Raw genomic sequence first — 57,671 nt, forward strand, 5'->3', positions numbered from 1 at the left:
CCGAGAGTTCAGCCTTTGGTGACAGTAATCTGCTGTCGGGCTGGATTAGTTATTTACGGGCTGTGTACCGTGATTCACTAATCAACGAATCGCACAACTACAATTACTCAACTGCCTAGAGCTAAACCACTTCCTAAGTTAGCTATTTTAAATATCGCCAATCGGTCAATATGTGAGTAATATTATCGACATAATGCTTTTTAAGAGTATAAGAATTTATTCTTATTTATAAGGAGTTATGTTAAATATGATTCCCCCTCGTGTGTTTCCTAAGTACCGTAAAGTAGATGTTCAGCTTGCAAAGCTGAAGTTTCTGGAATCAACAAGGCTTTTATTTTTTCGTTTTTCAGTATTTACCATAGGCATGGGAGCGGCAAGTATAGCGTTCCTGGGTACTAGTTTAGGTAGCGCGTTAGCGAAGCTCGCCGTTGGCGAAGCCTCTCGTAGAGAAGGCATCGCTCAGATTCCATCGACACCAAATTTAGCACCTCTGGGTAACAAAACAAATTCTCAGGTTAAGGTACTGTTTGTCAACCCAAGTGTCGGAGATGACAAAGCAGGCAATGGCAGCGAATCCGCTCCTGTGAAAACAATTACCCAAGCGTTGCGATTAGCTAACGCTAATACTGTAATTATGCTCTCCACAGGCACTTATAGCGCCGAGACAGGAGAGATATTCCCTTTAATGCTAAAACCGGGTATTTCAATTCAAGGCAACCCTAGTAATCAAGGTAAGGAGATTATCATTCAGGGAGGTGGTGATTACCTGAGCCGGAGCTTTGCTGGTCAAAACGTCACAATTGTGGGAGCAAACCAAGCCTTGCTGACTGGGGTGACGGTGACAAACCGTAATGGACGTGGTTACGGTTTATGGATTGAATCTAGCAATCCGGTAGTCACAGAAAATACATTTACTGGTAGTACCCAAGATGGGATTTCCGTCAGTGGTAACGCTGCACCCTCCATTAGCAAGAATTACTTCGATCGCAATGGAGCCAATGGCATGACAATTGCTGGTAACTCCCATCCTCAAGTCAAAGAAAATGTCTTTCAGCAAACGGGTTTTGGGATTAATATTGCCCAAAATGCTGCTCCTGTAATTATCGGCAATCAAATTCAGAACAATAGAACGGGAATTGTGGTGCAAGCAAATGCCCGCCCGATTTTGCGGAATAATTCTATTCAAAATAATAAAGAAGATGGTTTAGTTGCGATCGCTCAAGCAATGCCAGATTTGGGTAGTGCATCCGAACCTGGGGGTAATCAATTTCAAAATAATGCTCGCTACGACATTAACGCCAGCGCTGCTAAACAGGTGATTTCTGCTGGTGGTAACAACCTTGTGAGCGATCGCATCACTGGCAAAGTAGATATCAAGGGTACAATAGCACTAGCAACCCCAACTTCTCAACCCGCCCCTGTCCCCAAGAATGTGTTACAAGAAATACCACCAACTGGGGAAATCACCTTCTCGGCTCCCAAAATCTCTGAAACTACCAACGGGCAAACTAGCAATAGCATTTCAGCAAATAATCCTGTTTCTAGACAATTAAACAGTCAGCTGCTGCCATTGTTGCCAGCCAGCATACCAGTTTCCTTGCCCATATCCAATCAACAGCAAGCCACCTCTAAAGTTGCCGGTTTTCCTACTCCTAGCAGCTTGTCGGCTAGACAAATACCAACTGACACTCAACAAGTTGCAACTTCCAGTCCAGCAGAGTCACCTGATCCGCCACAGTTGAATTATGTGCGGATCGATCCCAATACAATTGAGTTTACGGCTCCTGAGTATCCATCCAATTCAGTTGCACAGCCACCAGCCCCAAGTACGAGGGAACAAACACAACAGCCATTACCAATACTAGAAGCTGCTTCCCCAAATGCTTCAGCACTTTTACCACTCCCCGTAGGCGTAGCCCGTCGTAGACATCGCAATATCCCCATTGATAATACTCGCAATATGCGAGCAAGTTCTGCAACTATGCCCGATGACGGGAACTCTGCAACACAGTTCGGTGTACGTTATCGTGTGGTAGTTCCACTCTTCACTGATCGGGATAAAGATTTAGTGCGATCGCTTGCTCCTGGTGCGTTTCCCACAGTTTGGCAAGGTCAAAGAGTTATGCAAGCAGGAGTATTTAGCAGTGCATATAACGCTAAAGAAATGCTCAAAACACTCTCTAAAAACGGTTTAAGAGCTATTATGGAGCCGTTAAATTAATCGGACTATCATCAACAGTGCTGAGTCAGGAGTTAGAAGTTATTGGATGCTACCAAAACCTCTAAACTAACTCCTTAGCAGGAATCGTCAGAGGTTGGACTTTTTGTCGCCGCTTTCCTTTAGTAGGTACAAAGCGAATTTCAACAGCGTAACCAGCCCCTGAAGCTAGTTTTGCTAGAGTTTCAAATTTAGGAACCTGTTTGCCAGATTCAATCCTAGCCAGCTGTGGCTGTTGAATGCCAACCAACTCCGCAAAATCACGTTGATTTAAGCCAGTAGCCTTCCTCAGAGCAATTACTCGCCTTGCGAACTGGAATTCCGGCTCCAGTGCTTCATATTCAGCTTTTACCTCTGGATCTGCTAGTACTTCATTACGGATAGAATCCCAGGAAATGGTGTTAGAAGTCATTGTTTTTTACTCTTCTTAGATTTATTGTCTTTTAAAAGAGAAGCCTTTTCTTGTTGAATTTTCTCTCGTTCCACAAAGTCTTTCATTCGTTCTTTAGCCAATTTCAACTCTTTCCTGGGTGTCTTTTGACTTTTTTTTTGAAACCCGTGAAGCAAGATGAACTGCTTGCCAGTGTAGGCGAAATAAATTACACGATAGATGTTTGTGTCTTGTTCTGACCGAATTTCATAAAGCTTGTCCTCAAGATGCTTAACGTGTGGCTCTCCTACAGCTACCCCTTGTTCCTTTAAAAGATCAAAAATATGACCTAGCCTAGCCTTAACTTTTGCATCCTGTTCTTTAAACCAATCTAGTACTGGAGATTCCTGATTGGCAAACTGATAAAACTCAACTTTCCACTCACTCACTTAATTAGCTCTTGTGATAACGCTAATGTTATCAGAGTTTTTCAATAGATTCAACAACCTTAAGGCTTCAAGTTAAAGTAGGGGTCATCGTGCCATTATTTCCCCCTATTTCCTCTTAACCGAGCAGTATTGAATGCTATCCCGGCTTATGATCCAAACGGGTGGCTTGCTCTAGGGCGGCTTTTTCTCTGGCTCGGCGGGCATAGGGTTGTAATTGGGTGCGATCGCAACCTGTTAAAATACTCAGGTTTTCCAAGCTAATTCCTCGCATCAACATTTCTACGCGCCAGGTTTGTTGTGCCTGTGCTATAGCTGGTCTTTGTCCTTGGGGAGTTAACAGTCCCTCACTCCAGGTTTGCCAACGTATCTCAAGCTCTGACTCTGAGAGCGGTTTACCTGTTTCATTCAAAAACATGGCTGTTTGAGCATCTTTACGGCTTTTCAGCCATTTAATTAGAGGATTATTATTGTAAGAGCCGTAGCGTTTGCTCAAAATCCACTGATTCACAGGTACTTGACGGACAAATCCTGGGATTGTGATTTGCAAAAAGTACCCTTGAGTATCGTAGATTTGGTGCGATCGCTCCAAGCTAATTATTTCTGTGGCCGATAATCCAGCCCCAAATAACACATAAGCCAAGGCATAATCGCGGATTCCCAATTTCCTGGCTTGTTGCAGAATTTCGTGAACTAAACTAGCTGGTAAATCAGCTACTTCTGTGGTAATAAACCCTCCTTGTAAGCAGTTGGTTGCTGATTCCTCCGAGGGTGACATGGCTCCATGTAAAAACAACTCCACCAAATTTTCCAGAAAATCATCCCGATCCTCCCAAAGTTCGTGAAATTCGCTGGTGAACTCAATTACGGCATATCCCAAGATCATCCCATTCAGCAAACTGGCTAATTTTTCTGCGGGTAAATAGGTATTTAAGTGTCCCTGCTGGATTACAGTAGCTAAATACTGAGCTACATAACGGTTTGCCTCTGTTACTCCCCTGCCTAGTGCGCGGCGATTTTCTGCCGGGAATTGGTCGGCTTCACCTACCACAGACCGGACAAACTCTGGCACTCGTTCTAATGCGTGTAAGCTATCACTTGCATAATCTTTAAGAGCTTGGTAGACATTGCCGGGAGGCGTTGCCCGCCTCACCAGCGACTCACCTAAATCCTTGAAGGCTGCGGACTCTTCCAGCACAGCCAAAAGCAGTCCATGCTTATTGCCAAAATTCCGAAATAGAGTCACTTCGTTGACTTCGGCTTTTTCAGCAATTTGGCGGGTTGTGGTGGCGCTGACTCCCTGAGCAGAAAACAACTCAAGTGCAGCTTGAATCAGGCGTTGACGAGTTGAAATGAGTTGAGACGACATAGAAAAATGCAAGTGCCACTTGCAAAAATATTAGAGTTCTGCTAGCATTAAAAATGTAAGTGATACTTGCTTTATTCTACTGTAACGAACTGGTGTACAAAGTGGGTAAATCCCTGTGGGAATATGCCCGATAAAAAGTAAATCGCTTTATCATCCATCAACAGGAATTTTTATGACCGCAAATTTTGGGGCGATCGCCCCTGAGAGAGGCAACTCACCTCGACTCAGTTGGACAAATGTAGTATTTTTTGCTGCATTTCATGCCTTAGCACTTCTGGCTCCTTGGTTTTTTTCCTGGTCAGCATTAGGTTTGCTAGTGTTTCTCCACTGGTTATTCGGGAGCATTGGTATTTGCCTGGGATATCATCGACTACTGAGCCATCGGAGTTTCCAAGTTCCCAAGTGGTTAGAATATGCGATCGCCCTGATTGGAGCGCTAGCTTTGCAAGGCGGGCCAATTTTTTGGGTAGGTGGACACCGCCAGCATCACGCCCACACAGAAGATATTGACCTAGATCCCTACTCTGCCCAAAGAGGATTTTGGTGGAGTCATATACTGTGGATTTTCTACCCCCGTCCAGAATTTTTTGACTATGACACCTATAAAAAATATGCCCCTGACCTAGCAAGACAACCCTTTTATTGCTGGCTGGATCGCTACTTTTTGGTGTTGCAAATACCCTTTGGGCTGCTGCTTTATGCCTTAGGAGGATGGCCTTTTGTGTTCTACGGAGTGTTTCTCAGGTGTGTCTTGCTTTGGCACTCAACCTGGTTTGTGAACTCAGCATCACACCTGTGGGGTTATCGCACCTTTGATGCCAATGATGGCGCTCGTAATCTTTGGTGGGTATCCATCGTCACCTATGGAGAAGGATGGCACAATAACCATCATACTTATCCTCACATGGCGAAATCTGGGTTGTCTTGGTGGGAAATTGATGTTACTTGGTGGAGCATCCTAGTTTTGCAGACTTTGGGTTTAGCCAAAAAGGTTGTCTCGCGTCCCCCTCAAGGTGCAACTCACGGCTAAATTGCAACTGAACCATTATGAATTTGCTAGGCCGACTGCTGATTTGCCGTCGGCTTACTAATTTTTATCAGTATTATTTCACGGTAAAATCTAACAGTTTAAATCACTGCAATACATCAAGCGTGAAAACTGACAGCATTTTTTATCGCCTTTTTCAAGAATTTCCGGGGATATTTTTTGAATTAATTGGCAATCCACCCCAAACAGCAGAGGCTTATAAATTCTCCTCAATTGAAATCAAGCAAACTGCATTCCGCATAGATGGTGTTTTTCTGCCAACACAAGGGGAAGAAAATCCGATTTACTTTGTCGAAGTCCAGTTTCAAACTGATACAGAAATTTATTCGCGCCTAATTTCAGAAATTTGTTTATACTTACGCCAAAATAAACCTAAAAATTCTTGGCGAGGAGTAGTTATCTATCCCAATCGCAGTTTAGATACAGCAGATATCAAGAATTACAGTGAATTTTTCACAAGTCAGCGCGTCAGTCGCATTTATCTTGATGAATTAGGTGAAACGGCATCACTTACAGTTGGAATTGCTACTATGAAATTAGTGGTCGATGAAGAGGATACAGCAATTACATCTGCTAGGCAGTTAATAGATAGAAAGAACCCAGCAAGAAATCAACCTTGAACCACAACGGCGGCAGTTACTAGAATTGATAGAGACAATATTAGTTTACAAGTTTCCGACGATGAGTCGAGAGGAGATTGAAGGTATGTTTGGGTTAAGTGATTTGAAACAAACACGAGTTTATCAAGAAGGCAAGCAAGAAGGAGGGCGTGAAGAAAAGTTTAGAATAATTCCTTTATTGTTGAGATTGGGATTGAGTTTTGAAGAAACAGCGAAAGAGTTAGGTTTGAGTCTAGAAGAGGTTCAGCAAGAAATGCAAAAACAGCCTCCAAATCAGGATACATAACCGACAATTAGCACTGATCACAGATACCCCTAAATATTCCTGCTATTTTCCATTTACACAATTTTTAATTTTTTTTATGATTTCGCTCTCTCCCATTCTTCAAGCTAGACTCTCCCAACCCTTAAAAATTGGCTCATTCGAGGTCAAAAGTCGGGTTCTCCAGTCACCTCTTTCTGGGGTGACGGATTTGGTGTTTCGCCGTCTCGTGCGTCGCTATGCACCAGATTCGATGATGTATACCGAAATGGTGAATGCTACGGGGTTGCATTATGTACAGCAGTTACCCAAAATCATGGAAGTAGACCCCAACGAACGCCCAATTAGCGTTCAACTATTTGATTGCCGTCCAGATTTCCTGGCAGAAGCGGCAATAAAGGCAGTTGCAGAAGGGGCTGATACTGTTGATATTAATATGGGTTGTCCGGTTAATAAAATCACTAAAAATGGTGGCGGTTCTTCGTTGTTGCGGCAACCAGAAGTAGCAGAGGTAATTGTGCGGGAAGTAGTAAAAGCTGTTGATGTCCCTGTGACAGTAAAAACCCGTATTGGCTGGAATGATCACGAAATTACCATTCTCGATTTTGCCAAGCGGATGGAAGATGCAGGGGCAAAAATGATCACAGTACACGGACGCACCCGCGCCCAAGGATACAACGGCAATGCTCGTTGGGAATGGATTACCCGTGTAAAAGAAGTGCTTTCTATCCCAGTGATTGGGAATGGAGATATTTTTTCTGTTGAAGCGGCGGTGAAATGTTTAGAACAAACTGGCGCTGATGGTGTCATGTGTTCTCGTGGGACTTTGGGTTATCCATTTTTGGTGGGAGAAATTGATCACTTCCTGAAAACTGGGGAAATATTACCACCACCAACCCCAATTGGGCGTTTGGAATGTGCAAGAGATCATTTACAAGCCTTGTGGGAATATAAAGGCGATCGCGGTGTACGTCAAGCCCGCAAGCACATGACTTGGTATGCTAAAGGTTTCGTTGGTGCTGCCGAACTCCGAGGACAGTTAAGTGTAGTTGAAAAGGTAGATCAGGGTTTGGCAATGATTGACCAAGCAATTGAAAAACTAGCTAATGGTTATGAACTAGAGGAAGAAGCACAAGGTAGTTTAGTAATGCTTTAAAAAATTGATTTTACCACTCTCTTCAATTTTTAATTTTGAATTATTAATATGTTCAACTAGCCAAAGTGGAGGCTCACAATGTTAGTTTCAAAACACAACGATGTTGTATCCGTCCCCGAAATCCTCTCATTAGAAGACTTCATGGCAAATCCTCCAGAGGGTATGGAGTGGGTAGACGAGCAACTAATAGAAAAAACAGGGATAACATTAAAACATAGCGAAATTCAAGCTAATGCAAGCTTTTACTGGAGAAATTACATCAACTCCAATCAACAAGGTGGGAAAGTTTACACTGAAGTACCTTGTCGCACATATAAACAGGGTCGTCGTCCTGATGTAGCTTATCTGACACCTGAATTGGTAGCTCAATTTGGTGATGTTCCCACTTTGCCACAGAGTTTTCCATTGATTGCTGAGATAGTTTCACCTACTGATTTAGCTGAGGAGGTATTTTTAAAAGCGCAGGAGTATTTGCGGTCTGGTTGCGAGGAAATTTGGCTAGTATTTCCTGAAAGTCGGTTAGTTTTTGTAATGACTGATAATCAGGTTGGCGGGTTTAAAGCTGGTGATGTGGTTAGCACTCAAAAAGTATTATTGGGTTTTAGTGTAGCTGTAGACGAATTGTTGGGTTGACTCATGCGATCGCTCGAGTTAATCATAATATAAAACTCGATCACCTCAGCTACAAATTCTATAGCAATCCTATCTGAGTTGTGATAAATCTGAGTGATGACGAACCGCCCTTCTCCTATGGGAGACGCTACGCGAACGGGTTCACCAGTCGCCTACGGGGGGAAACCCGCCTACAGCGCTAGTTCACCAAGTACGCCAATAAAAAAATAGTATTATTTAGTTGCTAACTTACTACAAATTTTTTTAATTCCATGAATCAACCCCTTCTTCGCTTTCTTATTACTAAAAATTATAAGAATCTATCTCTAGACCAGGTAGTTAGACTAAAAAATCTCAATATTTTTATAGGTTCAAACGGTTCAGGTAAAAGCAATTTTATCAGCTGCTTGAAATTTTTAAAAGATAGCCTAACTAAAATTCCTGATGAAAGTCGAAGTGTCAGTAGTTTTGAAGATGCAGTTGCTCAAATCGGTAGCAATAGAATTTTAGATGTCAGTGTGGAAAGCCCTGCTAGAGTAAGACTTGCATACTGTTTTTCTTTTTCTCCAAATTCACAAACTAATATACCTCCAAGAGATAGCAGCATACTTGATTTAAACATTTTTGTTAATAGAGATAATGCAAGAGGTGTTAGTATCGCAGAAGAATATTTATATAGTGGGGAAAATTTATATGACTCAACTCCATTTACCCCATTTTATTATTATAAATTTCATGACAGAGAAGTTGGCAAGGGGGCTGTCTCAGTTTATGATGAACCTGGTCAGGTTTCAAAAACTCATTTTGAAGGTTTAGATAATATACCAACCAATTTTTTGGGTCTTACTGCTATTCCCCGGTTGCTTGAAGATAGCCAATCTCCTCCAGAAAATACACCTATTTATAAAATTAGAAGAGATTTAATTGAATTAGTCTCAAAATGGCAATTTTATAATGCCAATAACATGGATTTAAATCTTATTAGAATGGCAGAACCTAAAATAGGAGGGAGTGATATTTATTTATCTTCGTCAGGAGATAATTTACCTCTGGTTTTGGATAATTTAATTCTGGATAATATACACTTTGATGAAAGTATTAACCAAGCGATGAAGGCTATCTTACCAAATAGTCATCGTCTTAGACCTTTCCGTTCTGGTCGTTTGTCTCTGACAGTAGAGTGGTATTTTCGTGACATAAAAGAAGCTTTTTATCTCAATGAAATGTCAGATGGAACTGTGCGGATGCTTTGTTGGGCTACTATATTACATTCACCAGTTCTTCCTTCATTACTAGTAATTGATGAACCAGAACTAGGATTGCACGTATCATGGATGCCAATTTTAGCAGAGTGGATTAAAAAAGCTGCTATAAAAACTCAAGTGATTATTACTACACACAGCCCTGATCTTCTAGACTATTTCACAGATTGTTTAGAAAATGTTTTTTGTTTTTATTCAGAAGATAAAACGCATTTCTCCATAAAAACACTCTCCAAAGAAATGCTTAATGACAAGCTAGAAGAAGGATGGCAATTAGGTGATTTATACCGTGTTGGCGACCCCAGTATTGGAGGATGGCCGTGGTAGTATGGGTTTTTTCTGGGGGTGGGGAAGCTGAAGTTAGAGGATTAATCCCTTTATTAGAAAAAATTTTTTCTAATTGTAAATTTGAACGAAAAACACCAGCCCGTAAAAAACCTGGGCCTAAGCCTGGTAAGGGAAGTAGTTATGGCAGAACAGGTCAAAGTTTAATTGAGCAAATCAGCAAGGAACTACCTATTGCCTTAAGATATGAACCAAATAAATGTAATCTAATTTTAGTGTTTGACGATTTAGATTGCCGCACACCAGAGGTTCAAGAAAAGAAAATCTTAGATGCGATATTAATTATACCAGAATGTGTTGATATTCAAATATTTGTTGGGTTTGCTGCTCCTGAACTGGAAGCTTGGATTATTGCAGATTGGAGTAACTCAATAGCTAGACATCCAGATTTTAAAGGTAGACACGAGCGGATGCGTTACTGGCTTAGTCAGGAAAAAAATATTCCTTTTAATGAACCAGAATCATTTAGTGAATATGATGAAGACAGAGATTGTTGTCGAGAAAAGCTATCAAAGACACTAGTTGATTCGAGTGTTTTAGCTGAATTTGATAGCCGTTCGACACGCTATTCTAAAGGATTGCATACCCCGGCACTATTACAAGATATTCGACCAGAGGAAGTCCAACGAAAATGCCCTTTATTTCGCCAACTGTATAACTATCTTAATAATTTTTATCGTTCTCCATCAAACTATGGTTAAAACCTATTGATGCGTTATGCGCTTCGCGCTACTACTTATTAGTTCCCCTTTTTACTTGTAGCCTAATAGGGATTTTGGTGAATTGCAATCATCTACAACAGCAATATATCCCTTTACATAATCGTTTCAATCCCTAATAGGGATTTTGGTGAATTGCAATCTACTTCCGCTTCAATCCAAATCCATTTAGCTGCGATGTTTCAATCCCTAATAGGGATTTTGGTGAATTGCAATAATAGAAGCCATCGCATCGGCAACCTTAGAAAAGTTTCAATCCCTAATAGGGATTTTGGTGAATTGCAATTGGTACTCTTTACGCCCTTTTTACCGATGAATCTGTTTCAATCCCTAATAGGGATTTTGGTGAATTGCAATTTAGCTATAGCCTGGGCGCTGTAATCAGTCAATAAAAGTTTCAATCCCTAATAGGGATTTTGGTGAATTGCAATTCGCGGTATCGTTTTGGTTGGTAAAGCCTAAGATGTTTCAATCCCTAATAGGGATTTTGGTGAATTGCAATGATTGTTCTATCCTGGATTAGTTCGGGTTCCTGGGTTTCAATCCCTAATAGGGATTTTGGTGAATTGCAATTCCAAAAAGTGTAGCAAGTCTTACCAATCAAGCAGTTTCAATCCCTAATAGGGATTTTGGTGAATTGCAATATCCAAAAAGTGTAGCAAGTCTTACCAATCAAGCAGTTTCAATCCCTAATAGGGATTTTGGTGAATTGCAATTTCTGCCTCAGATGCTCGAAACTTGATATTCCTGATTTCAGAGTTTCAATCCCTAATAGGGATTTTGGTGAATTGCAATTGATGAGCATTTGGATTATGCTGTTGAAATATTGTTTCAATCCCTAATAGGGATTTTGGTGAATTGCAATCGCCGACGTCTGAAACCCTTGTTGTATTTGGTTTTCAAGGTGCAGTTGCGCGAACCACTGAATCATAACACAGGGAATGGTAAAAGCACAAGACGTAAATCGCTGAAAACCAGTCCCCATAAGGTGCGCGGATGGTTTTAAAGCACCATTGCCCTCAAAGTCTTGTATAGATGGAGATGCAACCATTTTTTGCCCATTCTCATTTTGTACACCTACCCATCCGCGCCTTTGGCAAGAAAATTAGTCTGATTGCCGATCGCTATCTCGATTAAAATAAGCGATCGCCTAATACTTGTACACCTTAATTTACCAAATCAGGAAATACCTCTTGCACAGCAGGATGCACTAAGCGATGATTTTGCACATTCACACCCTTAGCTAATGCTGGGTTAACTTCCAGTGCCATAATTCCCAAATTCGCCAACTGGACAACATAAGGTAATGTACTATTATTGAGTGCCTGAGTTGCTGTCCAAGGTACTGCTCCTGGCATATTGGGAACGCCATAATGCACCACACCCTCTTCAACATATACTGGATTTGTGTGGGATGTAGCGTGTAAGGTTTCTATGCAACCACCTTGGTCAACTGCAACATCAACTATTACAGAACCAGGACGCATTTGTTTGACCAATTCGCGCGATACTAATATTGGTGCCCTACGTCCCAGTACTAAAACTGCACCAATGAGCAAATCTGCTTCAATGACTGCAGTTTCAATATGAGCAGAGTTGCTGTAAAGCAATTCGACTCTAGAACCAAAGAGCGTTTCTAAGTAAGATAAGCGCTCGACACTCACATCTAAAATCTGGACGATCGCACCCACGCCTACGGCAATTTTAGCTGCTTCTGTGCCGACAACGCCACCACCTAAAATTACTACTTTGCCTGGTTTGACTCCAGGTACACCACCCAAAAGCACACCTCTACCACCTTGCTGACGTTCTAGGAATCTCGCCCCAAATTGTACTGCTAGCCGACCGGCAATCACGCTCATCGGGGTGAGCAAGGGTAGTTTGTTAGCACCAGGTTGTTCTACGGTTTCGTAGGCGATCGCACAAGTGCCACAATCAATTAAATGCTCTGTTAATTTGCGATCGGCTGCTAAATGTAAATAAGTAAATAATATCTGCCCTTTCTGCAAAAATTTATACTCAGATGTCAGAGGCTCTTTGACTTTAACAACCAATTCCCGATTCCAAGCCGTTTCTGATGTGGGGACAATCTCGGCTCCAGCGCTTCTGTAATCGTCGTCTGAGAATCCAGCACCATTACCTGCTTGCGTCTCGACGAAGATGCTATGACCATTTTCTCGCAGCACCCGTACACTAGAAGGACTTAACCCTACCCGAAATTCTTGATCCTTATTTTCCTTGGGAACGCCGATTTCCATATACCGCCTCTGATAATTTTTTTGTTTAACTCTAGCCTGCCAATCCCAAGCTTGCTATTTCTATATAGGGGATAACTGTATTAGAGACAGCTAATCTCTGTCCTAAGTTTCTCAATTTAATCTGAGTAGCCCCAAACTCTTACCCTTGACTATTGCCCCAGTATTTATACAATATATAAAGAATAGTAACAATTTATTAAAAGAGCGATTGTATAGCTCCCGACTAGGAAGCTCTTGCTGAATTTCTCAAGTCATCTTGGCATTCAAGCACTGCAATCAGTTCATAAGTTACCAAGTGTAGAGTAAAAGTTAAGGGGAAAACCACACTTCCCCAACAACTGCTGCGAAATTTCATATCAAGTCCCGTTTGCCGAAAAAAGGTTTCTTAAAAATGACACAAACACAACCAACGATTACACCTAAACTACAGGAGCCTAAGTTTGGCTTTAACGAATATTCTGAACGCTTGAATGGTCGAGCTGCAATGATTGGCTTCGCTTTGATGCTGGTGATTGAATATACAAGCAATCAAGGGGTGCTATCATGGCTGGGTCTGAAGTAGTGCCACCAACAAGCACAAGGTGAAAGTTGTAAGCTAGTATTTATAGGAGTTTTAACCAGCTGGAACAACCAGTTGGTTTTGACTTTAACAATTGATAGCGAAATACTTCGCCCTAGATCCTTTAATTATACTTAATTATTCGGAAATTATTGTCCTAGAATGTAAGCAAGAGAGGAATCGAAATACCTATTAGTGATTGAAATATCATAGACTTGCAACTAGTACGCGCAAGACGATTAATGAGTAAACTTCCTCCCTTACTAAAGAAAATCATAATTAGTGTCTGCCTTGGATGAGAAAGGCAAATTACGGGTAAGGTATTCTTGGTAAATATACACTAAAGGTGAACTGGAACCAATCAAGCTGTGATGAATGCTGTATTACCTCGTTTTTTGAAGTCAACCTACCGAAAAGAGCCACTAATCAGTATATTGATTACGATGGGCGTTATGGATGCCCTGATTGGCGGATTAAATGATCGCTGGTCGTTGTTGGCTTTTGGTTTGGGAACGACAGGGATAGCGCTAGCCTTTAAGTTGTGGCGTTTCCAGCAGCGTCGTCCTCTACCAGAGGAGCCTGTAGTGCAACATTATTTGCCCTCTCGTTCTTCTAGTCCGGCTTTACCAATGTTAAGCGTTTCTAAGAAAAAACCACCTCTTTAGGAAGTCCAGAGTTATTACTTAATAACTCTGCACAATTGATTGGGTTAACTGTATCTATAAAAGTGAGGAAAAAGAGTGAGTAGTGAGGGAAGAGGTGGGGGTAATTTTTTGCGTCCGTATATTATCCTGACATTTATGACAGCTGTTGCCCTTCCAGTGACTATCTGGGAAGGGTTTTACATTCATGAAGCTCATGCGGCGATTGAAGTAACGCCAAACTCCCAAACTCCCAACAGCTTTGCTAATGCCCAACTACTTTACACACTCAAAGGACATAACGGAACCGTTAAATCCCTGGCTTTCAGTCCAGATAGCAAAATTCTTGTGAGTGGAGGTGCAGAAAACGAGGGTGTAATTCGCCTGTGGAATCCAGCAAACGGCAAAAAGTTGGCGAATATTACCAAAGCACACAAAGCAGCCGTAGAATCTTTAGTGATTTCCCCAGATGGGCAAACCCTCGTTAGTTGTAGTGATGACAATACGATTAACCTCTGGAACCTGAAAAATTTAAAATTTAGCCGCTCTTTTGTCGGACATACCAGTAACGTATTATCTTTAGCGGTGTCTGGTGATAGTAAAGTTCTCATCAGTGGAGGTTTGGATGGGATTCGTCTGTGGGATTTGCTACAGCAGCGCCCTCTAGGGACTCTAGTAAGTTTTGATAATTTGATTTATACCCTGGCGATTAGTCCAGATGGACAGACCTTGGCTAGTGGTGACGATAAGGGTGTAATCAAGCTGTGGAATTTGAGTACTGGTAAATTAATCAGTGAATTTGTCGCTCATTCTGATGCTATTAGCGGTGTCATCTTTACCCCAGATGGACAAACATTAGTAAGTGCTAGCCGCGATCGCACAATAAAACTGTGGAATATTAATACTGGAGAATTAGTCCGCACCCTCATAGGACATAATAACTGGGTGAATGCGATCGCCATTAACCCCGATGGACAAACACTAGCTAGTGCCGGTAGAGATGGAATTAAATTGTGGAATTTAACTACAGGGGAGTTAATAAATACACTGAATGGACATACAGACTGGGTAAGTGCGATCGCTTTTAGTCCAAATGGTAAAATTCTTGCCAGTGGTGGATTTGATCAACAAATCAAGATTTGGGGAATTCCACTAAAACGTAAATGAGAAGTCCTGCTGAAGACAAAATTGGTGAATTCAGAATACCCCAGCAGTCAAGTCAGGGGTTTCGATAAGGTAAGGAAATTTTTTATTCTCCACGATTAAAATCGCTTGCTTTAAACTTACCCAAGCTCGTCAGCAAATGTGGGGGAATTTTCTCAGGGATATTGTCTGATGACCTAGAGAGACTATCGAAAACTGACATAACAGCTTTGGAGCAAGCCGTCAACGGTGGTGATGCTATTTATTTTTACATTGCGTAACATAGTTTTATTTATTCTTGCTCACTTACTTGTCAACATTTACCGTGGTTGCTAAAATTTGTTCTTGCCTTTTTAGAGTTTTTATAGTAAAAAATCAACCAAAGCTTAGATAAAATTTTGCCAGAACTAGCCAAAATCAATGATGGTAGCAACCAAGAGCGATCCCCAAATGTTGAATAACTGTGAATACTTGATGAAAATACAGCAGAGCTAATATCTTATCCAGCAAATTACTGTAAGTATAGACATAGGTAATTTCAAATCATCTATGCAGTTACTTGCCCTCTAGAATTGGAACAATTTCTAAACTCAGACAATCTTAGAAATGGTCATCAGTAAGTCCACTCAGGTAAAAATCACTATTTCGGCTGAATCAAAGGTTTGCAGCGATTAAGCGCTACTTGCAAGGTAGGATAACTTGCTACTTAAATAATGTTTAACTTTCCCGAACTGCTTTTGATCCCCATTTCGATAGAATGACTAGGCAGAACCCTAAAACTCAAAACCGCTTTTGACTGCGACGCCCATGAATCAATTGAACAATGGTTTTACGCTATTTCTAAGTCTGCTAGTCGAGGCGATGCCTTTTTTGCTTCTTGGGGTTTTATTCTCCAGTTTGCTGCTGTTTTTTGTTGATGAGCGCAAATTAGTAGAAAAAATGCCCAAAAATCCACTGTTGGGTGCTTTAGTTGGCAGTATGATCGGCTTTTTATTTCCGGTGTGTGAGTGCGGGAATGTACCGGTAGCGCGGCGGTTCCTGATTCAGGGAGTACCCACACCAGTCGCAATTGGTTTTTTGCTAGCAGCACCAACAATTAACCCAATTGTAATTTGGTCAACTTGGACAGCATTTCGAGATCAGCCGGAAATAGTGGTCTTACGAGTCGTATTTTCCCTAATAATTGCCACAATTATCGGGTATGTTTTCAGTTTTCAAAAGGACTTAAATCCTATACTCCAACCTGCGATCGCTCGTTATATGAAGTTTAATCCACCCGCGCAGCCTGAAACCAAGCGCCGTGGTAAACGTTACGAAGTACAACAGGAAGCAACGGTACCAAATCTGTTGCAATCCGGGACTTATATCTTAGGGGGAAAAGCGGGTATACCTCTGCGGATAGATGCTAATTTTGTACCGCCTACCTCAAACTCTACTTCCAATAAACCGCTTGCAGATAAACTCCGCCTAGTTGTGGATAATAGCATCCAAGAATTCCGAGAACTGGGCGGAATCATGGTTATAGGAAGTGCGATCGCTGCTGCTATTCAAATCCTAGCTCCCCGTGAATTAATTCTCAGTTTGGGTGCTGGGCCAATTACCTCAATTGTAGTCATGCTGATATTAGCAGTAGTGGTGTCAATTTGTTCTACAGTTGATTCTTTCTTTGCCCTATCTTTTGCCTCAACCTTTAGCAGTGGTTCATTGTTGGCCTTTCTAGTGTTTGGGCCAATGATTGACATCAAAGGTATTGGTTTGCTGTTATCCATTTTTAAACCCAAAACCGTTTTTTACTTATTTGCTTTAGCAGCACAATTAACATTTGTATTTACCCTTTTCCTGAACTTGCACGTCCTTTAAAAAATTAGTCATTTGTTAATGACCAATGCCCAATGCCCAATGCCCAATGCCCCATGCCCAATGAATAACAAAAATCCCAAATCTAAAATCCCAAATCTGTTACTCCCTTGGCTGGATGCTATAGCAATTACAGCTTGGGGCGTTTTGATGTTGAGATATTGGCTAACTAACAAGCTGAATTTGTTGATTCACCCAAATTACATTTGGTTTGTGGTCGTGACTGGTATCAGCTTGATCATTATTGGTTTCTTCAAGATGCAGGAACTTTGGCAACGGCGTAGCCGTGATGTGACGCCAAACTCCCCGCATATTAGTTTATTTCCCCCTGGTTGGGGGAGTGCCTTGTTGTTGACAACAGCGATTCTAGGTTTTATCATTACACCGCAAGTTTTTGCTAGTGACAAAGCACTCCAAAGGGGTGTGACGACTGATTTATTGGGAAGCACACGCGTCAAACCGCAAGCTTTTCGGGCTACTGTTCGTCCAGAGGAGCGATCGCTTGTAGACTGGGTACGTACTGTGAATGTCTATCCAGAACCAGATACATATACAGGTCAAAAAGTCAAGGTGCAGGGATTTGTCATCCACCCGTCCGATATAGGAAAAGAATATTTGTTCTTAGCGCGATTTGTCTTAACTTGCTGTGCAGCAGATGCTTACCCTGTGGGATTACCCGTCAAACTACAAGATAATCAAGAGCGTTACTCTGCTGATACCTGGCTGGAAGTTGAAGGACAAATGGTTACAGAAAATTTGTCAGGTAAACGCCAACTTACCATTGCCGCTACTTCTCTTAAAAAGATTCCTCAACCGCAGAATCCTTATAGTTATTAGTCATTAGTCATTAGTCATTAGTCATTTGTTGATGCCCAATGCCCAATGCCCCATGCCCAATGCCCAATGCCCAATGCCCAATGCCCAATGCCCAATGCCCAATGCCCCATGCCCAATGCCCAATGCCCCATAACAAATGATTAAATCTAAAGCATTTATCCAACCACTGGATCGCATAGCGATCGCACTAATGCTACTGCTGAGTGTGCTGATTGGGTTGATGATATTGCAAGGTGATGTGGTAACAGCTCGTGTCCGGGAATTTACTTGGCAAAATCAACAAATTGGGGCAGAAGATAACTCCTTCACCCTCACCTTCAGCCGCCCAATGGAAATAAAAAGCGTCGAGGATAACTTAAAAATCGAGCCACCCCTAGCAGGTAAATACAGTTGGGCAGGGCGGCGGATGGTTTATACACTGGTGACACCAGCACCTTATGGCACGAATTATAAAGTGCAGTTACAGGGAGCCAAAGATAAGTTTGCCCAGGAAGAAGGCAAAAATCGGGTGATACAGCCCTTTGTAGGTAGCTTCCGCACACGCGATCGCGTCATCCTTTACATTGGAACCGATCAAGAAGAACAGGGACGGTTAGTTCTTTACAACTTGACCCAAGAGCAAAAAAGGTTACTTACCCCTAAAGACCTGATAGTAATCGACTTTGAATCGTTTCCTGATGGGGAGAAAATTTTATTTTCTGCCCGCGCCGCAAACAACCAAGACTTACTTTCAGCCCAACTGTACACAGTCACAACAGGCGTTTCTGGTAAATCTGGACAAGAAGCAGAACCAGCAGGCAAAGTTGACCTAACTTTAGATAGTAAAGATTATCAAAACCTGAAATTTGACTTATCACCCGATGGACAAACTATTGTCATCCAGCGCGGAAACAAAACTAATCCTGGTGACTTTGGACTATGGTTTATGCCAGCAACCAGTGACGGTTCAGGAGAAAAACCCGCCCCGAAACGCTTAAAAAGCCAACCGGGGGGAGACTTTATGGTTACACCAGATAGTAAAGCCGTAGCAGTTGCCCAAGGACAGGGAGCAGCGATTTTACCACTGCAAGGTGATGCCAGTAAACCCTTGGATTTTCTGCCGCAGTTTGGTTTGGTACAGGCTTTCTCCAAAGATGGCTCTCAAGCAGCAATGGTAAAGTTTAATACAGATTACACGCGAGATTTATTTTTGGTGACAAACCAAGGTGTGCAGAAACAGCTATTAAAAACTACAGGCTCAATTCTCAGCTGCCAATTTGACATCGCCTCACCCACACTCTATTGTTTGCTGACACAGTTAGTATCCAAGGAACAATACATAGAACAGCCTTATGTAGTAGCAATTGATCTGAAAACCGGGCAACAGAAACCACTGCTAGTATTGCCTCCTGCTCAACGGAATGTGCAAATGAGTTTATCTGCCGACGGTTTGGGCTTGTTATTTGACCAAGTAGTACCGCAGACAAACACAACAGCATCATTACCCGCCAACACTTTGAAAACTGATGATGGAGATACGATCGCTACTAGTAGTTTATGGTTAATGCCTCTGTTACCCATCGCTGATGCTGCGACTGTTGAAATTAGACCAGAAAAACTCCCGTTAGCCGGATTTCATCCCCGGTGGCTACCTTGAAATAGCGGCAAGGGAGCGGGGAGCAAGGGGGATAAAACAGAATGGTTAATAATTTTTAGTAGGGTAACGCTACTCCCTGATCTCCCTTATCTTAATGCGACGATAATTTTCCAATTTTGGAAATAGCACCAAGCGCAAAATCGAGATCAGCCCGCGAAACATCTAAATGAGTGACTGCCCGAATAGAATGACCAACGGCTCCCATTTTCACACCATACTGCTTTAACAGAGTGAGAAACATGGCGTTGTCGAGTCCTAATCTTGAAACATCGAAGAAAACAATGTTTGTCTCTGGTTTTGGATCTCGAACTGCAATTCCTTCGATTTCACTCAGTCGTTGAGCCAGATAAGTTGCGTTGTCGTGGTCTTCTTGTAGACGTTCAACATGATGGTCAAGTGCATAAAGACAACCTGCTGCGACAATACCAGCTTGACGCATTGCGCCACCAAAAATGTGTTTATATCGACGTGCTTCAGAGATGAACTCCCGTGTACCCGCAAGAACAGCACCGATTGGTGCGCCCAGTCCTTTAGTAAAGTCAATCCAGACAGAATCAACACAGGCAGCAAAATCCTTGGCTGTAGTTTGAGATGCCACAACTGCATTTAAAAGTCTTGCCCCGTCCATGTGGGTAGCTAAACCTTTTTGACGGGAGAACTCGCAAACCTCACGTAGTTCATTGAGCCGCCAAACTGAACCCCCTCCAAAATTGTGGGTTTGCTCTACACACAATAAGCGGGGAATTGCAGAGTAAAGGTAAGGAGCAGTCGCTACTCTTTCAAGTGATTGAGCTAGAGCATCGACTATAAAAATTCCTCGCTCGCTGGCAATCGGTTCCATCAGTACACCAGAAGTCATCGCTGCCCCCCCCGATTCAGCTCGAATAATGTGTGCCATCTGTTCTACTAGCACCACATCAGCAGGGCGGGTATGGGTCTTTATTGCTACAAAGTTGCAAATGGTTCCACAGGCAAAGAAAAGGGCGGCTTCTTTGCCTAGCAAATCTGCAACCTGTTCTAGTAGTTGGTTAACGGTCGGATCTTCTCCTTTTTGCTCATCTCCAACTTCAGCAGTTGCGATCGCCTGACGCATCGCCTGTGTCGGCTTTGTTTCAGTATCGCTTGTTAGCAAAATCATCAGCACTCCTAAAGCAGGTATATAGTGGTTTACAGTTGCACAAGTCAGAAATCCTCATTTAGTCAAGTTGGCTTCATATAAAAGTTCTGTTCCGGTGATCTGAAAAGCGCTATCAATAACATAAGATTGCCTTTACAACAATACTCTAATGAAAAGGCAAGCTTAACTCATCCCCCGGCTTGAAGCCGGGAGGAAATCGAAGTCATTAGTTATTAGTCATTAGTACCAATGACGAATGACTAATAACTAATGACTAAATCGGCGGGCGGCTATCCCGGACACCCCTCTTGTTGGGATGGGATTCCCGCCGATTTCCGTTGATGAGCATGGTTATTTTCTTCTAATCGCATCCAGAACTTTGGCTGACTTTTCTCCAACAAAAGTATTATTCAGCATCGTATGGGAATCATCAGTTGGTCCGACATCAGAATCTGGATGATAGATAATGATTCTTAAGGAATTATCAATTGCACTGAAGCTATGTAACTTGTTTTCTGGAAGACAGAAGACCGTTCCCGACTCCATTTTGAACGTTCCTTCGTCCACCTGACAAGTTCCACTACCCTCAGCGACAAGCCCAATCCGCAATGAGGGATGGGTATGGGGAGTTTGAGATACTCCTGGAGGAACGTAGAGGAAATTTAAGGTAGCTAAGTATACTTTAAATAATTTTATCGTAGTCATTAAACAAACTTGATGTATTGAAGACAAGTTAATAGAAAAGCTTACAACTAACTAAAACTGAAATTGCTTACTATTAGTGTATTTACCGATAAAAAAGCCCGTACTAAACTGAGATTACTCTTTAAAAAAGTTTTATTAATTTACTTAGAAACTTTGTTACTTCTTTAACTATATTTTATAAGTACTTATTCGTATAAGTCAGGTTTTCGTAACATTAGAGATATAGTAGAAGCTCTGAGTTATTCGGTAGCATTAGGGGCTGACAAAAATAAATTATCCCAAATTATTTGTACATTTCTCAGGTAGCACAGATGTTATACCCGATCATGGGGTGTTTTTTTCACTGGAAGTCACTTAAATAGTGATCGCCCAGAATTACAGAATTATCATCAAATAATAGATACTTATACTGACATCGATCCTAAGTATGAAATAAGCCAGTAGCAAAATGTATTGCAAGAGACATTCATGATTTATATCTTTAGAAAGATGCGATTATAGATAATAAAGTATATATTCGTGCAGTTTTTTCATGTAAAAAAATTTCATCAGCCAATACAATTTAGTTTTTAAGTATTGGGTTTCTCCTCTCTCCCCCTCATCCCCCTCATCCTCTTCTTGACGGGGAAGAGGATCATAGTGTTATAACGGCATCAGTCTAAATCCAAAATGGGGAACACCAATTGATGATTAATTGCTGGTGCTTGGAGAGAGTTAAACTTAGCTTTTAGAGCAAACCCTGATTAGACACAGTTTATAAGCAATGCTAATGCCAGCACTGCTGAATATTTTTAAGCAGGTGGGTCAAGAGTGATGAATGAAGCTGACACCTCAAACAAGGGGGCTGTGATCGAATCCCTAAATTCTGCTAATTCGCCACAATCAGAACAGGCGAGTTGCCCGTTTTACTCAGTTGTGCCTAATGACAATATGACAGTTAGAAAACTGCCACTCCTCATGCCAGCTGAAGATACACAATTTTCACAAGATACCACCCAGCAGGACTGGGTTGCAGAGCCGGAAAGCGGCAAACAAGCACTTATTGACTCGGAATTTCAGAACCTGCTGGCATTGAACGAAGAATTGCGTGCAGCTAACAATAACTTGTATGAACAAGTGGAGCAGCTAAAAGACAATCTAGCTGAGTCTGAAAAGGTTTTGCAGTGGCAGAAAACGCGTTCCAGCGTTAGTGAGTCGATGCTCAACCAACATACTCAGGAACTGGCTGCGGCTCAAGAACAGACAAAATCCCTATTTCAACAATTAGAAACTGCTGTACAAACTGTTCAACGCCAGGAACTTTTTATTGATAGTTATAAAGCACAGCTAGAAATTAGCCAACAACGCCTTGCCCAGTTAGAGCGAGAATGTACGTTGCTACACACTCACAACAACGAACAGTCTCAGCAGCTATTGCAATCAGAAAATGCTTGTCGGGAGTTACGTACTAGACTTATGCGACAACAACGCCAGACGCTGCAATTCAAAGCGGCTCTGGAAAAATGTCTAGATACATCGGTTCCTAGCTATGACTCCCTAGAAGATACTGCAAAACATCCCAAAGACATAACTAATGGACAAGGAAGATTCTCTAAAAAAGCTCGGTCTTTGTTTCCTAACGCACAGCCAATTCAACCTTGGTCAACAGAACCAGAATCCTTGACTGATGATCTAGATAATTCTTGGGGCGAACCATCAGCACCACTCCCATTCCAAAGAAATGAAGCCACTCCGACGCCCTCATCTCCTTGGAACTGGACAGTTAAGAAAGACACGCCAACGCCAGCACAACCCAGCCCCTCTGCAAAAATTGATGATTCCCCAGAGACACCGGAAGCTGTTTCACCTTTGGGTTCATCAAACTTAGATCAGCAATTAGATAGTCTAATCCAAATGTTTTTCACCTCCCAGCCTGCATCTGCATCACCACCATCTGCTGCGAAAACGGATGTGGATAGTAATCCGCCTATGTGGGAGAGTTTAGCAACAATCCTAGAAGACGATGAGGAACTAGAAAATCCACAAGAGGAGCTGTTGGAAGCAGAAATTAATCCCCCTGCAACTACCTCAACTTCTTGGACGACAGATTCTGTGCTTTCATCAGCCGATAACTTACCAGTCTCCTCCACTTCACCTCACACCGAGACACCTGTTGAAGAAACTGAAGATTACTGGTCAGATGTTTCACAGTTTACACAGGTGGAATTGTCTGGGACTGATTTACCGCCAGAGTTATCAGGGAATGATGACAATTCACCCTCACCGGTGGTTTATCCCCAGCGTCCACCTAAGGGGCGTAAGTCATTGGCATCTGTGGAATTGCCGAATTTTCGCCCCAAGAGTTAGGAGTTTGGAGAGACGCGATTAATCGCGTCTGTACAGGAGTTTGGAGTCAAGTGATTAATGACTAATGACTAATTCAAAATCCTTGCTTCTGACTTTGGAATTATGGCTTCTGGGCTGGCTTTTGCTACCTGACTGCGCGATCGCGGTTTGCCTGTGGCGATCGCATAATTAATCGCTAACAGCCACAGCCATAATCGCGGATTTCGGGGTTCCAGCCAAAAACCTACCCGGCTCAAGAAGCGCCCAAACCACGGACTCAGCAAAGCACTAACCAAGGCATGACGACCGAAGTTGAAATAACTACCAAGCCATCTGAGTAAATCCCTTGGCCCAGCAAGTTCCCAAATCCATAAAAGCAAGGCAGGATTTTTACTAGCTGCTTTAAGTGCTAGGCGGTTAAAGGTTAACCAATCACACCGATCTTTGATGAAGTTATCTGCCACCTCTACAGGTTCGTCTGCTAACAATCCAAAAAAGGTGTTGAGCATCGAGTTAATCCGTTGCGGTGGTAAAAATTTCCTTGTGGGCACCATCATCCCTTTGGAAAATAGCCAAGTTACTGAAACGTTGCTTTGATAGGCGCGAATTTGGTTCAAATATCGGAAACTCAACAAGTCATGTTTGAGAGCAGTATCCAATAGTGTTGTTAAGCGCTCTAAGTTGCGAACTAGGGAACCAAAACCGGTGAAAACCAGGGGAGACTGGAGTGATGCCGCATCACCGATCGCAATCAATCGATCAAAGGCAACCGTGCGATCGCTACTTCCCACACTAAAATGCCCCGGTATATACCCAAATGTCGGCTTTTTCCACACCAATTTGTCCATATCGCACCTGCGATATTCTGGCAAAATCGTGAAAAAGTCCTCGTACATCTCTAGCAAAGAACCGGGATTTTCAGCATTGACTTCGTGGTAATGAAATAAATAAATCGTCAGTTCATCACCTGCTCCAGGAAACAATTCCCAAATCAACTGCCTTCCCCGCGAAATATCCCCATGACTGTAAAGAACGTCCCCATATTGGGAATCCCACACCCCCGGCTCAAATCCGCTCTCAATTGCCGCTCCCACCGTCGGACATACACTATCAAAAGCCCGACCACCATTTAATTGCCAAGCGATGGGAGACGCAGTTCCCATTGCATCTATTAGCAGTCGTCCACTTACTTGCTTCTCACTTTGACTGGGTAAATGCTTGACTTTCAAAATGACTTGTGATATATCAATATCTGCGCGGATAAACTCTGTTTCATCCCAAATATCACCGCCTGCCGCTTGCAGTTTTTGCCCACACATTTGGAGCCATTTTTCAGAATCTAAGCCTAAATTTAGGACTGTGGGTGTGTGGAGGACGGGCGATCGCAGTTTGGCTGGATTATTAGCATCAAAAAACTTATTGAATCCGTCTTTGTATTCTCTGGCAATGATAGTTTCTAACTCAGTGGGGGTGACTAAACCCAGGTTAACTAAGCTTTGAATCTCATCGCGGGAAATATTCCATTCTCGGTTCATCCTCCCAAAGGGCATTCGTTCCACCAGCAGGACTTTATATCCGAGTTTTGCCATCAGTGCTGCATGAATCGCACCTAGTGCGCCGCCGATGTAGATGATGTCGTAACTAGGGGATGAGGGGGATGAGGGAGATATTATTTTTTCATCTCCCCCTGCTTCCTCATCTCCCCCTGCTCTTATTCCTGAGTGGGAAAACACCACCTGACGCGGCTGCTGCGGATTCCGTACCCCTTGGCGCCATCGTTGTTCCCACCAGTAGGCACGCGTTAGGTCATATTCACCGTTGGGCATTTTCTGAAAATACTTGACGGTGAGGGGGTAAACAGAGCCTAATGCTGCAAAAATTGATTGCTGGGATAAATCAATCGCTGGCGGTTCTGGGTAATGATGCCGAAAACGGCTTCTGATTTCCTTGGTCAGGCGTTGCAGGATTTGTCCCTCATTAGGAAAGGGTTGTTCTGCCCAACGAAACACTTTCAGATAGGTAGTTCGTTGCACCGACCAGACAAATACCGAAAGTTCCGCAGGCAAGTTTTCGGAAATAGCCCCGGTAGCAGTTGTAATTTCACTGGGGATTTTGAGGCGAAAGCCTTCCGAGGTAAGCACTTTTTCTCCATTTCCGGGTTCAAAATCTGTTTGTAACCAGTTACGCACAGTTGCTGTATCCGAAGTTGGAACTTCTAAATAAAGGATTTCTCTCATCGTTTGCTGACATCTCCGTTCAATCTACTCACTAAGACAGATTTTATGAAGGCACAAAGTAAGGTAAACTCCGCCCTATTAGTTTCGTAAAGATTCAGTGAAGAAATTTTAAGAGTTTGTCAAAGTTATTGTTCATTTTGTATTTCTGTAAACCCACGCCATGAATTATCCCATTCCAGACAGTCCCCAGGAAATTGTTGCTCTACGACAACAGCCGATTGATGAAGAACTAGTTGCCAGTGCGATCGCTGGAGTAATTAAAATTGTCCGCGCTCAGGGTCAATCTTTGGAAGAATTAACCGCTCAGTTGCTAGCAGATGATCCACTGCTGGATCAGCAACAACGTCGCTGGTTGAGCCAATTAGTTGCCCAATCCTGGGAAAAGTTCTCCTAAAACCTTGCATAGGATGAAGTTTTTGTCGCAGCGTTAGATTTCTAGGTAGCACCTAAATAAGCTAATGAGTATTTAAGTTGCATAAAAGCAGGGCTGAAGCCCTTACTACAAACGAATTATTCGGCAAAAATGAATGACGATTAGCTTATTGGCGATGCCTGCGGCGGGCTACGCCTACGCATTTTAGGTATAGGAGTAACATGTCTGGAATTAACAATTGGGTTGCTATTTTTGTATTTACGGCACAGAAGCCACTAAATTAACCATATCAGCGTTTTACGTTGCTAATGAATATTTACAACGTTCTTAAACGGAAAGACCTCTGGTGCAAACCAGGGGTCTTTTTTTTTTGGATCAATCTTGATGCTCGTTGAGCAGTGCCTCGACACCTTAGCGGAATAAATGTTTTTGGCATACAACTCAGTTGTGCGATCGCCTCCCATCTCAACGAAAAATTTAAAACTATATTACCTACATAGCGGTTTTGTCAACTAGAAGCTTTCAGGACTGTTTCTGCTTGGGATTGCAACAACAAACCGTATTCCAACCCCTCCACCACCGCTTGATAGGAAGCCGCCAAAATATTGGTAGAAACTCCTACCGTCGTCCAGCGTTGACGACCATTACCTGATTCCACCAACACACGGGTTTTCGCCGCAGTGCCCGTATGTCCGTTGAGAATCCGCACTTTGTAATCTGTCAAATCAAAGGTTGCTATTTGGGGATAAAAGTTCACCAAAGCCTTGCGTAAAGCTGCATCCAAAGCTGCCACTGGACCGTTACCTTCCGCCGCCTCCAAAATATTTTTCCCCTCAACAGCGACTTTAACTGTAGCTAGGGCATTGCTAGTTTCTTTCCCCTCAATCAAGTCACAGTGGACTTGAAAACCTTTGACTTCAAAAAACTTCTGGCGGTCTCCCAAAGCTTCGTGCATCAACAATACAAAACTTGCCTCTGCTGCTTCAAATTGAAATCCTTCACTCTCCAAATCTTTGAGACGCTGGAGAATTTCCCTGGCCTCAGCCTTTTGCTGATCAAGTTCAATGCCAAAACTGCGGGCTTTGGCTAAAACATTGCTGAGTCCAGACTGTTCCGAAATCACGATGCGGCGAGAATTCCCGACTTGTTCCGGCTGAATGTGTTCGTAAGTTAGGGGATTACGTTCTACGGCTGATACATGAATACCACCCTTGTGGGCAAAAGCCGAACGTCCCACAAAAGGGGCGTGTTCATCTGGCGCAAGATTGACCACCTCACTGACAAAACGACTAGCTTCTGTAAGTTGTGTGAGCTGGTCTTCTGTGATACAACTGTAACCCGCCTTCAGTTGTAAATTGGGAATTAACGAACAGAGATTAGCATTACCGCAACGTTCACCGTAACCATTAATTGTGCCCTGTACCATCTTTGCCCCTGCCATCACGGCGGCCATTGCGTTAGCAACCGCCATTTCGGAATCGTTATGAGTATGAATTCCAATTTGGGGCATTGGGGATTGGGCACTTGTACTGAGCGTTCGCGTAGCGTCTCCAAGAGTTGCCGTTGGCGCAGCCTCTCGTAGAGAAGTATTGGGCATTGGTGATTGGGTAGATTCTTTCCCCATGCCCCATTCTCCATGCCCCATGCCCCATTCCGCAGTCACCCTTATGACATCTTGAACAATTTGGCTAATTTCGTGGGGTAAAGTGCCGCCATTGGTATCACAGAGGACTAGCCATTCAGCACCAGATGCGATCGCAGCCTCTAATGTCTGTAAAGCATAATCCCGATTGTGCTTGTAACCATCAAACCAATGTTCGGCATCGTAGATAATCCGACGACCTTGAGAACGGAGATACTCAATTGTGTCGCTAATCATCGCCAAATTTTCTTCTAATGTCGTCTTGAGTCCGGTTGTAACGTGTAAATCCCAAGACTTGCCAAAAATCGTTACCCAGCGAGTTCCCGCAGCCAAAATATCCTGTAACATCGGTTCGGTTGCGGCAGTGGAATTGGGGCGTCGAGTCGAACAAAAAGCCACAATTTCAGCTTGTTTGAGAGGATTTTCTTGGAGTTGCCAGAAAAATTGTACATCCTTGGGATTGGCACCAGGCCAACCGCCTTCAATGAAGGGAATTCCCAGTTGATCGAGTCTCTTGGCAATGCGTAACTTATCTTCTATCGATACTGATAGCCCCTCGCGCTGAGTGCCATCTCGTAATGTAGTGTCATAGAGCCAAAGTTGAGGTGAGGAATTTGTGGTCATAAAACTGGGACCGACGATACAACTTTCGAGGCAATGTGTCAATATACAACAAAAAGCCAGTTTGGCAATTTAAAAATGCCTAAGATACTAGCTCAAGGTAAAACAATTGAATGCGAACAGGGAAGAGATCACCGAAGAATTTTGCTGCAAAATGGTATTGACCTCTACAATGACGGTGCTAAGGTAATAAACTATCGGGGCATTGGCAGTTGTGGTATCTGTACGGTTAAAGTAGAGGGCAAAGTATCAGCAGCGAATTGGCGTGATCGAACACGGCATTCGCTTCCTCGCCATTCTCCTATAACAGACCTGTGTAAGAAACTGCCAAACTCTGGTTTTAGGCGATGTGAAAGTGACAAAGTTTGATGGATTTTGGGGACAAGGTTCTCGAATAGTGTGGACACCAAAAGGTTAAAAAGGAGTTAAGACAAGATGGGTAGATGGACACCCTTAATTTTAATGGCTGGAGGTTTGGCCATTCTGCTTGGTACATTACTAGGCATCAACTTTCCGATGGGCGTACAAAGCGCTAACGCTCCCGGTGACAAAAAATCACAAGTCCTGCCAGCTAATATCAATGTTAATAGCAGTGCTGGCAGCAAGAATGATGAAACTGCAACTGAAGGAAACGAAACAACTCAAACAAACCAAAGCAGACGCGGTATTGTCGCCCCAAGACTTGATAAAAGGAGTAGCGTTGCCCAGAATTCTTCTGATGACTCAACATCACCTGCTGACAGTACAACAGACGGCAGTACAGATACTTCAGGAACAGACACGCCATCCAGCAATACAAATCAAGGCAACGAACCAATTCGCGCCCTGTGGTAACGATCGCTCCGTCCTTAGTTACGAGTTATAAGTTATAAGTTATGAGTTATGAGTTATTAGTTATGTACTAATGACTAATGACCAATGACCAATGACTAATGACCAATGACTAGTGAGATTGTAATTATTGGTGGCGGCGTTATTGGTTTAGCGATCGCCATTGAACTAAAACTACGCGGGACACACGTCACCGTGTTTTGTCGTAACTTCCAGGCTGCCGCTACCCACGCCGCCGCCGGGATGTTAGCACCAGATGCGGAAAACATCCCGAATGGGGCAATGCGTTCATTGTGTTGGCGATCGCGTGCTTTATATCCCGACTGGACGCGCAAACTAGAAGAACTGACCGGCTTAAATACTGGCTACCGTCCCTGCGGTATCCTCGCACCCGTCTTTGAAGAGGCAAGGGGGGAGGGAGCAGGGGGAGATGAGGGAGCAGGGGGAGAGAAATTAATTCTTTCATCCCCCTCATCCCCCTCATCCCCCTCATCCCCCGCTTACTGGTTAAACAAAGAGGCAATTCATCAATATCAGCCAGGATTAGGAGCAGAGGTAGCTGGTGGCTGGTGGTATCCTGAAGACGCACAAGTTGATAATAAGGCTCTAGCTCACGTATTGTGGACGGCGGCTGAGTCTGTTGGTGTTGAACTCAAAGACGGCATTACAGTAGAAGCATTTTTACAGCAGCAAGGACAAGTGATTGGCGTGCAAACCAATGCTGGAATAATTCGCGCCGCGCACTATGTTTTAGCTTCAGGTGCTTGGTCAAATGAATTATTACCACTACCCGTCCGCCCCAGAAAAGGACAAATGCTGAGTGTGCGGATACCGGGATTTGTGCCAGAATTACCCTTAAAGCGGATTTTATTTGGACAAGATATTTACATCGTACCGAGACGCGATCGCCTCGTTATTGGGGCAACAAGCGAAGACGTTGGCTTCATCCCCGGCAACACCCCAGAAGGCATTCAAAAATTACTACAAGCTGCCATCCGGCTGTACCCCCAACTAAAGCATTATCCCATCCAGGAATTCTGGTGGGGATTTCGCCCAGCCGCCCCCGATGAATTGCCCATTCTTGGCACCAGCCACTGTCAAAATTTAACCCTTGCTACTGGTCATTACCGTAACGGAATTCTACTTGCGCCCGTAACAGCCGCATTGATTGCCGATTTAATCTTGTCACAAAAGTCTGACCCCCTACTTGCTGATTTTCACTATTCACGCTTCCAGTCCAAGCCATCTACCTCCACCCCAATGCTGACTCACTCTGCCAATTTCTCCAACGGGCATCACCCTCCTACATCCTCCCACCACTCCCCACTCCCCACTCCCCACTCCCCACTAATTATCGCTGGCAAAACCTTCCAATCGCGCTTGATGACCGGAACTGGTAAGTATCGCAGCATTGAGGAAATGCAGCAAAGCATCGCCGCCAGTGATTGCCAGATTGTCACCGTAGCAGTACGACGGGTACAAACCAAAGCTCCTGGACATGAAGGTTTAGCTGAAGCCTTAGATTGGACAAAAATTTGGATGTTACCCAATACCGCAGGTTGTCAAACTGCTGAAGAGGCGATTCGGGTGGCGCGTTTGGGGCGAGAAATGGCGAAATTGTTGGGGCAGGAAGATAATAACTTCGTCAAGTTAGAAGTAATACCTGACCTTAAGTATTTACTCCCAGATCCGATTGGGACACTGCAAGCAGCAGAACAACTAGTCAAAGAAGGCTTTGCAGTATTGCCCTATATCAATGCTGACCCCATATTAGCCAAGCGGTTAGAAGATGTCGGCTGTGCTACAGTAATGCCTTTGGCATCGCCAATTGGATCTGGACAAGGACTGAAAACAACTGCTAACATCCAAATCATCATCGAAAATGCAGGTGTGCCAGTGGTGGTAGATGCTGGTATTGGTTCACCCTCAGAAGCCGCCCAAGCAATGGAATTGGGAGCAGATGCTTTGTTGATTAATAGTGCGATCGCTCTTTCTGCAAACCCAGCAGCAATGGCTCGTGCCATGAATTTAGCAACAGTCGCCGGCCGTCTAGCATACCTTGCTGGCAGAATGCCGATCAAAGATTACGCCAGTCCTAGTTCACCTCTAACTGGGACGATTACTAGTTAGGGAACAGGGCATGGGGAATAGACGGACAAGGAAGACAAGGGAATAACCAATGCCCAATGCCCAATGCCCAATGCCCAATCTTTAATGTAACGATTTATCTAGCGGTTTGAGAGCCGATCTAGTACTTATGTAACATTAAATCAAGGATAATTAAGATAAAGGAATTAATTCATGCCCTATACAAACGAAGAAGGCGGCCTTCTGAATAATTTTGCCCGTGAACCAAAAGTTTATCAAGCAGAACCTCCCACGGAAGGGCAAAAGCGAACTTATATCTTAGTAGGAATCGCCGGTACAGCTTTGGTTGGCGGGTTGATTCTAGTCGCCTTCTTTGTTTCCCAGATCAGTTGAGCATCAAACGTTGTAATAAAATTTCATCTTTATAGTTTTTCAGGTTCCGATTTTAAAAGGGGCCTGCTTTTTTATTTTTTGTTAAAATTGAGTTAGCGATTAAAGTATAATTATATACTCTTTTATTCTTCTAGACCTGAAGGCTCAATTTCTCCTGAGCCGCATAACATCCCATTAAAAATCATTTTCATTATCAGATTTTCAGCCCACTTTGATGCGCCCAGAAAGGTGATACATACTGTGTTTTGGCTTTTTAGCCGCCATGAGCGTGAATGATACTCCACACAATGATAATTTTGCTTGGAATCGGCAAGTATACCAGCGCCTGAAACTTGCCCTAAGTCTTGGCTTACGACGACAACTTTTTTTAGCTATATGTGATGATTTACACTTAAGAAATCAAGTAGCAGCCCGTTTGCATTCTACATTGGCTTATCCTGTTGGACAAGTGCTATATCAGTCATCAAATGCCCAGGAAAATAGCACTCCAGCTTATCCGCGATTAGTGACGTTGCGTTTGAATTTAAACGATCCCAATCCCATCGTTCAGATAAATCAATGGTTGGCAAATTATCCACCGCCAATTGTTGGGGCATCAAAAGATACCGCAGGAAGACCTTTTCCCATACCAGCATTTCAGATTGTGGGTGTGGAGCAGCTAACTAAGCAACCAGTAGCGATACAACGGTTATTTTTGCACTATCTCCGCTTAAGCGAACAATATTTCTCTACACAAGAATCTAGCCGATTCCTAGAATCTAATTTGCTGCTGTGGATACCGCGTCCTTGGTTATCTGCTATCAAGCAATCAGCACCACAGTTTTGGCGTTGCCGTACTGGGGTATTTGTATTTGCCGGAGAACCCACACCAGCGCCTCAGAATTCGGGCTATCCAGAACGTTTTTCACGTTCTGGAAGCTTGGATTTAGGGAATGTTGAGCAGTCGATTCTAGATGAATCAATTACCCAAGCAGAACTCAGAACCGCAGCCAGCGAGTTAAAGTTTCAGAATAATTCCGATTTTCCGGCAGAAACACAAGTACACAAAACTCAGGAAGCTTCGCCGTCAACAGGGGATTTATTGAAGACTGTGCCACAACAGCAGGAATCTACTAATAGGTCTGCTAGTGGGAATACTAATCAATCGCTATCGTCTTTATCTCATATTAGTAGCGAGTTAACGGAGCTAGTAATAGCAACAATCAATACAAATATTACTCAAGATACAGAGGATTACTTACAACCGCAGCAGATTTTGTTGGAGATTGAAGAATTATACCAAAAGCAAGTTCCAGGGGAGGTACTGGCAGAAGCTTATCATCGCTTGGGCACTTTATACCGCCTTCGCATTGAGCAAGGAGAGTCAACCCTAGAAAACCTGATGGTGGCAATTATTGCCTATCAGGAGGTAATTAGCTATGACGAAACCTCACCGCAACTCCCAGATATTTTAAATGATTTGGGTACACTCTACTGGATGCTATACCGCACACCACCCAATTCTGAGGAGGGACAAAGTTATATAGAGCAGGCAATAGAATTTTATCAGTTGGCGTTAAAGATGATTTCGCCTCAGACACATTCGGAAACTTACGCTCGTGTGCAAAATAATTTGGGGACGGCTTATGGTGATTTAGCTCATTTTTCTCACCCATCTGAAAATTGGCAGCAAGCAATTTTAGCTTACAGTGAAGCACTTAGCTATCGTACAGCCGATATGGACTCTTTAAAGTATGCGGCTTGCCAGAACAATTTGGGTACTGCTTACTGGCATTTAGGGCAATACAATCAACCGATTGTGCATTTAAAGAAAGCGATCGCAGCTTACAACGAAGCACTTATACACTACAACCCTGAAGAGGAACCGCTCAAGTATGGCATGATTCAAAATAATATCGGTACTGCCTGTTGGAATCTGGCACAATACGAACAACCTGCCCAAAATCTCCAGCTAGCTATAGATGTTTATACCGAAGCTCTCAAATATCGCACCCCAGCTAATGTTCCCAGCGCCTGCGCCGCTACACAAAATAATCTGGGTACTGCTTACTGGCATCTAGCAAACTTATCTCAGACAACTAAAGAGGCACGGCAAAAGTATCTGCAACTATGTATCAGCGCTTATGAAGAAGCCATAGCCTTGGCTCACTCACTTAGCGGTATTCCTTTAAGTTTTGATTTATTTGCCTCTTATAATAATCTGGGGCTAGCCCATTATCAGCTAGTAATAGATAAGTCTTTTAATGGCGACAAAGCAACACGTTCTCAACACTTAGAAATAGCATTAGATAACCATTTGCAAGCCTTAAATGGATTAAGTAAACAACCAGAAGCTTATCAAACAACCTTTACTTATGTGGTGAAAACTATTCGTGCTTTTCATAATGAATTAGGGATACAAGGACAAAATCTGGCTTTATCTAAAGTTCCTGGTCAGTTGTTGCCAGAGATTTTGTCAAAGTTATAAAGCATAATTTAACAAAACAGAATTCAGAATTCAGGAGTCAGAATTCAGGAGTCAGGAGTCAGGAGTCAGGAGTCAGGAGTCAGAATACAATAAACTCTGTATTCTTCTTCAAAAATAATTCCTCTGTACCCTATGGGAAAAAGTTCTTTATTCTTTCCCTTTCCCTCGCAATGTAACTTGATATCAACTTGACAATTAATTAGTAAACCAAGTAAGGTAACAATGTCTACGACGGGCTACGCCTACGCAATTATTGGTTTACTAATTATAAAGTAGTGAAATTTTTGAAAAACCCGTAAAGTCAGATTTATAAATATAAATTTTCCATTAAGATATTGTTGTATATATAAATATATTATAAAAAGTACAATAAAATATTGGCGTATTTTCCGTAAATTTACTAACGTAGACTGGAGACGTAGTTGAGAGAAGCCCCAGGATGAGAATTGAAACCTAAGTTATGAAACTAAGTTTGGTTTTTGCTACTGCTATATCTAGTTTTTTTGTAAGTGCGACCACAGGATTTGGTTTCTCTGGTCAAGCAGATGCTCTCAGTTTTTCTGGTATCTCTAGTGCTACATGGGGAGAACCTACTCCAGGAAGTATAAATACCGATCCCATATATACAGGTGTCGGAAGCAACACATTTAATTGGGGTGATTCTAATGTGTGTCCACCAAGTCCAAATACTCCTAGTGGATGTACAATAACAGGCGCAAATAAACTAACCTTTAATGGAAGTTCATTTTCAACTGACATCAACTCTGTATTCAAAATAGCTGATTTAACTTACTTTAATGGAACGGTATTTGAAGGTACAAGCGTTGAATTTGTACCTTTAAATATCAATGTATCCTTCAGCCCTCCTACTGGAATCAGCGAAGTTTTTGACTTCAAGTTGCATCTAGTAAATACAGTTAACGAAGCAACAGATCCTCAAAAGAATACAGACTTTGTATTTATAGACACAAATTTGAGTAATCGCAGTTTCACTTTTGAAGGCAATAAATACACGATTGAGCTAACTGGCTTTAATCCAGACGCTAGCCAGATAAGTATTAAGGCTCTTGAAGGAGCCACAACTACAACAGCTATTTATGCCAAAATCAAAACCATACCCGAACCTGCAACAGTAGCGGGTCTATTCCTGCTAGGGATATACCTGATATCTCGGAAAAAATTCGGCGACGTTGATGAAACAGAAGGGCAGCGTTGATTACTCTTTTGAATCTAAAAGCGTTCGACTGAGCGAACGCGAACAGTGTCTCGTAGAGAAGTCGAAGTCTAAAATCTAAAATTGTGTGACTCAAGTTTGTTAACCCACTCAGACAACTGGCTCCAGTATTCCACGCAATTGAATAAATTTTAACTCAGCACAACAATTGCTGCGATCGCATCAAAATTTATTCTCACGTTTAAATTCGCTTGCTCTGGGACTTTTTTAAATTTGGTGACGCACATTAGTGACTTGATTGCTCTTTTCAATCTAAAATCTGTCTTGAAAAGTTTGCTCAACGGGGGGAACCCCCGCACGCAACTTTTCGCAAAATCTAAAATCTAAAATTGTGTGACCTTCGGATACGCCTATAGATAGGTTCAAAAACAATGAGAAACAATCTCAGTGAACCCTCGTCATTACATACATCAGATACATAAAGGTTTACCCACCTATGACTCGCATACATCAATGGAAATTTGGAACTGCTGCACTTATGGCAATGGCCGTTACTACAAGCGTCATTAGCCCCCTATTCAGCTTGGCTCCTGCTAATGCTCAATATAGAATTGGGCAAGACAGAATTGGGCAATACGGAAACGTGACCATTCCTTCCGGGGTTGCTTTTCCTGTCAGCTACGAAAAAGAGACAATTACTATTGCTCCTGGAGAAACTAAATCTCTAACCTTGAGAATAGCGAACGACATTATCGACAAAAATAGAAATGTCTTAATTCCTGCTGGTACTAAAGTAATTGGACAGCTAGAATCTGTTGACTTAAATAGTGATTCAAGAGATACAGATGAGAACAAAGGAAAAGGTGTGCGGTTTGTAGCTCAAGAATTAGAATTTTCCAATGGTCAACGTCAGTCGATTAATGCAACTTCTCGGACATACACCAGAACTGAAAAAGTTACACAGGGTCCTAGCACAAATCAGGTTTTAACTGATGCAGCTATTGGTGGGGGTGCAGGTCTTTTAGGTTCACTAATTACTGGCAACCACAGAATTGACGATTTAAAACCTGTTATTGGTGCGGGTGCGGGTGCGGGTGCGAGTATCCTGTTGCGGAAAAAAGAAGTAAATGCCTTTGTCCTCAGACCTGGACAGGATTTGAAGCTGACACTGAATTCTAACTTGAATTTAGTACCACCATCCCGCTACTAGATTTAACTCCATTCAAGTCGTGACTTTAATCATCCATGATAGGCGATCGCCACTTTCAATTATAGTGTGCGATCGCCTTCATTTTTAGCCCAAAAAAATCTATTTTCTAACAACTATTCTATCTCTGTATCATCTGACCGAATTTTGGAAAATGGAATTGAAGATTCAAAATCCAAAATTTAAAAGGGTCTAAAGCGAACGTATTTATTCCCCGAATAAATCTAAAATCCAAAATCTAAAATTAAATGACAGAGCCAATGACTTGATTCCTGGGGTAAATCTAAAATCTAAAATCTAAAATCTAAAATCCAAAATTGTGTGACTCGATATCCATATTTATGGGAATACTCCTTTAATTGCGCTATGAGGAAGCTAGGAAAGTTAACTCTATTCTACCCTGTATTCAAAAGAGTATTCAAAATTCCTGAATATCCTGATATTTTTATTGAATAGTGCCGATAAAGGAGTATTTTCTTGTGGTAATCCAAGGTTTCAGTTTCAGCGCATATCTGGCAATTCCCGTGGCGTTAAGTCTTTTTGCTAAGGGAGAAAGGATAAAAGTATATTTAGCTGAAAACGTCCGTCAGGTATCCACTAACAAGAAAATAATTTTATCCAACCGCGAACTAATCAGCACTAATGCGACTCCGAAAACAGTTTCTTATTAGGTTATCCTGGAAATCGCTTTGAGCCTAACCAAGCTATTCCCCGCGAGCAGGTTTTGGTTTCCCTCGCTAACGGTCTAAAATATACTGCTGGCGGCAATGCCGAAAGGATTCTGCAATACTTCAATGATGCCTCTAACATCGCTAGCTATGCTCGTAGCCCTATAGCCGCAGCAACTGAAAAGCAAATTGTGGTCAACTATCCGAATCTGAAGTTACTAAATCCAACTGCAACTGCGACACGGGCGCAGGTAGCAGCTTTTATTTACCAGGCGTTGGTTAGTTCTAATCAAGCCTCAGCAATTAACTCGCCCTATATTGTGGTTGTCAAGTCTACTACCCCAACACCTGTATCAGCAAGTCGTGACTTTAATCATACCCCATAGGCGATCGCCATTTTAACTATAGTGTGCGATCGCTTTCATTTTTAACCCAAAAAACTCTATTTTCTAGCAACTATTCTATCTCTGTATCGTCTGACTCGATATCGATATTTATGGGAATACTTAGGTGATTGTGCTATGGGGGGAGCTAGGAAAGTCGGCTCTATTGTTCTCTGTATCCAAAAGAGTATTCAAAATTCCTGAATATCCTGATATTTTGATTGAAGAGTACCGATAAAGGAGTATTTTCTTGTGGTAATTCAAGGTTTCAGTTTCAGCGCATATCTTGCTATTCCCGTGGCGTTAAGTCTTTTGGCTGGGGGAGAAAGGATAAAAACATCTTTAGTTGAAAACGTCCGTCAGGTATCCACTACCAGCCGCGAACTAATCAGCACTAACGCGACTCCGAAAACATACTATGTTAGTGGTACTGGAAACGACAAAAATAGTGGCGTTTCTTCTTCATCCGCCTTTAGAACAATTCAAAAGGCAGCAGATATGACTAACCCTGGCGACACAGTATTGATTATGAACGGAGTATACAAAAATGTACCTAAAGCTGGGAGTGTAGTAAATATTAAACGTTCTGGAACTGCAAATGCATGGATTACCTATAAAGCATATCCTGGGCATTTCCCAAAAATTCAGCACAATACATGGCACGGTATCATGATTGCAAATGGAGCTTCATATATCGAGATAAATGGGCTGGAGGTCATCGGGAACAATGCCAATGTAACTCTTGATTATGCGATGAGTCAGAAGACTAACAAAACAAACCCACTGACGAACGGAAATTGCATAAGCATTGATGGACGAACTAATGGTTATGTTCATCACATCCGTATTCTGAACAACAAAGTGCATGACTGTGGAGGAGGAGGTATCTCAGCGATTCAATCGGACTATGTGACAGTAGATCATAACGTGGTGTTCAATAATGCCTGGTACTCAGTCTATGGTAATAGTGGTATTTCGATGTTGAACAATTGGAATTTTGACAACAATCAGGGATACAAGATGTTTGTTACCAACAACAAGACCTACAACAATCGCATGTACATCCCTTGGATTGCAGTCGGAAGGATCACAGACGGTAATGGCATTATTATCGATAGTTCCAGAAATAATAATAACCCCAAATTGGGTGCATATAAAGGACGTACTTTAGTTAAAAACAATCTGACATTTTATAATGGTGGTTCAGGGATTCATGCATTTTTTAGCGATCATGTTGATATTGTAAATAACACTGCGGTTTTAAATAATCAGAGTCCAGAAATTAAAGGCGCGCAAATATATGCCAATACATCATCTGATGTCCGAATTCTAAATAACATTCTCTATGCCTTTCCTGGCAAGGATATTAATAGTAATATTAGAAATCAAAACGTGGTTTATGATTATAATATCTACATGAATAGTTCTAAGATAAGTGTTAAGGGTCCTCACGATGTTGTTGCAGACTCAGAGTTTTTAAGTAAGCATCCCACTCTCGAAAAAATATCTGACGAGTGGAAGCGGGTAGATAAAGAAAATCCGTCAACACGGACTTATCCAAAGCCTCAGTTGACAGCTTTTGTTTGTGAGCCAGTGAGTTATAGTTTGCAAGATAAACCGATCAAAGTGGGATGCTCTGGGCAATCTTTAGCTGAAACGGCTCAAACGGCTCAAACTACTTTTTCTGATGTTTCATCTAACTATTGGGCGGCACAATTTATTCAACAATTGTCACAGCGAGGTGTAATTGTCGGATTTCCTGATGGTAGCTTCCGCCCTGAAGAACCGGTGACACGCGCTCAATTTGCCGCTATGATCAACAAAGCTTTCCCAAAAACACAGCAACGGCAGGCAATCAATTTTACTGATGTGCCCAGCAACTATTGGGGATTCAGTGCAATTAAACAAGCTTATACCATTGATTTCTTGTCAGGTTATCCTGGAAATCGCTTTAAGCCTAACCAGGCTATTCCCCGTGAGCAGGTTTTGGTTTCCCTCGCTAACGGTCTGAAATATGCTGCTGGCGGCAATGCCGAAAGGATTCTGCAATATTTCAAGGATGCCTCTAATATCCCTAGCTATGCCCGTAGCCCGATAGCCGCAGCAACCCAGAAGCAAATTGTGGTCAACTATCCGAATGTGAAGTTACTAAATCCAACCGCAAGTGCTACACGGGCGCAGGTAGCAGCTTTTATTTACCAGGCGTTAGTTAGTTCTAATCAAGCTTCAGCAATTAACTCGCCCTATGTCGTGTCAAACCCCAGCAATTAACTGCCCTACATGAGCAAATAGTGACTTTAATCACCCCTGATCGGCGATCGCCACTTTAACTATAGTGTGCGATCGCTTTCATTTTTAACCCGAAAAATTCTATTTAACAGCAACTATTCTATACTCTGTATCGTCTCACTCAGTATTCATATTTATTGGAATGCTTATTTAATTGTACTAAGAGATAATACGGTGATTAGACTACTTCTATTGTCTAAGGAAAGCGGCGTAAATAATTAAAGGTTTATGTGAGAAATTTAGTCCTCGATTGAAAGCTGAAACCCTTACTAGAAAAGAATATCAAAATTAGTTACATTACTTAATATGCTTTATTTTATTCTTACCTACTTGCCTACTTACTTTCACAGGCATTTTTTGTCCGTGATTGTATGTCGAAAGTAATGGTTTTTACAAAAAGCAGAAATAATTGGGAACTTAACACTTCAGTAAATGTCTAGTTAATTAACAAGTAAGGCAGTAATTATACTGGATTAAAAATAATGTTTACTTTAAATCGTTGGCAATCTCGGACAGCTGCATTCATGGCTTTGAGCGTCACAGTGGGTACTGTAGCGCCTTTGATTACAGCTTCGCCATCTTTGGCTCAAACTACTTTTTCTGATGTTTCATCTAACTATTGGGCAGCACAATTTATTCAACCGTTGTCACAGCGAGGAGTAATTGCTGGATTTCCTGATGGTAGCTTCCGCCCTGAAGAACCGGTGACACGCGCTCAATTTGCCGCTATGGTCAACAAAGCTTTCCAAAAAACACAGCAACGGCAGGCAATCAATTTTACTGATGTACCCAGTAACTATTGGGCATCCAGTGCCATTCAGCAAGCCTACACTATAGGTTTCTTATCTGGTTATCCTGGAAATCGATTTGAGCCTAACCAAGCTATTCCCCGCGAGCAGGTTTTGGTTTCCCTCGCTAACGGTTTGGCATATACTCCTAGTGGTAACACCGAAAGCACTCTGCAATATTTCAATGATGCCTCTAACATCGCTAGCTATGCCCGTAGCCCGATCGCCGCAGCAACTGAAAAGCAAATTGTGGTCAACTATCCGAATGTGAAGTTCCTAAATCCAACCGCAACTGCGACACGGGCGCAGGTAGCAGCTTTTATTTACCAGGCGTTGGTTAGTTCTAATCAAGTCTCAGCAATTAACTCGCCCTATGTCGTGGCGGCTGTCGGGTCTACTACCCCAACAGCTGGATCAGTCACAATTCCCCAAGGGACTGCTATTGCTGTGAAATATGACAAAGCAGAAAAAATTCTGGTTACAAAGGATGAAACAGCGCCTTTGACATTGACAGTATCCCAAAACGTGGTTACGCAAGACGGAACTATAGTGATTCCTGCTGGTAGTCAGGTTATTGGTCAACTCAAACCTGCTACAGGCGGTTCTCAATTCGTTGCCCAGAAATTAGTTTTGGCCAGTGGTCAAGAGTATCAGCTTAACGCTACTTCTGAAGTGATTACCAAAACTGAAACCGTCAAGAAGGGTATTAGTACTAGTGCAATTATCAAGGATACTGTATTGGGTGCAGGTGCAGCCACTGCGATATCTGCTGTCACCGGCGATCGCGCCATTGCCACAGAAGAAATCTTGGGTGGCGCTGGTATCGGTGCTTTGGTTGGTCTGTTGTTGGGTAAGAATAGTGTTGACTTAATCGCTATTGACCCAAATACCGATTTACAAATGACAATCAATCAGAATTTGTTGGTTTCACTAAGATAGTTATTGGGCATTGGGCATTGGGCATTGGGCATTGGGCATTGGGCATTGGGCATTGGGAATTAGTATTTACAAATGACAAATGACTAATTTTGAACTTCCGGCAACCAAATAATAAACGTAGTCCCTGGCGCATCGGGTGAAGTTAGCTGAGAGTTGATTGCAGGGCTGAAAACCTCGATTTCGCCCTGCATTTGCTCTATTAATTGTTTAGCGATCGCTAACCCCAAACCTGTACCAGGGATTTCTGTTTGCGCTTGTACCCCCCGATAATGCCGTTCTCCAAGATGCTCTAAATCTTGAGGTGGAATGCCTGGCCCGTTGTCACTGATGACAATTCCCTGAAAATTCGCTTTTTCTCGCCCCGCCTGAATCAAAATTTTGCCCCCAGTGGGAGTGTATTTCAAAGCATTATCGATGATGTTAGTTAATACCTCTCGTAATGCTTTGATATTGGCACGTACTAGAGGTGAATTATGTTGAATTTCAGTTATTAGTTTTAGCTTTCGTTCTTGGGCGATCGCTTTGGCTGATATTAATAATGGTTCTAATATATCTGCTAGTGAGCAGTCAACTGCTTTATCTCCTGTTCCCGGCAATAATAACAGTGGTTTAGCGGATTTTTGAATAGTTGCTTCTACAAATACTTCATCTTCCGCTAGATGTAGTGGTGCTAAATCTGCCTCTGTCAAGTCAATTACTTGCTCAAATTGTTGCAGCAATTCTTGGAGGCGATCGCTTTCCCGCACAATACTATTTGCCACATCCCGATTAGGGTCTGCTGGTCGTAGTCGTTTCAATAGCAGTTTACCAAAAGTCCGCAATGCCGTTAATGGGTTACGAAACTGATGCAACAGATTATCCAGCAAATCACGCTGTTTTTCTTGGAGAATTTGTTGCTCACGTAACTGCTGCTCAAACCATGCTCGCCGTTGATCTAAAATACAAGCGATCGCTAATGTTTGGGCTATCCGTTGAATCTGACTTTCCTCGTGTTCATTCCATGCGCGGTCTTCCCTACCTGTCACCAGTAACCCCATCATCACACCCTCATAAATCAGAGGTAAAACAATTTGGTTGCCACTAAATAAGTATTCCTCTTTTAGATGGGGCCCAGACGCATTTGGGATCTCCGACTCCCGTGACGAGGTTGGAGATTCTGACCCTGGTGTTAATAACCTTCTCTGACGATTGGGTAATACAAACACATTTCCAACTTGAAGTTGCTTGTGTACCGTTGCTTCAGCAGTCTCCTCCCCTGGCGGTAATAATGCTGTTTCCGGGTAAATCACCACAGGAATCAGTTTAGCCTCACCTGAAGGAGTCTCTACCAATTCTTGTGTTAGGTACACAATACTTAAAGTTGCTCCCAGCCCTTGGGTTAGCAGCGCTATTTGCTCTCGACACAGAGCAAGAAAATCGGAACTGGCAGACATTAACATTTTTTAGCTCTTGCTCAAGATTACAGATTTTGAGGCATGATTAAGAGAGGGTACTTAATTTTTACCTCACTCATTTAATAAAGCTTAACTAAAATTTTCTTAGAGATGGTTTGTACTAAGGGATTATATTTGAATGGTAATTTTGTTTTCTCTATCTTCAAAGATATTAACTTTCTTATATTAAAAGGTTAAAAACTATTGATATTTTGAACTAGAACCTATATAATGGCGACGGATTTTGTAGCTAGCACTACAATCTATAGCTTGAAAGAGGAGGACAATAGATTGGCAAGGAGACGCAAAAGGAAGAGCCGTCGTCGTCAGGAAGGACGGCGAATTTTGGAACATGTGCCTCAATATAGCATCGAAAGTGGCGAAGAAAAACCTGTGACAGCAGCGAGAAGATTCATTCAAGCTGAAGGTATTTTGCCACCGGCGTTGCTACTTGTAAAGCGAAATGAACACACAACAGATCGTTATTTCTGGGCAGAAAAGGGACTGTTTGGTGCTCAATACGTAGAGGAAAACCATTTCTTGTTTCCTAGCTTGAGGGTGTTAGAACCTTCGCCAGGTCAAGAACCTCTTGCTTTAGCTAGTCGGTGAACCAAAGATGGTCATCTTACGCATTGAATGTGGCTCCTGACTATCATTAACTGGCAAAATTGCTAAGTTTATGCAAAATTTAATTTTTTTTTAGTTTGGAGCTGATTTGCCAGTAAATCTATTCCAGGTAGTTGGAAGGTAAACTTGTCTCAAACCACGCTATATTGCATGGCTTGATGCTATTTTAATGATGCAGAAGGGAGTGGGTATAGAGCCAAGCGCCTCCAAAAGCGCTAGTGAAATTTCGCTCTCATGCCCTAGATTGTTTAGCAAGCTCTGTCAACAAATTTAAGTTAATGAATTTAAATTTTTCCCCACGACATAAGTTGTGGGGAAAATTGACAAAGCAGCAATCTTGATTTCCTCGTTCCTACTTTCCATCGCCTAAAGAGTAGGTCAGGTCAGAAGTCTGCATATCATAGTTAATAGATGATCGCAAAAATCAACAATTATTCACCAGACTTTAACTGTAGAGTCCTCTGTAACTCACTGAGTTCATCTCGATGGGCGACTACAGTAATTTTACTTGAGAAGGTTTGTTCGCTCTGAGTAGTTTCTACTTTGAGCGACACCTTCTCAAGTCTTCCAGATTTTTGCCAATAAAATAGACCGCTTAAAGGCGACAGCAGTACCATAGCCAGAACAAGGGTACTGAGGCGAGGAAAAAGCAGGGATACGACCAGAGATAGACAAACAATACCAGTAGCCGCTAGTAGAGTTAGAAATATAGCTAAGAACCAGCTGGGGCGAACATTACCTTCAAAAGTCACCTGATTTTGTTTTCGGTCTACCTCTGCCACTCGGTAAGACCGCGATCGAAAATACTCTTTTAATTGAGACATTAAAGCAGCTTCGTCTTGCTCAGATACCAGTTGTACTGTTTCTGTGCGGTCTTTAGTCGAGGCACGAATAAAGAAAAACAGCCCAACCGATAACAACAAGGTTAGCAGGAACGTAGATGGCAAAATAGCACTATCCATAACTAATTGTTAGTGTTTGACTGGAGGAGACTTATTCATTATCAATTATTCGTTATACCAATTTGAACAATGATGGCAACAAATGGAGCGCTAAAAAGCGATTACCAGGGACTCTTCCACAATCTAAAATCCAAAATCCAAAATCTAAAATGGTATTACTTTGTCCTCCTGTTGATGTAGTCTTGCCAAAGCAAAGCTAAATCCTGCGCTTGAACTTGCCATTCTGGAGAAACTTGGTACATTCGCCTGGGGCGTCCCCGTCCTTCGAGTTTCTTCCAATATCCACTGATTGCCCTTTGGTCTTCCAGAAATTTGATTGCACTATAAAGTACGGTATCCGAAAGCCTATAGGTGGGATGTTCAGTTTCTAATTGCTCAATCAACTCGGTTCCGTAGGATTCATTTTGTAACAAAACAGACAGTATGTAACAAACTGCTACTTCCTGACAAAGGTAAGTTGGCGGAGGATTTTCAAAGAATTGATATATATCCTCAAGTTTCATAGTTAGTGAATGGCTAAAAAAATGCCTTAGGGTAAGTATATAATCCTTGTAGTCAGTATACAGTGCTACTGCTAAATGAGTAATATATATAAAGCTACTTAGACTAAATTGCCAAAGCGTAAACACCAAATAATTACCCACGCCTGTGAAGTTGTGGGACGAGTTTGCGAGTTTTAGGGGCACAAAATAGTGTACCCCTATCCAAGCTCGATACGGTGTGGTGAGGAGCGAACAGATAGTGGCAAAGTCACTATCTTGGTGTTAAGTGATGCCGAGCTGGATAGAACTGCTTAAGCAATAAAATGCCATCGAAGAAATTTTACAGGTAAAATGCTATTTTGTCTGTAAAACTTAATAAACACTTTGTTTGACAGTGATTTTCCCAATGCAAATTCTCAAAGCTTAGGCTAAGGGATATGTCTGGGTTAAAGCTGCTACGCCTGTAGACACACCTAAGCAGTAAGCATTTCTGATTTCCTGGACAAGAGAATCTCTTGTCTTATTTGGCAAGTGTGATAGTAAATTTATCAAAGAAGACGTAAAGACTAGGAAAGGGAGAGACACAAAGTGCGATACTTCTCAACTAGGCTTTCCGTGTACCTGTGTTTTTGTGTCCTTTGAAAGCGCCCAGCAAATTGATTCACAGTATGTCACAAACTCCCGATGCCCCATCATCTTCCTCGACTCTTAGGGCAATTGCCCAAACTTTTCGCCTTACAGGTTGGATTAGCTTCTGGATTCAGCTAGTACTAGGCGTTGTGTCTAGCATAATTGTGCTGCTGTTCGCCGTCTTTAATCAAAGAAGTGGCAGTCCTAGTAATAATCCTGGGACTGGCTTTGGCGTATTTTTAGCAATTTGTGGACTGGTTGTTTTGGGTGCAGGAATTTATTTAGCTTACCGTTACACTAGAATCGGCAAGCAATTGGAATCCTCCAATCCCAGCAATCGCCCTCGCAAAAGCGAGACTGTGCAAGTATTACGCTTAGGGCTGTGGGTGAATTTAGGGGGAACGCTGGTGACTCTTTTGGGGGCACAAGCGATCGTTGGAACACTGGTAGCAAGATCCATATCTCCTCAAGCTATAACTACCCAACTTTTTGACCCTACCCGGATTATTAGCGGTCTAGATATGCTTGTGGTACAGGCAAACATTAACACTGTTTCAGCCCACTTTGCAGGGCTTGTGGCATCGCTTTGGCTACTTAATCGCATTAACCGAGCTTAACGCTCTTTTCTAACTCTAATGAAAGAAAAAAATGTAGGTTGGGTTGAATAAAGTGAAACCGAACAAAACCAAGGATTTTTTGTGTTGGGTTTCGTCCCTCAAACGCCACTTGCTTTAAGTCGGCAGAGCCGCCCAACGCAGTGGCTCCCCAACCTACCCCGAAATTTATACTCATTGTCTGCTTTCCTAGCTCTGGCAGTGATGCTAGGGTAAAATTCTGATCACAGGTTAAGACTGATTTTTCTAAAAAACTTTGTTTTTCCAGTCACAGCAAACCAAAATTACTATATGCTGGATGCTTGTGTGGTAACTGTATTAACAAGAAGATAGTAGGCTAAAAACTGAGAAAAATCTGTGCTGGATATCAAGCAAATACGGGAAAATCCGCAATTAGTTCAAGAACGATTGAATAGTCGTAGTGGTAAATACGACATTGAACCGATATTACAGTTAGATCGGCAACAACGGGAACTTGAGGGGAGGCGTAGTCAACTCCAAGCCCGTAGCAACGAAATCGGTAAAATAGTCGGGCAAAAGATTAAATCTGGGATCAATCCTCAAGACCCAGAAATTCAAGCTTTGCGGGATGAAGGTAACTCTGTTAAAGCGACGTTGAGTGAACTGGAGCCCCAGGAAAAAGACCTCAAAGCTCAAATTAGCCAACTTGTGTTGGCACTTCCCAACTTACCAAGCGACTCTACACCCCTTGGTAAGAATGAGGAAGATAACGTAGAAGTGCGCCGTTGGGGTGATGAGTACATTCCCCAAAATCCGAATATTCTCCCTCACTGGGAAATTGGCGAAAAGCTAGGTATTCTCAATGTTGAACGAGCTGTAAAAGTTGCCCAAAGTCGCTTTGTGACATTGATAGGCGCTGGTGCGGCATTGGAGAGGGCATTAATTCAATTTATGTTGACTCTCCATACTCAAGCTGGGTATGTGGAAGTGAGTCCGCCCCTGTTAGTGAATACTGAGTCTTTGACGGCGACCGGTCAGTTACCCAAGTTTGCTGAAGAAAGCTTTAAATGTGCTGATGACGACTTGTGGCTGATTCCTACGGCGGAAGTTCCAGTTACAAATCTCTATCGGGGTGAAATTCTCGCTGCTGAAGATTTGCCTATCTACCACTGTGCTTTTACTCCCTGTTTTCGGCGCGAAGCTGGTAGTTATGGGCGCGATATGCGGGGATTAATTCGCCTGCATCAGTTCAACAAGGTGGAAATGGTGAAATTTGTCGAACCCAGTACGTCTTTTGATGAACTGGAGAAATTGGTGGGGAATGCAGAAGCAATTTTACAGGCGTTGCAGTTGCCTTACCGAGTCGTGAATTTAAGTACTGGGGATTTGGGATTTGCCTCTACCAAAACTTATGATTTAGAGGTTTGGTTGCCCTCTTCTGGCAAATACCGCGAAATTTCTAGCTGTTCCAATACTATAGATTTCCAGGCGCGACGGGCTGATATTCGCTTCAAAGAGGCGGGGAAGAAAGGTACTCAGTTTGTCCATACTCTGAATGGTTCGGGTTTGGCGGTGGGAAGGACGATGGCAGCAATTTTGGAGAATTATCAACAACCTGATGGGACGGTGAGGATACCAGAAGTGTTGCAAGCTTATTTGGGACGTGAAGTTTTGTAATTTGTCATTAGAGATTTCCAAGAAAACGAACCACAGAGGCGCAGAGGGCACAGAGAGATGAGGAAGAGAGAGGATTTTTGGATATTTTTTAATTTGCAAGTCCCTTAGTCTTTAGTGCTTGGTCTTTTAGTAATGCCCAATGCCCAATGCCCAATGCCCAATTAGAATGGAGGTAACTATAGCTTAATATTTTCACTAATTTGCTCTATGTCAGTTTTAGCAGCGATCGCAGTCTTGGCTGTTTTGATTTTGGTACACGAGTTGGGACATTTTGTTGCAGCACGTTCTCAAGGCATTCTGGTTAACCGTTTTTCTTTGGGTTTTGGCCCGGTTCTTTTGAAGTACCAAGGTTCACAAACCGAATATGCTATCCGCGCCTTTCCCTTGGGTGGCTTTGTGGGCTTTCCCGATGATGACCCCGATAGCGATGTTCCACCCAATGACCCAAATCTGCTGCGTAACCGTCCAGTTTTAGACCGGGCGATCGTTATCAGTGCCGGAGTGATCGCAAATTTAATATTTGCTTACTTGGTGTTGGCTCTGCAATTGGGTATTGTCGGCATTCCCAAGGAATTAAACTATCAAGCTGGTGTCGTTGTACAGCCTGTTAATCAAGAATCTGTCGCCTACCAAGCCGGAATTCGGGAAGGAGATATTATTCTGGCTGTGAATGGTCAAGAACTCCCGGCTTCTGATAAGTCAACTCCTTTGCTGACAAAAGAGATTCAAACTCATCCTAATCAGCAAATCGAACTGAAAATTCAGCGTGAAAACCAACAAAAAACCCTGAAATTAACACCAAAACTAGGAGCCGATGGCAAAGGTGTAGTTGGTGTCGCACTCAGTCCAAATGCTACGGCAATTTATCGCCGTCCTAATAGTCCTTTTGAAATTTTCGGCATTGCTGCTAATAGATTTCAACAATTATTTGTTGGCACACTTAGCGGTTTTGGACAATTGATTACCAATTTTCAACAAACTGCTGGACAAGTTTCTGGGCCAGTTAATATTGTCAAAATAGGTGCAAAATTAGCTGAGGATAATAGTGCAAACCTGTTGTCTTTTGCAGCAATTATCAGCATTAACTTGGCTATTATCAATATTTTGCCTTTACCCGCCTTGGATGGCGGACAACTCGCTTTTCTGCTAATTGAAGGTTTGCGCGGTAAGCCTGTGCCTGCCCGCATTCAAGAAGGTGTAATGCAAACTGGTTTGGTGTTACTCTTAGGGTTAGGAATTTTTCTGATAGTCAAAGAAACCACCCAATTAACTAGCCAATTGGAATGGGTGCAAAGATTGTTTCAGTGAAGATAGGGAGTGGGAGAGACGCGATTAATCGCGTCTGTACTAAGGAATGGGGAGTCGGGAAAAGAAACTTTTACCTTTAAAGAAGCGATCGCTAGAAATTTTAACTCGTCTGAAGCGTCTTTATCCAGATGCTACTTGCTCTTTGAATTACTCAACGCCAGTACAATTGTTGGTGGCAACTATTCTCTCTGCTCAATGTACTGATGAGCGGGTGAATAAGGTGACACCAGCTTTATTTGGTAGATTCCCTGATGCTGCGAGTTTAGCGATCGCTGACTTGGTAGAATTAGAAAGTTTGGTGCGTTCAACTGGGTTTTATCACAATAAAGCCAAGAATATTCAAGCCGCCTGTCAAATGATTGTCACTGAGTTTAACTCTGTTGTCCCCAACCAAATGGAACAGTTGTTAAAGCTTCCAGGTGTGGCGCGGAAGACAGCAAATGTAGTCCTGGCTCATGCTTATGGCATTCATGTTGGAGTGACGGTAGATACTCACGTCAAGCGCCTGTGCCAACGTTTGGGTTTAACTGAAGCAAAAGACCCCGTTCGGATTGAGCAAGATTTAATGGGTTTATTGCCGCAGCCTGATTGGGAAAATTGGTCAATTCGGCTGATTTATCATGGTCGTGCTATTTGTAAAGCCCGCTCTCCCGCCTGCGTTGCTTGTGAACTTGTTGATTTATGTCCTGCTGCTAATAAGCCAGTAATTGTAGGGTAAACGAAACCAGTAACCCCAGAATTGATGGGGAGACTGTAGAATGGAGAACGGTGTCTTTAAATAAGTTAGAGAATATATGGCAAAAAAGAGCTTGATTGAGCGCGAGAAAAAGCGCACCAGGTTGATAGAAAAGTACGCTGACAAGAGAGAAGCTCTCTTAGAAGAGTTCAGAAGTGCAGCATCTCCTCTGGATAAGCTGGAAGTCCACCGGAAGATTCAACAGCTACCCCGGAATAGTGCGCCCACCCGCCACCGCAACCGTTGCTGGTTAACTGGTCGTCCTAGAGGTGTTTACCGCGATTTTGGACTGTCTCGGAACGTGCTGCGAGAATGGGCGCATGAAGGTCTTTTGCCTGGAGTTGTTAAGTCTAGTTGGTAGTCAAGAGTCATTAGTCATTAGTCATTAGTCATTGGTAAAGAGCAAATGACAAAGGACAAATGACAAATGACAAAAATTATTGACCACAACATTTATCAATTCCTAGACTTTCTAAGAGTAGATCGCTGACGGCGTTAGCGATCGCAAACTCTCCATAGAAGCTATTGGAAAAATCATACGACTGCATCTCTGTGACAATGGCAATTACCAGAGAACCAAGGTCGTTTTCTCCTTCCATCCGTTGACGCACAAAAATCTGTGCGGCTCGTTGGGCAATATTTTGGTTGACTGCTTCGGGGATAAATTCGGTATCTAGCCACCGTTGTAAACGCTCTCGTAACCATTCACCTTCGAGCAAAGGATTTTCAGGGGGTGGTAGGGTGATGGGTGGTATTGGTTGAGTCATTTTTTTAAATGCAGAAGGACGCGGAGAGAAACGCAGAGGAACGCTGAGGTTGACTTTTAGCATCAAATTGCGTTTCTCTAGATTTTTTTTTATATTTATTTATGCAATATGATATCGCGGCTATTGTTGAGGGCTATGCACAAGGCTATTTTCTCATGGCTGATGAGTGCGATCGCCTGAGTTGGTACGGAAGTCGCGATCGGACTTTTATTCCTTTGGATGAGCGATTTCGTTACCCCAAGTCTTTGCAGCGCGTTCTGAATCAAGAACGGTTTACTGTGGCGATTAATCGGGACTTCCAAGCTGTGGTAGCTGGGTGTGCTGACAGAGAGACAACTTGGATTTCACCGGAATTGCAAAAGATTTACTGGCTACTTTACCAGAATGGTTATGCTTATAGTTTTGAAACTTGGCAGGGTGACGAATTAGCTGGGGGAATTTTAGGGATTGTCATTGGTGGCGCTTTCATTGGCGAGTCGATGTTTTACCGCATTCCTGAAGGTTCAAAGGTAGCGATGGTTAAGTTGGTGGAAAGATTGCGCCAGAGGGAATTTGTGTTTTTTGATGGCCAAATGATGAATCCCCATTTGGAAAGATTTGGTGCTTATCGGGTTGGGGATAAAGAATATCAAACTTTACTTAAGCAAGCGTTGCAACGTCGCTGTTTTTTGGTATAGTTCCGTAAACTTTTTAACATTAGAAAATTTAAGCGCAAGCGTAGTCGTATTATTCAAGAAATAGAGCAAGAATATAGAGCCAATAAAGGAGCATACTTTCCATTTACTATATGCCCAGATTGCTATCAAGAAACTCTGATTACTCTTGGGGAATTTGAGGGTATATGTAGCAACTCAGAGTGCAATAGTCTTAATCCTCTAACAGAGTGTGGTAGATGTGGGGAAGTCATGACAGGTTTTTCCTGGAATTTTGGTTTCTGTGAGTCTTGTTCCGAGTGGATGGATGAACAGTAGTACTATGCACCACAGCATAACAATTCGGTTGGAGTGGACGGTCGAAAGTTGTGATGCTGAGTTTGGTCGTGAGAAAATAGGGTAGAAAACTAGATAACATTCATGCCCAGGAAAATTCGGGAATTAAAAGCTCAGATTGCGCGTGAAGGATTCGTTTATCTGCCTAAGCGTGGCAAAGGTAGTCATGAGCGTTGGCGACATCCTTTGCTCAAAAAAACACTAACAATTCCCGGTAAGGATGGAGACGATGTGCCAATCTACCTAGAAAAACAGTTAACAAGTTTATTAACTCAACTCCAACAGTTAAGGGAGGACGAGGATTCATGAATCGATACAGTATGATTCTTCAATGGTCTGATGAAGATCAGCTTTTCCTAGTCACCATTCCAGAGTTTGCCGAGCGCGTTATTATGCCTTGCACTCATGGCCAAACTCGTGAGGAAGCTATTCGTAATGGCGAAGAAGTGATTGAAATGTACTTGGAAGCTTGGCAAATAGAAGGTGAATCTATTCCTGAACCTAGCACGCTTCAAATTGCCTGATTACCATTCCAAAACCAAAGAAATTTTTACTGCTTATATGCCTCTAGTGAACTGTGGGGTGTTGGCGATCGCAGTCTAACAAAGCTACTGCACCATAACGTAGTTTGAGGTTTCTTGGGCTACCCTAAAGTTATAATCGGTAAACTAGCCTTGCTATGAGTGTTCTAATCTCAGACGAAATTCTACAAGCATCTCAGCTTACCCCAAGCGAGTTTTGTCAAGAACTTGCGCTGTTCCTATTCCAGACAGGACGCTTAACGATAGGCTATGCCAGTCAGCTAGCGGATATGCAACCCAAGACCTTTCGCCAACTCCTCAAGCAGCAAAACATCCCTCTCTACTCCTACGACGTTGAGGACTTTGAATTGGATTTGAAAAACCTGCGAGAGCTTGGAAGGCTGTGATTGTTATCAGCGATACGTCGGCAATCACAAATCTACATCAGAGTTTAGAGTCTCTCCAGCCCTATACAATCAGATTTTAGATATGGTAAATGAAGCCTGATCTCTACAATCAGTCCAGCAACCAGCTAAATAAACCTTCTATTGTTAGGCTGAAATCTTTAGCAAATTCTGGCACTGGTAATTGTGTTCCTAGTTCTTCGTAAAAAGTGGTTGGTTGATCTGGCAAGTAGACAAACACAGATTGTTCTTTAGGATCAATCAGCCATCCCATCTGAGTTCCATACTTCAAGCAATGCAGAATATTCTTGGTAACTTTAGTTTGACTTTGATCGGGAGATAAAATTTCAATTGTCCAATCTGGGGCAATTGAGAAGATGTTAGCAACCCTACCATTTTCTTGGCGGGGAATTCTGTCCCAGGTAAACACAGAAATGTCAGGCACAATTGAGCGATTATCGCCAAAGCTACAGCGAAGTTCACAGAAAGCCCGCGCAATTTGTTTGGGTTTTACAACCAAGTTAATTGCAGGTGCTAACTCGGTTTGAATTGCGCTGTGTTCTCCTTGCGGCATCGGTTTTTGGATGATACGCCCATCAATGTATTCACTGGCAGGTTCTGTCTCTGGCAGATCCAGAAATTCACTTAAAGTCAGGGGTTTAGCAGGGGTCTGTACCATTTAAGGTTTCCTTACGAGGGGTAAGTTGTACTACTGCTATTTGTTATTCTACAAATGGATCAATCAGTTAAGAAAATAGGATAGAGAAATAGATAAAATTCATGCCCAGGAAAATTCGGGATTTAAAAGCCCAGATTGGGCGTGAAGGATTCGTTTATACCCTTTCTTCAGTAACTAATGTCAGACTAACCCATTCACCTTTCTCGTTGTAGCTGCGAATCATCCGTTGGCGGAGGTTTGGTTGAATTAGCCAACCTACTTCCAGAAATAAGGGTTGACGTAACTGCACCTTGAGAGGAGAAGTTGCAGAAGCGCCATCTGGTAAAAGTAATACTTGCACCTGCTTTTCTGGATCTTGGTCAAAGAGAATGAGGGGATCTTTGATGGTAGCAGTTGAGGTAATTTGACGATCGCTAAAAGAAGTACTTTGAATTAATCGCCCAGTATCATCTAGTAGTAATTTCAAAGTTGTAGAGTAAGTATCAGACGAATCTCCTTCAAAGACGCTACGCGATCGCAAATCTCGATATATTGTCACTGCTTGGCCAAGCCATTCTCCCAACAAGTCATTTATCTGCAAAGTTGGACGTTCTGCGACTGGGGTTCCAGCTAGATGTTCTCGAATTAAAATTAATTCCTTTAGCTGACCAGTTTTATCAAAGAGTTGCACCAGACGTAAGCGGCGATTTTCATGAACCAAAGCGAGTTCTCCACCGAATTCGGAAAAGGGCCTTAGCTGAATTAAACCTTCAGAAAACGAACCATTTTCAAAAAACAGCAGACCTCCTTCCACAGAACTAAATTCTCTGATCACATCTTGTCCTGAACGGCTCAGAGTTAGGCGCACTGTCTGGTTATTGTTCAAACCTTCTAGGGAAAGACAGCTAGGAGTATCTTTGAGAAGTGTCCCTTGGGGAGAAAAATTGGTAAATGAACCTTCCCAAACACCGAGATTCTGCAAAAAACATTCCCATTGCGATTTCATAGCGATTTCTTCCTTTACCAATGCCCAATGCCCAATGACCAATGCCTAACCTTTAGCAAAACGTCGGACAGCAAATAAGCTCCCCATTAATCCTACAGCTGCACCGAAACTTAAGAGAATTAGGGGCAATAATAAAATTTCTGCTGTAGTGAGTTGCACTCCGTCGGTGATGACTTGGATAAACTCAGGTTCATTGACTAACAACTTACCGAGAAACTCTTGAATCAGAGAAATGAAACTCCAAGCGATCGCACCACCAAATAAGCCAAAGGTAATTCCTTGTAAAATAAACGGCAGGTAAATCCAAGCGGAAGTTGCTCCCACCAGTTGCATAATTTCAATTTCCTGGCGACGCGCCATGACAATCAGCCGAATTGTGGTGGTAGTCACTGCGATCGCACTTAAAGTCAGAATAATCGTAATTGTTAGAGTAATCCAGTTCAGACCTTGGTGCAATTGGGAAATACGTTTAACTGCTTCATCGACATACTGCACCGTCTCAACTCCTGGTAACTTAGCCAACTGCGTTGCTAAAGTTGGTACAACTTGAGAATTACGGGCTTTTACCTTTATCTCATCAACTAGAGGATTCTCACCTAGCTGCTGAGTAGCCCCCTCAATATCAGAAATTCTCATTTCCTTAACTAACTTAGTCCAAGCTTCCTCTTTGGTAATGGTTTGTATCGCCGCCACTTCAGGCATTTTTGCGATCAGTGGCTCAATACTTTCGATCCGCGTATCCGGTTGGAGATAAACTGATACTTCTAGCTGACTACCAAACTGATAGAGGAGTTTTTCGACTTGCCAAGAGGTTTGCAAACTCAACCCAAATAAAAACAGTAACACCGTCACAGTACTTATAGCTGCCCAATTCATCCAACCTCCCCGCAATAAACCCAAAAAAGTTTCTTTGAGCAGATAGTCAAGTTTCGTCAGAGATTTAAACATACATCACCCCAGTCAATAATTCGTAATTCGTAATTCGTAATTCATAGTTCCCAATTCCCCACTCCCTACTCCCTACTCCCTAGCTTGATAGAATTAAAGTAGTAGGAATTTTCACCATTTAGCCATTGAGACTCATGCCCTCTGAAATTGCTGTAGAGAAAAAAAAGTTAAAAAATCCACCTTTGGAGCTTCATTATTTAGGCGATCGCGTGCTGCGTCAAGCTGCAAAGCGGATTTCTAAAGTAGATGACGAACTCCGCCAACTGGTGCGCGAAATGCTGCAAACTATGTACAGCAAAGATGGCATTGGTTTGGCTGCACCCCAAGTAGGAATTCACAAACAACTAATTGTCATCGACCTGGAACCAGAGAACGCAGCTAATCAGCCCTTGGTGTTGATTAACCCCACCATTAAACAAGTCAGCTGCGACATCTGTGTTGCCGAAGAAGGATGCTTGAGTATTCCCAATGTATACCTGAACGTGAAGCGCCCCGAAGTCGTGGAAATTGCCTATAAAGACGAGTACGGTCGTCCCCGGACATTAAAGGCTAATGACCTCCTCGGACGCTGCATTCAGCACGAGATGGATCACCTCAACGGCGTGGTATTTGTAGACCGTGTAGAAAACTCCTTGAATTTAATCCAGGAGCTATCTAAGAATGGCTTTTCGTATCAAGCGGTGAAACCAATAGCATAGGGGGCTAGTAGTGTATTTAACTCCAAAAAGCGGTTTATTTTTGGGTGGTTCTTGTGTAAGTGCGATCGCAGCCGTAGGTTCGATTTTTGAACTCAGTTACGGACATCCCGATTTTGGTGTCCCAGTCACGGCGATTATCCTGGTATTGAGCATTCCACTCACCGGATTATTTTTCTTTGCCGCAGTTAAGGACGCAAGGGCTAACATGAAATAAGCATCAGGTACATAAAAAAGGTAAAAGGATGAAAGAAACACAAAGTTTATCCTTTTACCTTTTATTTTTGCTCTCCATCTTTCACTGCTGCTAAAACAAGTATTGGGCGAATAGAATAGAGCCTCCGGCACGCTGACGCGTAGCTTGCTTCTCCGTAGGAGTACGCTACTACACAAACTCTCGTCCACCGACCTGGACTAATACAAAATCAAGCGTTTTTAACCTGCGTTCGCGTAGCGTTCCGTAGGAAAGGCAGGTTTTGTCTGTGTAGCCAAGCCAGTGCGGTCTTGGGGGTTTCCACGCCACTTCCTTCAACGGGGGGAACCCCCGCAACGGAGTGGTGCCCCATGAGCAACTGGCGTGCGATTTCCAATCGCCAGAGCTAGTAATAAAATAGAAGAATGCTGTCAACTCCCACTCAACTACTGCGACTGTCTCAAGGACAACTGAACTTACTAGAAGCTTGTCCGCGTAAATTTCAACATACCTATCTAGAAAAACTCAATTCGCCCTCAAATCCAGAACAAGAAGAACGGCAAACTTTGGGTAGTCGCTTTCACTTGCTAATGCAGCAGCGAGAAATGGGTTTGCCAATTGATAGTTTCTTGGAAGCAGATGCTCAACTGCAAAGCTGGATGCTAGGTTTTGCCGATGCAGCCCCAGAAATTTTAACGGCTGCATTTGATAATCAAACTTTCCGTGAGAGTGAACACTACCGCACTCTGCAAGTTCAGGACTATTTGCTGACGGTTGTCTATGATTTATTGATTGCAGATAACCAACAAGCGCAAATTCTCGACTGGAAAACTTATCCTAAACCACCTAATCAACGCAAGTTAGAATCCAACTGGCAAACACGGCTTTATCTGTATGTATTGGCAGAAACTAGCGACTATTTACCAAAAAATATTTCGATGACTTACTGGTTTGTCCAATCTGAAGGCAAACCGCAAAATATTAAATTTAATTACAATACTGCTCAACACACACTAACAGCAAAGAAACTTAATCAACTATTAAACCAGTTAACTAATTGGCTGGAAAATTACCAAAATAACCAGCAGTTTCCTCAAGTGGTGGAGGGTAGCAAAACCTGTGATCATTGTCAGTTTGCCAAACGGTGCGATCGCACACAAGTTACTGAAGAAGCAGTAAAAGACTCATTGCCAAATTTTGACAGCATTCAAGAAGTCTCGCTCAACCCTATACATTAGAGGATGTTTGTAAAATCCAATCGGGGTATAAATAAATTACAACTTCTAAATCTATGTCAAGTTATGTCAAACTTTGACGAAACTGAAGCCATTTATGTACGCGAATTAGGAATTGATGACATTGCTCCCGTTTACCACTTGGGAGAAGGGTTATTTACCAGCGATTTATATCCTTATTTATACCGCACTTGGGACGAATGGGAGGTGATTGGACTTT

General features: G+C 42.6%; 51 protein-coding genes, 4 pseudogenes and 1 CRISPR repeat array (1 of these 56 running past the window's edge). Of the genes and pseudogenes, 39 read left to right on the top strand and 16 right to left on the bottom strand.

Annotated features, from left to right (window positions below):
- Positions 1 to 247: 247 nt before the first annotated feature.
- A complete protein-coding gene (locus V7L05_RS25425) occupies positions 248 to 2,221 on the top strand; it encodes a DUF1565 domain-containing protein (RefSeq protein ID WP_335168226.1) in 1,974 nt (657 codons plus the stop codon).
- 61 nt (positions 2,222 to 2,282) lie between these two features.
- Here the strand turns inward: V7L05_RS25425 and V7L05_RS25430 are convergent, their stop codons facing one another.
- From V7L05_RS25430 to V7L05_RS25440, 3 genes are all read right to left on the bottom strand, one after another.
- On the bottom strand, positions 2,283 to 2,630 hold the full coding sequence (locus V7L05_RS25430) for a helix-turn-helix domain-containing protein (protein WP_335168228.1): 348 nt from the start codon (positions 2,628 to 2,630) through the stop codon (positions 2,283 to 2,285).
- Complete coding sequence (locus V7L05_RS25435) at positions 2,627 to 3,037, bottom strand: type II toxin-antitoxin system RelE/ParE family toxin (protein WP_335168230.1); 411 nt, start codon at positions 3,035 to 3,037, stop codon at positions 2,627 to 2,629. Before V7L05_RS25435 ends, V7L05_RS25430 begins: the two co-directional genes overlap by 4 nt.
- A 136-nt stretch (positions 3,038 to 3,173) precedes the next feature.
- Positions 3,174 to 4,403 carry a TetR family transcriptional regulator gene (locus V7L05_RS25440; protein ID WP_335168232.1) on the bottom strand — a complete coding sequence of 410 codons (1,230 nt, stop codon included), beginning with the start codon at positions 4,401 to 4,403 and terminating at the stop codon, positions 3,174 to 3,176.
- A 172-nt stretch (positions 4,404 to 4,575) separates the two neighbouring features.
- Between V7L05_RS25440 and V7L05_RS25445 the strand changes: the two genes are divergently transcribed.
- The 6 genes and pseudogenes from V7L05_RS25445 (at position 4,576) to V7L05_RS25470 (ending at position 10,409) form a co-directional block, all read left to right on the top strand.
- Positions 4,576 to 5,433, top strand: coding sequence for an acyl-CoA desaturase (locus V7L05_RS25445; protein ID WP_335168233.1), 858 nt, complete (start codon positions 4,576 to 4,578; stop codon positions 5,431 to 5,433).
- A 122-nt stretch (positions 5,434 to 5,555) separates the two neighbouring features.
- Positions 5,556 to 6,357: pseudogene (locus V7L05_RS25450) on the top strand (Rpn family recombination-promoting nuclease/putative transposase).
- A 76-nt stretch (positions 6,358 to 6,433) separates the two neighbouring features.
- A complete protein-coding gene (gene dusB, locus V7L05_RS25455) occupies positions 6,434 to 7,489 on the top strand; it encodes a tRNA dihydrouridine synthase DusB (RefSeq protein WP_335168235.1) in 1,056 nt (351 codons plus the stop codon).
- A gap of 78 nt (positions 7,490 to 7,567) precedes the next feature.
- Positions 7,568 to 8,122, top strand: a complete 555-nt coding sequence (locus V7L05_RS25460) for a Uma2 family endonuclease (RefSeq protein ID WP_335168237.1) — start codon at positions 7,568 to 7,570, stop codon at positions 8,120 to 8,122.
- 251 nt (positions 8,123 to 8,373) lie between these two features.
- The gene (locus tag V7L05_RS25465; RefSeq protein ID WP_335168239.1) at positions 8,374 to 9,690 is read left to right on the top strand and encodes an AAA family ATPase; all 1,317 of its coding nucleotides are present in this window, start codon (positions 8,374 to 8,376) and stop codon (positions 9,688 to 9,690) included.
- Entirely contained in the window at positions 9,684 to 10,409 is a 726-nt protein-coding gene (locus V7L05_RS25470) for a hypothetical protein (protein WP_335168241.1), read from the top strand. The genes V7L05_RS25465 and V7L05_RS25470 overlap by 7 nt, the downstream gene beginning before the upstream one ends.
- Positions 10,410 to 10,532: 123 nt before the next feature.
- A CRISPR array of direct repeats spans positions 10,533 to 11,292; the repeat unit is 37 nt; unit sequence GTTTCAATCCCTAATAGGGATTTTGGTGAATTGCAAT.
- A 301-nt stretch (positions 11,293 to 11,593) separates the two neighbouring features.
- Here the strand turns inward: V7L05_RS25470 and ald are convergent.
- Complete coding sequence (gene ald, locus V7L05_RS25475; protein WP_335168244.1) at positions 11,594 to 12,685, bottom strand: alanine dehydrogenase; 1,092 nt, start codon at positions 12,683 to 12,685, stop codon at positions 11,594 to 11,596.
- Between the two features lie 391 nt (positions 12,686 to 13,076).
- Between ald and V7L05_RS25480 the strand changes: the two genes are divergently transcribed.
- From V7L05_RS25480 to V7L05_RS25505, 6 genes are all read left to right on the top strand, one after another.
- Positions 13,077 to 13,247: a chlorophyll a/b-binding protein gene (locus V7L05_RS25480; RefSeq protein ID WP_334947332.1), complete on the top strand. Its 171-nt coding sequence runs from the start codon at positions 13,077 to 13,079 to the stop codon at positions 13,245 to 13,247.
- A gap of 368 nt (positions 13,248 to 13,615) precedes the next feature.
- Entirely contained in the window at positions 13,616 to 13,909 is a 294-nt protein-coding gene (locus V7L05_RS25485; RefSeq protein ID WP_335168330.1) for a hypothetical protein, read from the top strand.
- Between the two features lie 135 nt (positions 13,910 to 14,044).
- On the top strand, positions 14,045 to 15,052 hold the full coding sequence (locus V7L05_RS25490; protein WP_442937882.1) for a WD40 repeat domain-containing protein: 1,008 nt from the start codon (positions 14,045 to 14,047) through the stop codon (positions 15,050 to 15,052).
- A 783-nt stretch (positions 15,053 to 15,835) separates the two neighbouring features.
- A complete protein-coding gene (locus tag V7L05_RS25495; protein WP_335168248.1) occupies positions 15,836 to 16,888 on the top strand; it encodes a permease in 1,053 nt (350 codons plus the stop codon).
- A gap of 60 nt (positions 16,889 to 16,948) precedes the next feature.
- Positions 16,949 to 17,722 carry a TIGR03943 family putative permease subunit gene (locus V7L05_RS25500; protein WP_335168332.1) on the top strand — a complete coding sequence of 258 codons (774 nt, stop codon included), beginning with the start codon at positions 16,949 to 16,951 and terminating at the stop codon, positions 17,720 to 17,722.
- Positions 17,723 to 17,858: 136 nt separating this feature from the next.
- Positions 17,859 to 19,358: an Ig-like domain-containing protein gene (locus tag V7L05_RS25505; protein ID WP_335168249.1), complete on the top strand. Its 1,500-nt coding sequence runs from the start codon at positions 17,859 to 17,861 to the stop codon at positions 19,356 to 19,358.
- A gap of 91 nt (positions 19,359 to 19,449) precedes the next feature.
- On the opposite strand, the gene V7L05_RS25510 is transcribed toward V7L05_RS25505, so the two are convergent.
- Together V7L05_RS25510 and V7L05_RS25515 are read right to left on the bottom strand one after the other, a co-directional pair.
- A complete protein-coding gene (locus tag V7L05_RS25510; RefSeq protein ID WP_335168251.1) occupies positions 19,450 to 20,496 on the bottom strand; it encodes a threonine aldolase family protein in 1,047 nt (348 codons plus the stop codon).
- Between the two features lie 330 nt (positions 20,497 to 20,826).
- Complete coding sequence (locus V7L05_RS25515; RefSeq protein WP_335168253.1) at positions 20,827 to 21,180, bottom strand: AraC family ligand binding domain-containing protein; 354 nt, start codon at positions 21,178 to 21,180, stop codon at positions 20,827 to 20,829.
- A gap of 813 nt (positions 21,181 to 21,993) precedes the next feature.
- Between V7L05_RS25515 and V7L05_RS25520 the strand changes: the two genes are divergently transcribed.
- Complete coding sequence (locus tag V7L05_RS25520; protein WP_335168256.1) at positions 21,994 to 23,526, top strand: hypothetical protein; 1,533 nt, start codon at positions 21,994 to 21,996, stop codon at positions 23,524 to 23,526.
- Between the two features lie 68 nt (positions 23,527 to 23,594).
- Here V7L05_RS25520 and V7L05_RS25525 read toward each other — a convergent pair whose 3' ends face one another.
- Positions 23,595 to 25,742 carry an NAD(P)/FAD-dependent oxidoreductase gene (locus V7L05_RS25525; RefSeq protein WP_335168259.1) on the bottom strand — a complete coding sequence of 716 codons (2,148 nt, stop codon included), beginning with the start codon at positions 25,740 to 25,742 and terminating at the stop codon, positions 23,595 to 23,597.
- Positions 25,743 to 25,902: 160 nt separating this feature from the next.
- Here V7L05_RS25525 and V7L05_RS25530 point away from each other — a divergent pair, with 160 nt between their 5' ends.
- Positions 25,903 to 26,136, top strand: a complete 234-nt coding sequence (locus V7L05_RS25530; protein ID WP_196522570.1) for a hypothetical protein — start codon at positions 25,903 to 25,905, stop codon at positions 26,134 to 26,136.
- Between the two features lie 487 nt (positions 26,137 to 26,623).
- On the opposite strand, the gene cimA is transcribed toward V7L05_RS25530, so the two are convergent.
- Positions 26,624 to 28,381 carry a citramalate synthase gene (gene cimA / locus V7L05_RS25535; protein ID WP_335168261.1) on the bottom strand — a complete coding sequence of 586 codons (1,758 nt, stop codon included), beginning with the start codon at positions 28,379 to 28,381 and terminating at the stop codon, positions 26,624 to 26,626.
- 75 nt (positions 28,382 to 28,456) lie between these two features.
- Here cimA and V7L05_RS25540 point away from each other — a divergent pair.
- The 10 genes and pseudogenes from V7L05_RS25540 (at position 28,457) to V7L05_RS25585 (ending at position 41,605) form a co-directional block, all read left to right on the top strand.
- Positions 28,457 to 28,796 (top strand): annotated as a pseudogene (locus V7L05_RS25540) (2Fe-2S iron-sulfur cluster-binding protein).
- A 17-nt stretch (positions 28,797 to 28,813) separates the two neighbouring features.
- Positions 28,814 to 29,212, top strand: a complete 399-nt coding sequence (locus V7L05_RS25545; RefSeq protein WP_335168262.1) for a hypothetical protein — start codon at positions 28,814 to 28,816, stop codon at positions 29,210 to 29,212.
- A 105-nt stretch (positions 29,213 to 29,317) separates the two neighbouring features.
- Entirely contained in the window at positions 29,318 to 31,339 is a 2,022-nt protein-coding gene (gene thiO / locus V7L05_RS25550) for a glycine oxidase ThiO (protein ID WP_335168264.1), read from the top strand.
- 171 nt (positions 31,340 to 31,510) lie between these two features.
- Entirely contained in the window at positions 31,511 to 31,690 is a 180-nt protein-coding gene (gene psb34 / locus V7L05_RS25555; RefSeq protein WP_335168266.1) for a photosystem II assembly protein Psb34, read from the top strand.
- A 262-nt stretch (positions 31,691 to 31,952) separates the two neighbouring features.
- Complete coding sequence (locus tag V7L05_RS25560) at positions 31,953 to 34,157, top strand: tetratricopeptide repeat protein (RefSeq protein WP_335168268.1); 2,205 nt, start codon at positions 31,953 to 31,955, stop codon at positions 34,155 to 34,157.
- Between the two features lie 460 nt (positions 34,158 to 34,617).
- A complete protein-coding gene (locus V7L05_RS25565; RefSeq protein ID WP_335168269.1) occupies positions 34,618 to 35,373 on the top strand; it encodes a choice-of-anchor K domain-containing protein in 756 nt (251 codons plus the stop codon).
- Between the two features lie 454 nt (positions 35,374 to 35,827).
- Positions 35,828 to 36,541, top strand: a complete 714-nt coding sequence (locus V7L05_RS25570) for a conjugal transfer protein TrbI (RefSeq protein ID WP_335168272.1) — start codon at positions 35,828 to 35,830, stop codon at positions 36,539 to 36,541.
- A 658-nt stretch (positions 36,542 to 37,199) separates the two neighbouring features.
- Positions 37,200 to 37,568: pseudogene (locus V7L05_RS25575) on the top strand (S-layer homology domain-containing protein); the annotation flags it as partial.
- Positions 37,569 to 39,209: 1,641 nt separating this feature from the next.
- A pseudogene (locus tag V7L05_RS25580) lies at positions 39,210 to 39,845 on the top strand (S-layer homology domain-containing protein); the annotation flags it as partial.
- A gap of 515 nt (positions 39,846 to 40,360) precedes the next feature.
- Entirely contained in the window at positions 40,361 to 41,605 is a 1,245-nt protein-coding gene (locus V7L05_RS25585) for an S-layer homology domain-containing protein (protein ID WP_335168274.1), read from the top strand.
- Between the two features lie 83 nt (positions 41,606 to 41,688).
- Here the strand turns inward: V7L05_RS25585 and V7L05_RS25590 are convergent, their stop codons facing one another.
- Entirely contained in the window at positions 41,689 to 43,044 is a 1,356-nt protein-coding gene (locus V7L05_RS25590; protein ID WP_335168276.1) for a GAF domain-containing sensor histidine kinase, read from the bottom strand.
- Positions 43,045 to 43,329: 285 nt separating this feature from the next.
- Between V7L05_RS25590 and V7L05_RS25595 the strand changes: the two genes are divergently transcribed.
- The gene (locus V7L05_RS25595) at positions 43,330 to 43,647 is read left to right on the top strand and encodes a DUF3155 domain-containing protein (RefSeq protein WP_041566316.1); all 318 of its coding nucleotides are present in this window, start codon (positions 43,330 to 43,332) and stop codon (positions 43,645 to 43,647) included.
- A 449-nt stretch (positions 43,648 to 44,096) separates the two neighbouring features.
- Here V7L05_RS25595 and V7L05_RS25600 read toward each other — a convergent pair whose 3' ends face one another.
- Complete coding sequence (locus tag V7L05_RS25600; protein WP_335168278.1) at positions 44,097 to 44,627, bottom strand: cofactor assembly of complex C subunit B; 531 nt, start codon at positions 44,625 to 44,627, stop codon at positions 44,097 to 44,099.
- Between the two features lie 155 nt (positions 44,628 to 44,782).
- On the bottom strand, positions 44,783 to 45,130 hold the full coding sequence (locus tag V7L05_RS25605) for a PadR family transcriptional regulator (RefSeq protein ID WP_335168280.1): 348 nt from the start codon (positions 45,128 to 45,130) through the stop codon (positions 44,783 to 44,785).
- A gap of 647 nt (positions 45,131 to 45,777) precedes the next feature.
- Here V7L05_RS25605 and V7L05_RS25610 point away from each other — a divergent pair.
- Positions 45,778 to 46,356, top strand: a complete 579-nt coding sequence (locus tag V7L05_RS25610; protein WP_335168281.1) for a DUF3611 family protein — start codon at positions 45,778 to 45,780, stop codon at positions 46,354 to 46,356.
- Here V7L05_RS25610 and V7L05_RS25615 read toward each other — a convergent pair.
- Positions 46,343 to 46,531 carry a hypothetical protein gene (locus V7L05_RS25615; RefSeq protein ID WP_335168283.1) on the bottom strand — a complete coding sequence of 63 codons (189 nt, stop codon included), beginning with the start codon at positions 46,529 to 46,531 and terminating at the stop codon, positions 46,343 to 46,345. The two genes, V7L05_RS25610 and V7L05_RS25615, sit on opposite strands and share 14 nt — an antisense overlap.
- Positions 46,532 to 46,710: 179 nt before the next feature.
- Between V7L05_RS25615 and serS the strand changes: the two genes are divergently transcribed.
- From serS to rpsN, 4 genes are all read left to right on the top strand, one after another.
- Complete coding sequence (gene serS / locus V7L05_RS25620) at positions 46,711 to 47,991, top strand: serine--tRNA ligase (RefSeq protein WP_335168285.1); 1,281 nt, start codon at positions 46,711 to 46,713, stop codon at positions 47,989 to 47,991.
- A 207-nt stretch (positions 47,992 to 48,198) separates the two neighbouring features.
- On the top strand, positions 48,199 to 49,299 hold the full coding sequence (gene rseP, locus V7L05_RS25625) for an RIP metalloprotease RseP (RefSeq protein ID WP_335168287.1): 1,101 nt from the start codon (positions 48,199 to 48,201) through the stop codon (positions 49,297 to 49,299).
- Positions 49,300 to 49,345: 46 nt separating this feature from the next.
- Positions 49,346 to 50,017 carry an endonuclease III gene (nth, locus tag V7L05_RS25630; RefSeq protein ID WP_335168289.1) on the top strand — a complete coding sequence of 224 codons (672 nt, stop codon included), beginning with the start codon at positions 49,346 to 49,348 and terminating at the stop codon, positions 50,015 to 50,017.
- Between the two features lie 76 nt (positions 50,018 to 50,093).
- Entirely contained in the window at positions 50,094 to 50,396 is a 303-nt protein-coding gene (gene rpsN / locus V7L05_RS25635; RefSeq protein ID WP_334889407.1) for a 30S ribosomal protein S14, read from the top strand.
- Positions 50,397 to 50,472: 76 nt separating this feature from the next.
- Here the strand turns inward: rpsN and V7L05_RS25640 are convergent, their stop codons facing one another.
- The gene (locus tag V7L05_RS25640) at positions 50,473 to 50,802 is read right to left on the bottom strand and encodes a hypothetical protein (RefSeq protein WP_012410384.1); all 330 of its coding nucleotides are present in this window, start codon (positions 50,800 to 50,802) and stop codon (positions 50,473 to 50,475) included.
- 101 nt (positions 50,803 to 50,903) lie between these two features.
- Here V7L05_RS25640 and aat point away from each other — a divergent pair, with 101 nt between their 5' ends.
- The 4 genes from aat to V7L05_RS25660 all read left to right on the top strand — a co-directional run bounded on the left by aat (position 50,904) and on the right by V7L05_RS25660 (position 52,719).
- The gene (gene aat, locus V7L05_RS25645; RefSeq protein WP_335168291.1) at positions 50,904 to 51,479 is read left to right on the top strand and encodes a leucyl/phenylalanyl-tRNA--protein transferase; all 576 of its coding nucleotides are present in this window, start codon (positions 50,904 to 50,906) and stop codon (positions 51,477 to 51,479) included.
- A 396-nt stretch (positions 51,480 to 51,875) separates the two neighbouring features.
- A complete protein-coding gene (locus V7L05_RS25650) occupies positions 51,876 to 52,100 on the top strand; it encodes a type II toxin-antitoxin system HicA family toxin (RefSeq protein WP_335168292.1) in 225 nt (74 codons plus the stop codon).
- On the top strand, positions 52,097 to 52,315 hold the full coding sequence (locus V7L05_RS25655) for a type II toxin-antitoxin system HicB family antitoxin (protein ID WP_335168295.1): 219 nt from the start codon (positions 52,097 to 52,099) through the stop codon (positions 52,313 to 52,315). The genes V7L05_RS25650 and V7L05_RS25655 overlap by 4 nt, the downstream gene beginning before the upstream one ends.
- A 155-nt stretch (positions 52,316 to 52,470) precedes the next feature.
- Positions 52,471 to 52,719: a UPF0175 family protein gene (locus tag V7L05_RS25660; RefSeq protein ID WP_335168297.1), complete on the top strand. Its 249-nt coding sequence runs from the start codon at positions 52,471 to 52,473 to the stop codon at positions 52,717 to 52,719.
- Between the two features lie 109 nt (positions 52,720 to 52,828).
- Here the strand turns inward: V7L05_RS25660 and V7L05_RS25665 are convergent, their stop codons facing one another.
- From V7L05_RS25665 to V7L05_RS25675, 3 genes are all read right to left on the bottom strand, one after another.
- Positions 52,829 to 53,395 carry a Uma2 family endonuclease gene (locus tag V7L05_RS25665; protein WP_335168299.1) on the bottom strand — a complete coding sequence of 189 codons (567 nt, stop codon included), beginning with the start codon at positions 53,393 to 53,395 and terminating at the stop codon, positions 52,829 to 52,831.
- A 154-nt stretch (positions 53,396 to 53,549) separates the two neighbouring features.
- Positions 53,550 to 54,380, bottom strand: coding sequence for a DUF3598 family protein (locus tag V7L05_RS25670; RefSeq protein ID WP_335168301.1), 831 nt, complete (start codon positions 54,378 to 54,380; stop codon positions 53,550 to 53,552).
- A 45-nt stretch (positions 54,381 to 54,425) separates the two neighbouring features.
- Positions 54,426 to 55,328, bottom strand: a complete 903-nt coding sequence (locus V7L05_RS25675) for a cell division protein FtsX (protein WP_335168303.1) — start codon at positions 55,326 to 55,328, stop codon at positions 54,426 to 54,428.
- A gap of 134 nt (positions 55,329 to 55,462) precedes the next feature.
- On the opposite strand from V7L05_RS25675, the gene def reads away from it, so the two are divergent.
- The 4 genes from def to V7L05_RS25695 form a co-directional block, all read left to right on the top strand.
- On the top strand, positions 55,463 to 56,026 hold the full coding sequence (def, locus tag V7L05_RS25680) for a peptide deformylase (protein WP_335168305.1): 564 nt from the start codon (positions 55,463 to 55,465) through the stop codon (positions 56,024 to 56,026).
- Between the two features lie 10 nt (positions 56,027 to 56,036).
- Positions 56,037 to 56,240 (top strand): hypothetical protein, encoded by a 204-nt coding sequence (locus V7L05_RS25685; RefSeq protein ID WP_335168307.1) that lies wholly within the window; start codon positions 56,037 to 56,039, stop codon positions 56,238 to 56,240.
- A gap of 401 nt (positions 56,241 to 56,641) precedes the next feature.
- On the top strand, positions 56,642 to 57,454 hold the full coding sequence (locus V7L05_RS25690) for a PD-(D/E)XK nuclease family protein (protein WP_335168310.1): 813 nt from the start codon (positions 56,642 to 56,644) through the stop codon (positions 57,452 to 57,454).
- 63 nt (positions 57,455 to 57,517) lie between these two features.
- On the top strand, positions 57,518 to 57,671 hold the beginning of the coding sequence (locus V7L05_RS25695; protein WP_335168312.1) for a GNAT family N-acetyltransferase. Its footprint extends 488 nt past the window's final position; the window shows 154 of its 642 coding nt (coding positions 1-154); it begins with the start codon at positions 57,518 to 57,520; its stop codon lies off the right edge, out of view.

Source organism: Nostoc sp., assembly GCF_036917755.1.
GTDB lineage: Bacteria > Cyanobacteriota > Cyanobacteriia > Cyanobacteriales > Nostocaceae > Nostoc.

Coding starts and splice junctions, on each gene's coding strand:
- V7L05_RS25670 (WP_335168301.1), bottom strand. CDS start 54,380: ATGAAATCGCAATGGGAATGTTTTTTGCAGAATCTCGGTGTTTGGGAA.
- psb34 (WP_335168266.1), top strand. CDS start 31,511: ATGCCCTATACAAACGAAGAAGGCGGCCTTCTGAATAATTTTGCCCGT.
- V7L05_RS25440 (WP_335168232.1), bottom strand. CDS start 4,403: ATGTCGTCTCAACTCATTTCAACTCGTCAACGCCTGATTCAAGCTGCA.
- V7L05_RS25560 (WP_335168268.1), top strand. CDS start 31,953: ATGAGCGTGAATGATACTCCACACAATGATAATTTTGCTTGGAATCGG.
- V7L05_RS25675 (WP_335168303.1), bottom strand. CDS start 55,328: ATGTTTAAATCTCTGACGAAACTTGACTATCTGCTCAAAGAAACTTTT.
- dusB (WP_335168235.1), top strand. CDS start 6,434: ATGATTTCGCTCTCTCCCATTCTTCAAGCTAGACTCTCCCAACCCTTA.
- V7L05_RS25690 (WP_335168310.1), top strand. CDS start 56,642: ATGCTGTCAACTCCCACTCAACTACTGCGACTGTCTCAAGGACAACTG.
- V7L05_RS25465 (WP_335168239.1), top strand. CDS start 8,374: ATGAATCAACCCCTTCTTCGCTTTCTTATTACTAAAAATTATAAGAAT.
- ald (WP_335168244.1), bottom strand. CDS start 12,685: ATGGAAATCGGCGTTCCCAAGGAAAATAAGGATCAAGAATTTCGGGTA.
- V7L05_RS25585 (WP_335168274.1), top strand. CDS start 40,361: ATGTTTACTTTAAATCGTTGGCAATCTCGGACAGCTGCATTCATGGCT.
- thiO (WP_335168264.1), top strand. CDS start 29,318: ATGACTAGTGAGATTGTAATTATTGGTGGCGGCGTTATTGGTTTAGCG.
- V7L05_RS25505 (WP_335168249.1), top strand. CDS start 17,859: ATGATTAAATCTAAAGCATTTATCCAACCACTGGATCGCATAGCGATC.
- V7L05_RS25490 (WP_442937882.1), top strand. CDS start 14,045: ATGACAGCTGTTGCCCTTCCAGTGACTATCTGGGAAGGGTTTTACATT.
- V7L05_RS25485 (WP_335168330.1), top strand. CDS start 13,616: ATGAATGCTGTATTACCTCGTTTTTTGAAGTCAACCTACCGAAAAGAG.
- V7L05_RS25445 (WP_335168233.1), top strand. CDS start 4,576: ATGACCGCAAATTTTGGGGCGATCGCCCCTGAGAGAGGCAACTCACCT.
- cimA (WP_335168261.1), bottom strand. CDS start 28,381: ATGACCACAAATTCCTCACCTCAACTTTGGCTCTATGACACTACATTA.
- V7L05_RS25605 (WP_335168280.1), bottom strand. CDS start 45,130: ATGAAACTTGAGGATATATATCAATTCTTTGAAAATCCTCCGCCAACT.
- V7L05_RS25590 (WP_335168276.1), bottom strand. CDS start 43,044: ATGTTAATGTCTGCCAGTTCCGATTTTCTTGCTCTGTGTCGAGAGCAA.
- aat (WP_335168291.1), top strand. CDS start 50,904: ATGCAATATGATATCGCGGCTATTGTTGAGGGCTATGCACAAGGCTAT.
- V7L05_RS25600 (WP_335168278.1), bottom strand. CDS start 44,627: ATGGATAGTGCTATTTTGCCATCTACGTTCCTGCTAACCTTGTTGTTA.
- V7L05_RS25525 (WP_335168259.1), bottom strand. CDS start 25,742: ATGAGAGAAATCCTTTATTTAGAAGTTCCAACTTCGGATACAGCAACT.
- rseP (WP_335168287.1), top strand. CDS start 48,199: ATGTCAGTTTTAGCAGCGATCGCAGTCTTGGCTGTTTTGATTTTGGTA.
- V7L05_RS25515 (WP_335168253.1), bottom strand. CDS start 21,180: ATGACTACGATAAAATTATTTAAAGTATACTTAGCTACCTTAAATTTC.
- V7L05_RS25500 (WP_335168332.1), top strand. CDS start 16,949: ATGAATAACAAAAATCCCAAATCTAAAATCCCAAATCTGTTACTCCCT.
- V7L05_RS25520 (WP_335168256.1), top strand. CDS start 21,994: ATGAATGAAGCTGACACCTCAAACAAGGGGGCTGTGATCGAATCCCTA.
- V7L05_RS25430 (WP_335168228.1), bottom strand. CDS start 2,630: ATGACTTCTAACACCATTTCCTGGGATTCTATCCGTAATGAAGTACTA.
- V7L05_RS25570 (WP_335168272.1), top strand. CDS start 35,828: ATGACTCGCATACATCAATGGAAATTTGGAACTGCTGCACTTATGGCA.
- V7L05_RS25425 (WP_335168226.1), top strand. CDS start 248: ATGATTCCCCCTCGTGTGTTTCCTAAGTACCGTAAAGTAGATGTTCAG.
- V7L05_RS25615 (WP_335168283.1), bottom strand. CDS start 46,531: ATGAGTATAAATTTCGGGGTAGGTTGGGGAGCCACTGCGTTGGGCGGC.
- V7L05_RS25460 (WP_335168237.1), top strand. CDS start 7,568: ATGTTAGTTTCAAAACACAACGATGTTGTATCCGTCCCCGAAATCCTC.
- def (WP_335168305.1), top strand. CDS start 55,463: ATGCCCTCTGAAATTGCTGTAGAGAAAAAAAAGTTAAAAAATCCACCT.
- V7L05_RS25530 (WP_196522570.1), top strand. CDS start 25,903: ATGAATTATCCCATTCCAGACAGTCCCCAGGAAATTGTTGCTCTACGA.
- V7L05_RS25510 (WP_335168251.1), bottom strand. CDS start 20,496: ATGATTTTGCTAACAAGCGATACTGAAACAAAGCCGACACAGGCGATG.
- V7L05_RS25650 (WP_335168292.1), top strand. CDS start 51,876: ATGCCCAGGAAAATTCGGGAATTAAAAGCTCAGATTGCGCGTGAAGGA.
- V7L05_RS25640 (WP_012410384.1), bottom strand. CDS start 50,802: ATGACTCAACCAATACCACCCATCACCCTACCACCCCCTGAAAATCCT.
- V7L05_RS25565 (WP_335168269.1), top strand. CDS start 34,618: ATGAAACTAAGTTTGGTTTTTGCTACTGCTATATCTAGTTTTTTTGTA.
- V7L05_RS25660 (WP_335168297.1), top strand. CDS start 52,471: ATGAGTGTTCTAATCTCAGACGAAATTCTACAAGCATCTCAGCTTACC.
- V7L05_RS25665 (WP_335168299.1), bottom strand. CDS start 53,395: ATGGTACAGACCCCTGCTAAACCCCTGACTTTAAGTGAATTTCTGGAT.
- V7L05_RS25495 (WP_335168248.1), top strand. CDS start 15,836: ATGAATCAATTGAACAATGGTTTTACGCTATTTCTAAGTCTGCTAGTC.
- rpsN (WP_334889407.1), top strand. CDS start 50,094: ATGGCAAAAAAGAGCTTGATTGAGCGCGAGAAAAAGCGCACCAGGTTG.
- V7L05_RS25610 (WP_335168281.1), top strand. CDS start 45,778: ATGTCACAAACTCCCGATGCCCCATCATCTTCCTCGACTCTTAGGGCA.
- V7L05_RS25480 (WP_334947332.1), top strand. CDS start 13,077: ATGACACAAACACAACCAACGATTACACCTAAACTACAGGAGCCTAAG.
- nth (WP_335168289.1), top strand. CDS start 49,346: ATGGGGAGTCGGGAAAAGAAACTTTTACCTTTAAAGAAGCGATCGCTA.
- V7L05_RS25655 (WP_335168295.1), top strand. CDS start 52,097: ATGAATCGATACAGTATGATTCTTCAATGGTCTGATGAAGATCAGCTT.
- V7L05_RS25545 (WP_335168262.1), top strand. CDS start 28,814: ATGGGTAGATGGACACCCTTAATTTTAATGGCTGGAGGTTTGGCCATT.